This window comes from Streptomyces sp. IBSBF 2435, from assembly GCF_036815005.1.
GTDB lineage: Bacteria > Actinomycetota > Actinomycetes > Streptomycetales > Streptomycetaceae > Actinacidiphila.
Window position 1 is genome coordinate 1 of the sequence record NZ_JAJSYW010000028.1, and the last position, 57,671, is coordinate 57,671.

Genomic DNA, 57,671 nt, shown 5'->3' on the forward strand with positions numbered 1-57,671 from the left:
TCCCGCCCCCGGCCGCACCATCCGGACGAGCCGCACCACCCCCGCGATCCCGCGGGCTACTCCTCCTGAACACCCGTCGGGCGGGCGCGGCATTGAGCCGTGCCCGGCCGACGGCCTGTGCGCCTACGCGTCGGGGTCGCTCCGTACGGGCGACGCCTCCGGCTCCGCGGGCAGCCCGGCCTCATGCCGGTCCTCCTCGGTGCGCTCCTCGAGTTCGTCCTCGTCGGGGCGTCCCGGCATCCCGCGGCTGTGCCCGGAATCCGGATCTCCCTCGACGGCCTTGTTGGACTTGTGGTGGTGTGCCATGACTGCTCCTGTTCGTCGTGGGAGTCGGCGGGCGGACCGTGCGGTGCAGCAGGTCCTGCGCGTCGGCGCGGAGCGCTGCCGGCCCGTTCCGAGCCGTCCTCGCCCCGGGCCGCCGACCCGCCGGCGTGATGCGGGGCAGACGCCTGACGACGGGGTTACCCACACTCAAACGCGTCGGCTGCCGGGCCGCAAGCGGGGCCGGTCGCGCCTCGCCGGTCCGCTCACGCCCCGGCGCCGATGGAGACCACCGCCGCGGTCCCGGGACCCTCGGGCGTGTCATAGGCCACCGCGTCGCCGGCCCGGCGTCCGAGCAGCCCGCGGCCGAGCGGGCTGTCGGCGGTCACCAGCTCCTCGTCCCGGTCGTCGGCCAGCTCGCCGATGTGCACGGTGTCCGTCGTACCGTCGGCGAAGCGCACCGTGACGGTGCTGCCCACCCCGACGACGTCGGAGCGCGGCGAAACACTTACCGTGGCGTCGTGCAGGCGTTCCGTGACATCGGCGATCCTGGTGTCCAGCCGCGCGACCTCCGTGGCACGCTGCAATTCGTCGGCCTGGTCGGCACTGTCGCCGGGCGCGTCGGCGTCATTTCCCCGCAGGGTCACCGCGTACGACCGGCGTTCGTCGCGCAGATCGGACAGTTCCCGCTCCAGCGCCCGATGCGCGTCGGGGCTGAGGGGCTCGGAGCCACCGGTCATTTCTGCTCCCGTGGTTGTGGGGCGGAGCCGGATAAAGGTGCGTCGTGCGAAAATTCGGCACCCGACATCATTTTAGTCCAGGTGCCTTCCTCCGGCCCGGTCGCCGCCGCTGCGACGGCGGCGTAGCGTGAAACGTACGAACGGGCCGCCACGCTCGGGACTTTGCGTACGTGAAGGAGCTGAAAGACATGGGCAGGAATTCCCCGGCCAAGGGCCACCATGGCCTGGGTGCGCGAGGACAGGGAAAGCAGCTCTACTTCCACACCCGGATTCCGCACGGGGAACAGCAGTCCGGGGACCCGCAGCTCGCCAAGCGCCACCAGCCGCACGACCACCGGCGGCGAGACGGCCACTGGGTCCCGTGACCCTGCTTCTCCATGACCCGCGCGTCGCCGCAACCACAGTGAAGGTGGCATGGTGGATACGTCTGATCTGACCCCTGAAATCCTGGCCGACCTGCGCAGTCCGCGGCCGTATCCCGCGATCACGCTGGCGATGCCGACCGATCCTGACCGGCCCTTCGGCGAGAAGGACCGCATCCTGCTGCGCGACCTCGTCACCGAGGCCAAGCGGCAGCTGGCGGACGACCCCGGCGTTCCGCGGGACGCCGGGCTGGAATTGCGGGACCGCCTGCTGGATCCCGAGGTGATCGAGCGCGCGGGAATTCCCTTTCACGCCGCCGGCGCACTGGTGGTCCATATCGCCGCGGGTGAGCCGGTCCAGGTGTGGCAGTTGGCGTCGTCGGCCGTCGAACCGCGGGTGGCCTTCGCCACCGAATTCCTCACGCGGTACGCGGTGGCCGCCGAGCAGCGCTCCCGGCCGTATGTGGTGCTCGTCCTCGACCAGGAGACGTGCCGGCTCTACCGCGGCTCGGCGCGGAAATTGGTGGAGGTGACGCGGCACGGTTTCCCGGACGCGCCGCGGATTCCGTCGCCCGAGGATTCGATTCCCGGGCCGATTCCGCACGCCGCGCCCTACGAGGGGCACGAGGAGCGGGTCAGGCAGTATCTGCGGACCGTCGACGCACGGCTCGGGACGGCGCTGAAGGAGCACGGCGGGGAGCCGCTGTTCGTCATCGGGGGCGAGAAGATCCTCGCGTTCTTCAAGGGCCTCACGAGCCATGGGAGCCACATCGCGGGCACGCTGCCGCTGACCGGCATGGACAAGGACCCGGCGCCCGACCTGGAGAAGCGGCTGGCGCCGGTGCTCGCCGGCTTCCGCGACCGGCAGGTCGCCGAGGCCGTCGCGGACCTCGACGCGTCTCGCGCCCAGGTGAAGTACGCGGGCGGTCCGCCGGAGGTGTGGACCGCCGTCGCCGACAAGCGGGTGCGCCTGCTGGTGGTGGAGGAGGGTGCCGAGCTGGCGGGCCGGATCGGTGGCGACGGCCGGATCCTGGACGTCGTACCGTTCCCGGAGCCGGTGACGCTGCCGGACCCGGGGCGGAGCACCGAGCCGCCCGCCGCAGGTGTGGCCACCGACATCGTCGAGCAGCTGGTGGAGAACGCCGTGCGGGCGGACTCCCGGGTGCTGTTCGTGCCCGACGAGACGCTTCCCGGCGCCGAGGGTGTGGCGGCCGTCCTGCGGTACTGACCCAGCCGGGAGCCGCGGGCCGTCGGCTTCGGGTATCCCGACGGCCCGCCCAGCGTCGTGGCCGGGGTCGGCTCCGCGGCCTGGGACCGGCTGGTGGGCGGTCCGCGCCCCGCGGACCTGCGCCACTGGTCCTCAACACCGTCACGGACCCGGACGGCACCGAGCGGAAGACCCTGCGCGACGACATGCCCTTCGGCAGCCACGGCGGCGGCGCATTCGGCACCTGCTTCCTCGGTGACGCCCGCACCCCGGCGCTGACCGAGGAGATGCTCCGCCATATGCTCCCCGGCGACGGCCCGGTCACGCACGACCGCATCCTCGACTTCTGCACGGCGGTCACCGGCGGCCTCTTCTTCGTCCCCGCCGCCGGCTTACTCGACGGCCTCGCCGACACCCCGCCGCCACCCCCGGCCGACGAGCGGTCCGCGTCCGGCGACGCGAAGACCGGCTAGCGCGCGGCGCCGGGAGGCGAAAGGGCCGCCGCCAATTCCGCGGCGTCCGGCGGGTTCGCCCCCGACCGGGAGACCGTCAGCGCCGCCGCCGTCCCCGCGCGGTGCAGCGTCCGTGCGAGAGTCGGCCCGTCGAACGCCGCCGGGAGGTCCGGCCGGGCCGCGGCGCCGGTCAGCCCGAGGCCGGCCATCGTGTCCAGCGCGGCCGACATGAAGGCGTCACCCGCCCCCACCGTGTCCGCGACCTCGACCACGACCGGCGCGCCCGTCACCTGCCCGGCCCGGGTGAAGGCGAGGGCGCCGGAACCGCCGAGGGTCACGAAGACGACAGCAGGGCCGAGTTCGAGCCAGCGCCGCGCCACAGAAGCGGCCGGCTCGCCCGGGTACAGCCACTCCGCATCCTCGTCGCTGGCCTTGACCAGGTCGCTCAGCGCCACGCACCGCTCCACCCGGGCCACCGCCTCCACCCGGCCGCCCAGCAGGGCGGGCCGCACATTCGGGTCGTAGCTGACCGTCGCCGACCCCCGCAGCCGGGCCGCCGCGTCCAGCGCCGCCGCCGCGCCCGGCGGCTGGACCGCACCGATCGACCCGAGGTGCACATGCCGTACGCCCGCCGGTACGTCCACCGGCCGCAGCGTCCAGCCGATGTCGAAGTCGTACGTGGCCGCTCCGCGCCCGTCCAGCGTCACCACCGCGGTCGGGGTGGCCACGCCGGCCTGCCCGTCCGTCAGCACCTTCACCCCGGCCGACGCCAGGTGCCCGCCGATCAGCCGCCCGGCGTCGTCCTGCCCGAGCTGGGTGAGCAGCGTCGTCGGCTGCCCGAGCCGGGCGAGCCCGTAGGCGACGTTCGCGGGACTGCCACCGGGGTGCGGCACATCGGGGCTGCCGGGGGTGCGGACGATGTCGGCGACGCATTCGCCGACCACCAGAAAGTCGCTCATCCGCTCATCCTCCCGCGCCGGCCACCGACCGCCACCGCGGGGTGCGGCCGGCAGGGCGCGTTCACGCCGAACCCGCGACCGGTTGGCCGGACTCGGCCGGAAGACGGCCCCGACGCGCGGTGCGGGGCTGGCAGGATGTAAGGATGGGGCACATGAACAATGTCTATTTCGACATCTCCATCGACGACGAGCCGGCCGGACGCATCGTCTTCCGGCTGTTCGACGACGTGGTGCCCGAGACCGCCAGGAACTTCCGCGAGCTGGCCACCGGCGAGCACGGCTTCGGCTACGCGGGCTCCTCCTTCCATCGGGTCATCCCGGACTTCATGCTCCAGGGCGGCGACTTCACCTCCGGTGACGGGCGCGGCGGCAAGAGCATCTACGGGGCCAAGTTCAAGGACGAGAACTTCCAGCTCAAGCACGACCGCCCGTTCCTGCTGTCGATGGCGAACGCCGGGCCGAACTCCAACGGTTCGCAGTTCTTCATCACCACCGTCACCACCGACTGGCTCGACGGCAAGCACGTGGTCTTCGGCGAGGTCGTCGAGGGTGAGAAGCTCGTCAAGCTGATCGAGGGCAAGGGCTCCCGCAGCGGCAAGCCCTCCTCGAAGGTCGTCATCACCGCGTCCGGCACCGTCGAATAACCGTCCCGGGCACACGGCCGGGTCCCCGCCCAACCGCCCCCGATGACGTGAAGGGTCCCCGCGGGCCGCGGGCCCGCGGGGACCCTTCACGCGTCCCGCCGCGCCGACGGGTCAGCCGTGGTGCCCGCCGAAGTCCCCTCCGTGGTGGCTCCCGTGTGGGAAAGCCCGAAGGCGGCGGTCCCCGCGTCCGGCGGCCTCGGAGCCGGTGGCACCGGAGCCGCTCAGCGCAGTACGGCCGCCAGCAGGTCGGCCGCCGCCCGGACGGCGGGTGACGGTGAGTATCATGCCCGGTTTGCGACGCCGTCGGGCGCGCCGTACCCGACCTGGGCAGGCAGCTCCTCCACGAGGCCACGCCGGACGCGGCGGCGGGAGAGCGGACCACCCCGGCTGAGCCGCCGCCCGGTACGCGCGGCTACACCGATTCCTGGCCGTCGAGCCGCACCCGGCCGCCGACCTCGATGAAGTCCCCGGGGTACGGGGCCGTCATGATCTGGGAGCCGAGGCCCTGCGCGATGTTCAGCGCGCGGCCGAGCTGCTGGGTGAGCAGCAGCGCCGCCGCTCCGGTGGCCTCGTCCTCCTCGATCCCGTCGTCGCGGCCGGGAAAGGCCCTGGCCCTGATGCGGCCCGCCGCCCTGTCCTGCCAGGCCCAGGCGTAGATCCACTCGCCGGGCGGCGGCACCGGCAGCGCGTCCACCTCGTCGGCCGAGGCGTACTGCCGCAGGGTGCGGGGCGGCGCCCAGGCGGCCATCGCCTCGATCCAGCTGAACTCCCCGTCGAGGCGTACCCCCACCACCCCGGCGGGCGTGATGAGTTCGGGCAGGTCGAGCAGCCAGCCGGTGCCCACGCAAGGGTGCCCGGCGAAGGGCAGCCGCAGGGTGGGCGTGTAGATGTCGATACCGCCTCGCTCGGGGTCGTCCACGAAGACCGTCTCGCTGAACCCCAGCTTCCCGGCCAGCAGTTGGCGCTCGCGGGGGTCGGTCATGGCCGACCCGTCGCGTACGACGGCGAGTTCGTTGCCGTGACGGCCGTCGGCTCCGCAGAAGACGCGCAGTACGTCGTAGTCGGTCACTGGGGCAGTCAACCACGCCCGGCGGCACCGGACGACGGCCTTCCGCCCCCGCCGGGCGGCCCGGCTACGTGTCCGCGAGGAGCGTGGCCACCAGGCCGCGGGCCCAGTCGCCCGACGCCGGCCGGTCGCTGAAGACCGCCCGGTAGTACAGCGGTCCGAGCAGTGTGTCGACGGCCCGCTCCAGCTGGGGCACCCCGCCGCCCCTGGCCCGCTCCCGCTCGATGATCGCGCCGAGCTGCTCGTGCCGGTCGGCCGTGCACGCGCAGCCGCCCTCCGGGCCCGAGCCGATGGCCGCGCGCATCAGGGCGAGGACATCGGGGTCCGCGAGGTCGGTGGCGACGTCGCCCATCCACCGCTCCAGGTCGCCGGCCAGGGAGCCGGTGTCGGGCACCACGACATCGCCGCTGAAACGGCTGGTGGCGACATCGGCCAGCAGCTGGGCCACCGATCCCCAGCGCCGGTAGACCGTGGTCGGGTGCACCCCGGCTCGCGCGGCGACAGCGGGAATGGTCAGGGCCTCGGCCGGTCCCGCGCCGGCCAGTTCCTCGACGGCCCGGTGCACGGCCGCACGTACCCGGGCGGAGCGACCGCCGGGCCGTGTCTGGACTGCTTCGCTCATACCGAAATTATCGCACTCATCGTTGCGTTAGCATAGCGGTCACTAACGCAACGATCACTGCCATCGGAGATTCGTATGCCCGTCGCGCCGATGCACCACGACAAGAGCCCCGCTGCCCCGGACGCCCGGCGGAGCACGGCCGGGCGACGCGGGCTGAGCCGGCCCGCCGCGTTCGCCGCCATCGCGGCGATCTTCGTCCTGTTCATGGCCGCGTCCAGCGCGCCGTCCCCCCTCTACGTCGTCTACCAGCACGAGTGGAGCTTCTCCGCGTCCACGCTGACGACCGTCTTCGCCGTCTACGTCGTCGGCATGATCGGCGCGCTCCTGGTGCTCGGGGCGCTGTCCGACCACATAGGCCGCCGTCCGGTCCTGGTCTCGGCGATCGCGCTCGAAGCGGTGGCGATGGTGCTGTTCATCGTCGCCGGCGACGTCCCGCTGCTGCTGACGGCCCGCTTCGTGCAGGGCGTCGCCACAGGAGCGGCGATGACGACACTCGGCGCGACGCTGGTCGACCTCAACCCGCCGCACGCACCGCACCGCGCGGGAGTCATCACCGGCGCCGCGCCGACGTTCGGCCTCGGCCTGGGCGCGCTCGGCTGCGGCTTCCTCGTCCAGTACGGGCCGCACCCGACCCGGCTGGTGTACGTGCTGCTGCTCGCAGGCCTGGTGCTGGCCGGCCTGCTCGTCGCCGTACTGCCGGAGACCTCCCAGCAGCGGCCGGGCGCCGCGCGCTCGCTCCAGCCCCGGCTCGGCGTCGCCCCCAGGCTGCGGGCCGACCTGATCGCGCTGGTGCCGATCCTGGTGGCCAGCTGGGCGCTCGGCGGGCTCTACCTCGCGCTCGGCCCGTCCGTGGCCGTGGGCCTGTTCGGCCTGTCCAGCCACGTCGTCGGCGGTCTTGTCGTCACCCTGCTGTGCGGGCCTGCCTCGATCACGGCGTTCGCGCTGCGCGGCTGGCCGACCGAGCGCACGCTCGCGCTGGGCGCAGGCCTGCTGGTGGCCGGTACGGCGGTCGGCCTGGCCGGGGTCGAGGCGCACTCGGTCACGGCGGCGGCCCTCGGTACGGCCATCGCCGGTGTGGGCTTCGGCGGAGCGGGCCTGGCCAGTTTCGGCACCCTGGCCCGGATAGCGGAACCGGCCGAGCGGGGCGAGCTGTTCGCGGTCGCCTTCGTGATCTCCTACCTCGCCTTCAGTATCCCGGCCGTCGTCGCCGGGTTCGCCACCACCGACGTGGGCCTGCACAGGACCGCGGTCGTCTACAGCGCCGCCGTCATCGCCTTCGGCGCGCTCGCGCTGGTCGCGCAGCGCGTGCGCACCGGGCGCGCCGCCGTGGCCGGTCAGGCCGACCGCACGGCGGCCTGACCCGGGGGAAGCAGCAGGGCGGCGCGGTGCCGCCGGTCGGCCCGGCGCCGCGCCGACATCCGTGAAGACGGCCGCCCACGGCCGTGAAGACCGGCGACCCCGGCCGGCAAAGGGCAGGGCGCCGGTCCGTACCCCGCGTGCGGACGCGGCCCCGTCCGGCATCATGCTGCGCATGAGCGGCTCCGAAGTCACCAGCGGCCCCGGCGCGGGCAAGGCGGCACACAGCAGGGTCCCGATGACCGGGCGCGATCCGGAGGAACCCGGCAGGGTCTCCTCACCTCTGGAGCTGCTGTTCGACCTGACCTTCGTGGTGGCGGTCGGCACCGCCGCCTCGCAGTTCGCCGAGATGCTCGCCGAGGACCATCCCGGGCAGGCGGTCGTGGCCTTCGTGCTGGCGATGTTCGCGATCAGCGTCGCCTGGATCAGCTTCAGCTGGTTCGGCTCCGCGTTCGCCACCGACGACTGGCTCTACCGGGCGCTGACGATGGTGCAGATGATCGGCGTCGTCATCTTCTCGCTCGGCCTGCCGGCGATGTTCCACTCCGTCCAGGAGGGCCACCACCTGGAGTTGCGGGCGATGGTGATCGGCTACGTCGTGATGCGGATCGCGATGGTGCTGCACTGGTGGCGCGCCGCCACCGAATCACCCTCCTTCCACAAGGTCGGGACGGCCAACATCCGCTGGACAGTGATCGTCCAGGCCGGCTGGATCGCCGTGGGCTTCACCGACCTGCCGATCGCCGCCGTCTTCGCGGCCTTCGCCGTGCTCGGCGTCCTGGAACTCGTCCTGCCGGTCATCACCCAGGGCGAGGCGGGCGCCACACCGTGGCACCCGCACCACGTGGCCGAGCGGTACGGCCTGTTCGCGATCATCACGCTGGGCGAGGGCGTGGTCGGCACCGTCGCCTCGTCCGGTGAACTCCTCGGTGGCGCCGACGGGACGCAGTGGAGCGGGAACGCGGTCGCCATCGTCGTCGCCGGCGTCGGGCTCACCTTCGGCATGTGGTGGGTGTACTTCGCGACCCCCTTCGGCGACATCCTCGCCCGCCGCCGGGGCCGCGGCTACCTCTTCGGCTACGGGCACATCCCGCTGTTCCTCGGCATCGCCGGCGCCGGGGCGGGGCTGCACCTGGCCGGCCTGCAACTGGAGCAGCACTCGGAACTCGCCGACACCACCGTCGTCCTGTCCCTGGCCCTCCCCGTGGGCCTCTACCTGGTCATGGTCTATCTGCTGCACACCCTGCTGCTGTCCGCGGCGGACTCCTTCCACCTGCTGCTGATCTCCCTCACCCTCGCCGTCCTGCTCGCGGCCGTGCTGCTGTCGGTGGCCGGTGCCGCCATCGCGGTGTGCCTGCTGGTGCTCATGCTCGCCCCGTTCGTCACCGTGATCGGCTACGAGACGGTCGGCCACCGCCACCAGCAGGGCATGCTGGACGACCTCACGGCCCAGCGGCACTGAGCGGCCCGCACAGTGCCCTGCCCGGCTGCCCGGCTGTCCGGCTGTCCGGCTGTCCGGCTGCCCGGCTGTCCGGCGTACGGCCCGGGCGGGCCGCCGGGCCGCGGCGGCGTCCGCGGGCCATGCTGCACCCATGGCTGACCTCCCGCTGATCGCGCCGATGCTCGCCACCCCCGGCCGCCTGCCGCTGCCCGGCGGGGACGGGGGGTGGGCGGTGGAGACCAAGCAGGACGGGCAGCGCGCGGTGGTCCACGCGCCCGGTGACGGTACGGCGCTGGTCCGGTCCAGGAGCGGCGAGGACATCACCGCGGTCTACCCGGAGCTGCGCGGCCTCGGCGGCGCGCTCGGCGCGGTCCCCGCGGTCCTGGACGGGGAGGTCGTCGCGCTCGACGCGTCCGGCCGGCCGGACTTCGAGCGGTTGCAGGCCCGGATGGGCCTGCTGCGCTCACCGGGCCGCGCGGCCCGACTCGCGACCACGACGCCGGTACATCTGATGATCTTCGACGTCCTCCTGCTCGGCGGACGGGACCTGACGGGCCGTCCGTGGACCGAGCGGCGCGAGGTGCTGGCCTCGCTCGGCCTGGCCGGTCCGCGCTGGTCGGTGCCCGCGGCCGTCGTCGGCCGGGCGGCGGAGGCGCTGGAGGCGACGCGGGCGGCGGGTCTTGAGGGCATCGTGTGCAAGCGGCTGACGTCCGTCTACGAGCCCGGAGTCCGGTCGCGGTCGTGGATCAAGATCCGGAACGTACGGACGCAGGACGTGATCGTCGGCGGGTGGGTGCCGGGCAGCGGGCACCTGGCCGGGCTGCCCGGTGCGCTGCTGGTCGGCGAACACCGCGACGGAGCCCTGCGCTATCTCGGCAGCGTGGGCACCGGCTGGTCCGACCGCGAGCGGGCCGTGCTCGCCCGCCTGCTGGACGTCGCGGCGACGGACACCTGCCCCTTCCGCCCGGCCCCGCGGGTGCCGCGTGCCCGGTGGGTGCTGCCCCGCCTGGTCGGCGAGGTCGGATACTCGGCCCGGACGCGGGCCGGCCTGCTGCGGCAGCCGTCCTGGTACCGGCTGCGCCAGGACCTCGCTCCCGGCGACGTCGCCTGACCGGACCGGCCGCCCCGGACGCCGTTGTCATCCGCTGCCCCGGACGCGCCGTCACCTGCCGCCTTCGCCGGCCTGCTGCGGCGGGAGGCCTCGGGAGAGGTAGCCGCCGAGAGTGCCGGCGATGACGGCCATGACCTCGCCGGCGGCGGGGTGGACGAAGAAGTGGCCGCCGGGCAGGACACGCAGCCGGGCGCCGGCGGCGGACTGCCCGCGCCAGCCGTCCAGGACCCGCACCGGCACCAGCGGGTCGTCGGTACCGCCGAAGACGGTCAGCGGCACCCCCAGGGGCGGCTCCGGGCGGTATTCGTACGTCTCCAGCAGCGAGAAGTCGGCCCTGAGAGTGGGCAGCATCAGCGCCATCAGCTCCTCGTCGTCGAGCATCTCGCGAGGGGTGCCGCCGAGAATGCGCAGCTCGTCCAGGACGTCGGCGTCGGGTGCCCCGTGGATCGGGGGACGGTTGCGGGGCGTGCCGGGGGCGGCTGCCCCGGACACGAACAGGTGGGCGGGTGGCGGGAGTTCGCGGCGGCGCAGGGTCCTGGCCAGCTCGAAGGCGAGCAGGCCGCCCATACTGTGCCCGAAGACCGCGTAGGGCCGGTCGAGGTGGGGCGCCAGCGCGCCCGCCAGCGCGTCGGCCAGCGGCCGCATCCGGCTCAGCGGCGGTTCGCCGATCCGGCCGCCGCGGCCGGGCAGTTCCAGCGGGCAGACCTGGAGGCCGCCGGGCGCCAGGGCGGGCCAGCCGCGGTAGGCGGCGGCGCTGCCGCCGGCGTAGGGCAGGCAGAACAGCCGCACCGCGGCGCCCTGGTCGGGCTCGCCGCGGCCGAACCACGGGTTGTGCACGTCGGTCCTCCTTCGTCGCGCGGACACCGGCGCCGCTCGGCCCGGCCCGTACCGCTGGTCAGTCCGTCAGCCTCAGGGCGCCCGACGGGCAGCGCCGTACGGCCTCCTCGGCGTCCCCGATGTGAGTGTCCGCCGGCGCGGGCCGCAGCAGCAGCACCGTCCCGTCCACGTCCGACTGGTCGAACAGGTCGGGCGCGGTCAGGGCGCACATGCCCGAGCTGGCGCACATGTCGGTGTCGGCCTCGATTCGCATCCTCGGCATCTTCCGGTTCGCGGGGGAGGGGCGGGACGTGAACGGCGCCGGGGGCCGTCCGCAGCAGGGGGATCCGGGTCAGGCGGCCATGCCGCCGTCGATCTGGAAGGTGGCCCCCGTGATGTAGCCGGCCCGGTCGGACAGCAGGAAGGACACGAGGTCGGCGACCTCCTCGGGGCGCCCGAAACGGCCGAGCGCGGCGCGCTGCTCGAACCGGTCGCGTACGTCCTGCGGCAGGGCCAGTACGGGGTCGGTGGCGATGAAGCCGGGCGCCACGGTATTGGCGCGGATGCCGTAGCGGCCGACCTCGCGGGCGAGGGACTTGGTGAAGCCGATGATCCCGGCTTTGGACGCGGCGTAGTTGGTCTGCCCCGCGTTACCGTGCAGGCCCGCGATGGAGGACAGGGTGACGATCGCGCCGCGGCGCCGTCTGATCATGTCGCCGACAACGGCGCGGCAGACGTGGAAGACACCGTCGAGATTGGTGCGCAGCACACCCGTCCAGTCCTCGTCCTCCATTAGCGCCAGCGGCTGGTCGCGCAGCACCGCCGCGGAGGTGACGGCGGCCTGTACGGGGCCGAGGGCGTCCTCGACGGCGTCGACCAGGTCGTCCACGGCGCCCGGGTCGGCGACGTCGGCGCGGCGGACGAACGCCCGGCGGCCCAGCGCGCTGATCTCCTTCTCCACCTCACGGGCGGCGGAGTCGTCGGAGGCGTAGCAGACGGCGACGTCGTAGCCGTCCTGCGCCAGGCGCAGCGCGACGGCCCGGCCGATACCCCGGGAGCCGCCCGCCACCAGGGCGACGGGACGGGCGGTGCCGCTCATGCCTGGTCCTCGCTCTCCGCGGCCTCCGCGGCCAGCAGTTCGAGCAGCTGCGCTTCCACTTCCTCGTCGGTGAGCCCGGCAAGCGGGTCGAGGCCGTCCGCCGCGTCGTCGCCGAGGCCGCGGTCCAGGACCTCGATGGTGCTGCGCGGACCGGCCGCGCCGGGGCCGGCGCCGGGCGCGGAGTCGAGCAGGTCCGCGGTGTGGGCGACCGTGGGGCGGTCGAAGAACGCCCGCAGGTCCAGATCGGCGCCGAGCCGGGCCTTGATACGGGTGCCGATCTGCACGGCGGCCAGCGAGTGGCCGCCCAGGGCGAAGAAGTCGTCGTCGACGCCGACCCGCTCCAGGCCCAGGATCTCCTGCCACACCTCGGTGAGTGCCTGCTCGCGGGGCGTGCGGGGGGCGACGTACGGCGTGGCGAGGTCCGGCCGCGGGTGGGTGCCGCCGGGCGGGCCGAGCTGGTCCATCTCCCGCGCCAGCAGTTCGGGCGTCAGCGTACGGGCAAGGGCGCGGACGCCGTCGAAGTCCCGGTGGGAGACCACCAGGTGGCCGGGGCGGCCGGCGGCGGCGAGGATACGGGCGAAGGCGTCCTGGCCCTGCCGCTCCGTGATGCCCTCGCCCAGGGTGCGCAGCACCTCGGGTCCGGCCTGCTCGTGGTGGCCGTCCTGGTCCGGGTGCTGCCCGGGCTCCGCCGAGGCGCGCAGGATCTGCTCGCGCAGGCCGCTCAGATCGTTGATCCGCTTGATGGTGAAGTCGCTGATGCTCACCAGCACCCGGCCGTCGGGGTCGAGGATCTCGATGTCGCACGTGCTGGTCTCGCCCGCCGAGTCCGCGGGTTCCTTCATCCGGACGTACGCGTGGACGGTGCTGGTCAGACCATGGGTGAAGCGCAGCCTGCGGTAGCTGAACGGCAGGTAGTAGGTGTCCGGGGCGTGCACCCGGGCGGTGCCGCCTGCCGCGTCGAGCAGCGCCGGGTGCAGCAGGTAGTCCGTGAGGTCGCCGTGGTATTCCTCGTCGAGCCGCAGGGTGGCCAGCAGCCGCCGGGCGCCGACCTGGATCTCCCGCATGCACCTCCAGCGCGGGCCGAAGGAGAACTCGATCGGGCCGCCCTTCTCGAACCGGTCGAGCCTGAGCCCGAGTTTGATCGACTCCGTGGTGTCCAGGACGTCCCGCACCTCGCAGCCGGCGAGCAGTTCGCCGAGGTCGCGTACGGTGTCGGGCCGGCGCTCGGGGAAGGCGACGGTGCCGCGCGCGTGGTCGGTCCAGGCCGCGGCCCCGGGCGCGCCGGTGCGGCTCTGCACGGCGAAGTGCCAGCGGCCGTCGCGCTCCTCGACGGTGGTGAAGACCTCGCGGGTCTGCCCGTCGGGCACGATGACCGGGACCAGGTACTGCACATCGCCGATCTCGATGTCCCGTCCGGCCGCCTGCCCGGCCGCGGCGGCCCGCACCAGCTCCAGGTAGGCGGTGCCCGGGACGAGGCCGTGGCCCTGAATGCGGTGGTCGCCGACGATCCAGCTGTCGGCGGTGCTCAGGACGGTGGCGTACGTACGGGAGGCCGGAGTGTCGCGGACCAGGCGCTGGAGGAGCGGGTGGTCGCCGAGCGCCGTCCCGCCCGGGCCGCCGAACCTGGAGCCGAGCCCGGCGGCCATACCGGTCTCCTGCCAGGTGTCCCAGCCGACGGCCGTGACGGGCAGCCCGGTCTCCCGCCGCTTCCACTGGGCGAAGGCGTCGAGGAAGGCGTTGGCGGCGGCGTAGTCGCTCTGTCCCGGGCCGCCGAGGACGGCGGTCACCGAGGAGCACAGCAGCAGGAAGTCCAGGTCGTCGTCGCGGCAGACCCGGTCCAGGACGAGCAGCCCGTGGGTCTTGGCGGCGAGCACCGCGTCGGCCTCCGCCCGGGTCTTGGTGACCATCATGCCCTGCGACGGGCTGCCCGCGGCGTGCACGACGCCGTTCAACGGGCCCGCGGCGGCGCGCAGTTCGGCCACCGCTTGCCCGGTCTGCCGCTCGTCGGTGACGTCGGCGCGCAGCACCACGACGCGGGCGCCGAGGCCCTCGATGTGCCGCAGCCGGCGGATACGGGCGCTCGTGGGGTCGTCGGCTCCGTGGGCGGCGAGCCACGCGTCCCACGCGGCGGGCGCGGGGAACGCCGAGCGGCCGAGCAGCCCGAGCACGGGCCGGGAGGCAGCGCCCGCGAGGTGTTCCGCCATCGCCAGGCCGAGGCCGCCGAGGCCGCCGGTGATGAGGTAGACGCCGCCGTCGCGCACGCCTGCGCCGTCCGCGTCCAGGGCGATCCGGTCGAAGCCGCGGCTCCACCAGTGGCGCCCGCGCAGCGCGAGTTCCGGCTCGCCCGCGGGACGGGCGAGCGCGGTGAGCACGGCGCCGACGACGCTGTCGAGCGGGCGGGCGGCCTCGGCTCCGGTGATGTCGAGGGCGCGGCAGGCGGCGCCGGCGATCTCCTGCGGGATCACCGTGCAGGCGCCGAGCAGGAGGGACTGCTCGGGCATCAGCGGTTCGTCGCCGGTGACGTCGTACACGCCGCGGCACAGCACGTCGATGGTCACCGGGACCCGGGGGCGTTCGCCGCTGAGGGCCTGGGCGAGGGCGAGCAGGCTGTCGAAGCCGGTGCGGCGGGCGGCGTCCAGCCGGTCACCGGTGAGCGGTTCCGCGCTGCTCGCGCCGGCGGCCGCGCTCCACAGGTGGACGAAGCGCAGGCGCGGCCCGTCGCCTTCCGCGCCGGGGGCCGCTGCCGGGGCCGGGCCCAGGGCCGGGACGAGCGCGGCCAGGTGGTCGCGCTCGGCCGGGTCCACCGTCCAGGAGTCGCCCGACCCGGCCAGGGCGCCGCCCGCGGTGACGCGGACGACCCGGTCACCGGCCGCCGCCAGCCGCTCGGCCAGGGCGTCGCCCAGGGCGGTGCCCGCGCCGAGCACCACCCAGGTGTCCCCGGTGGGGCCGGCCGCCCTCGCGGCCGGGAGGGGGAGGCGCTTCCAGCCCGGGGCGTAGAACCAGTCGCCGGGCGAGGCGGCCGAGGCGGGCGCCGCCGGTACGGCCGCAGCCGCGGCGTGTCGGTCCGCGCCCGCCGGCTCGACCCAGTAGCGGCGCCGCTGGAAGGCGTAGCCGGGCAGCCGCAGCGGCGGACGGGGGGCGCCGCCGTGGACGGCCGCCCAGTCGACGCGGGCGCCGGCGCTCCACAGGGCGCCCAGGCTCGCCTGGAGATATGCGGTGTCGTCGGTCCGGTCGCCGGGGTGCCGCAGCGATCCGGCCGCGGTGCGCGCGTCCGTCCACGCCCGGTGGGCGCGGACGAAGCTGGTGAGGTTCTGGCCGGGGCCGACCTCCAGCGGCAGTAGCGCCGGGTCGGCGAGCAGGATGTCCAGCGCGTCGCGGAAGCGCACCGGCCGCCGCAGGTGGGCGCCCCAGTATTCGGGGCTGGTCGCCTGCTCGTCGGTGATCCAGGTGCCGGTCACATTGGACAGGAAGGGGACGGCCGGGGCGTGCAGGGTGACCGCGCGCACCTCCTGGACGAACGGGTCGACGGCGCCGTCCATGTCGGGGGAGTGGAAGGCGTGCGAGGTGTGCAGGCGGCGGCATCCGATGCCCTCGGCCGCCAGCCGCGCTTCGAGGGCCGCCACCGCGTCCGCGCTGCCGGCGACCACGCTGAGCGCGGAGGAGTTGACCGCGGCGAGGCTCAGACCGTCGCCGAGCCGGGCGGCGGTGTCCTCCTCGGAGAGGAAGACGCTGAGCATGGCGCCCCCGGGCATCTCCTGGACGAGCCGGCCGCGGGCGGCCACCAGGCGTACGGCGTCCTCCAGCGAGAAGACCCCGGCCAGGCAGGCGGCGACGTATTCGCCGATGCTGTGCCCCGCCATGGCCCTGGGCTGCACGCCCCAGGACTGCCACAGCCGGGCGAGCGCGTACTCCACCGCGAAGAGCACCGGCTGGGCGATCCGGGTGCGGCGCAGCACCTCGGCGGCGCTCTCGGGCGCCTCGGGGTCGTCCGGGCCGAGGACCAGGGTGCGCAGGTCCTGCCCCAGGTGCGGGGCGAACGCCTGCGCGCACCGGTCGAACTCGGCGGTGAAGACCGGCTCGTGGGCGTACAGGCCGCGGGCCGTACCGGGGTATTGGGCGCCCTGGCCGGGGAAGAGGAAGGCGACCGGCGCGGTCTCGGGCGCGGCGGCCGTCGCGGGCCCCGCGGCCAGCCGGCGCAGTCCCGCGGCGGCCTCCTCGGCGCTGTGGCAGACCACCGTCCCGCGGTGCTCGAAGTGCCGTCGGCGGCAGGCCAGGGTGGCGGCGACGGCGTCGAGGTCGGTGCCGGGCCGCAGTTCGAGGTGGTCGGCCAGCCGCCGGGCGGCGGCGGTGAGCGCGGGTGCGGACTTCGCGGACAGCACCAGCAGCCGGGCCGGGCGGCCCGGGGCGGGTACGGGGGCCGGCAGGGGGGCCTCCTCGATGACGACGTGCACATTGGTGCCGCCGATCCCGAAGGAGCTGACGCCGGCCCGGCGCGGCTGGTCCGCGCGTGGCCAGGGCCGCAGCGCGGTGTTGACGTAGAACGGGCCGGTCTCCAGGGCGAGTCCGGGGTTGGGCCGCTCGCAGTGCAGCGTCGGCGGGATCGCCTCGTGCTTGAGCGCGAGGGCGGCCTTGATCAGGCCGGTGACCCCGGCGGCGGCGTCCAGGTGGCCGACGTTGCTCTTGACCGAGCCGATGGCGCAGAACCCGGCGTCCTGCGTGCCGGCCCTGAAGGCCCGGGTGAGGGCGGCGACCTCGATGGGGTCGCCGAGCGGGGTGCCGGTGCCGTGGGTCTCGACGAAGCCGACGGTGGCCGGGTCGATGTCGGCCAGGGCCAGGGCCTCGGCGATGACATCGGCCTGGCCGTCGACGCCGGGCGCGGTGTAGCCGGCCTTCAGCGAGCCGTCGTTGTTGACGGCGGTGGCCAGGATCACCGCGTCGACCGTGTCGCCGCCGGCCCGGGCGTCCTCCAGGCGGCGCAGGACGACGATGCCGACCCCGTTGCCCGCGACCGTCCCGGCGGCGTCGGCGTCGAAGGCCCGGCACGTGCCGTCGGGGGACAGGATGCCGCCGGGCTCGTACTGGTAGCCGCCGAGCAGCGGGGACGAGACCGAGACACCGCCGGCCAGGGCGATGTCGCACTCGCTGTTGAGCAGGCTCTGGCAGGCCAGGTGCACCGCGGTCAGCGAGGTGGAGCAGGCGGTCTGCACGGTGACCGCGGGACCGGTGAGGTCGAGCTTGTAGGCCGCGCGGGTGGCCAGGAAGTCCTTGTCCGAGGCCAGCATCACCTGGTAGAGGCCGGCCGAGTCCAGGACCCGCTGGTTGGTCATCAGGTTGAACAGCAGGTAGGAATTCAGGCCGGAGCCGCCGAAGACGCCGATCCGCCCGTCGAAGCGCTGCGGGTCGACACCCGCCGACTCCAGGGCGTGCCAGGCGCATTCGAGGAAGACCCGGTGCTGGGGGTCGAGGAGTTCGGCCTCGCGGGGGCTGTAGCCGAAGAAGCCCTCGTCGAAGCGGTCGGCGCCGGCCAGCACGCCCTTGGCCTTGACGTAGCCCTCCTGGCCGAGCAGCAGGGGGTCGGCGCCCGCCGCGAGGAGTTCCCCCTCGGTGAAGGCGGTGATGCCCTCCCTGCCCTGTTCGAGGTTGCTCCAGAAGGTCTCCACGTCGTCGGCGCCGGGGAAGCGTCCTGCCATGCCGATGATGGCGATACGGCCCGGATCCTGGTCTGGCTCTGACACTTCGATCACCTGTCTCCGCGGGAGGAAGCCCGCCGTTCGGCCGCCTGCCGGCGCCGGCTCTGGGACTGACGACGGTTCTCTGCGCGCTGCCGGGCGCCTGGCGCGACGGCCTGCGGCCCGGTCCGCCCGCCGCCGAGGTAGGCGGCGAGCGATCCGATGGTGGGGTGCTGGAAGAGTTCGACCATGGTCAGCTCGTGGCCGAGGCCGGCGGCCAGGCCGGCGCGGAATTCCGCCATCAGCAGCGAATGGCCGCCCAGGTCGAAGAAGTTGTCGCGCACACCGACGCGTTCGACGCCCAGCAGGCCGCGCCACATCCCGGCGAGCGCGTGCTCCAGGCCGTCGGCGGGCGCCACGAACCGGGTCCGCAGATCGGGCCGGTCGCCCTGCGGCAGGGGCAGCGCCTTGCGGTCGGTCTTGCCGCTGGGAGTGAGCGGCAGCGCGTCCAGCGCGGTGAAGGAGGCCGGCACCATGTACTCCGGCAGGTGCGCGCGCAGGTGCGCGGCGAGGTCGCCGGCGGCGGGCGCGACGGGTCCCGCGGCGGTCGTGTAGGCGGCCAGGCGCACGTCGCCGGGAGCGTGCTCGCGGGCGACGACGACCGCTTCGCGCACGTCCTGGTGCCGGGTCAGCACCGCCTCGATCTCGCCGAGTTCGATGCGCAGGCCGCGCAGCTTGACCTGGTGGTCGAGCCGGCCGAGGAATTCCAGGGCGCCGTCGTCGCGGAAGCGGGCGAGGTCGCCGGTGCGGTAGAGGCGGGCGCCGGGCACGAAGGGGTCCTCGATGAAGCGTTCCGCGGTCAGGCCGGGGCGGCCGAGGTAGCCGCGGGCCAGGCCGCGCCCGCCGATGTGGAGTTCGCCGGGGACGCCCGCGGGGACGGGCCGGCCGTGCCGGTCCAGGACGTACATCCGGGTGTTGGCGATGGGCCGGCCGATGGGCACCTGCCGCCCGCCCGGTTCCGGCCGGCAGTGCCACGCGGTGACGTCGATGGCGGCCTCGGTGGGTCCGTACAGATTGTGCAGCTGCGCCGGGTAGAGCTCCAGGAAGCGGTCCTGGAGGGCGCGCGGCAGTTCCTCGCCGCTGCAGAAGACCCGGCGCAGACCGGTGGACATCCGCGGCGGCTCCTGGAGGTAGAGCTGGAGCATCGACGGGACGAAGTGCAGGGTCGTGATGCGCTCGGACTCGACGGTGGCGGCCAGGTAGCCGCTGTCGCGGTGGCCGCCGGGCCGGGCGAGGACGAGCGTCGCGCCGGCCATCAGCGGCCAGAAGAACTCCCACACCGACACGTCGAAGGAGAACGGCGTCTTCTGCAGGACGCGGTCGGTGCTGTCGAGCCGGTAGGCGTCCTGCATCCACAGCAGGCGGTTGCGCAGCGCCGCGTGCACATTCATGACGCCCTTGGGGCGGCCGGTGGAGCCGGAGGTGAAGATGACGTACGCCAGGTCCTCGCCGTCCACCGCCACCGCGGGGTCGCTGTCCGGCTCGGCGGCGAGCGCCGCCGCCAGGTCCTCCACGCGCAGCACCGGGCAGTCCACGGCCGGCAGCGCCCCCGCCGCCGGGCCGTGGGTGAGCAGCACCGGGGGCCGGGCGTCCCCGACGATCGCGGCCAGGCGCGCGGCCGGCAGTTCCGGGTCGAGCGGTACGTACGCGCCGCCGGCCTTGAGGGTCGCCAGCAGGGCGACGACCAGGTCGAAAGAGCGCTCCATGGCGACACCGACCAGGACGTCCCGGCCGACGCCGTGGCGGCGCAGCAGATGGGCGAGCCGGTTGGCGCGGCGGTTGAGCGCGTCGTAGCTCAGGCTCCGGCCGTCGTGGCGCACGGCCTCGGCCGCGGGCCGCAGCCGGGCCTGCTCCCCGATGTGCTCGTGCACGGGGCCGCTGCCCGGCCACTGCTTTCCTGTGTCGTTCCACTCGACAAGGACGCGGCGGCGCTCGGCGGCGTGCAGCAGGTCCAGCTCCGCCGTGGGCGCCTCGGGGCGGGCAACGACCTGTTCCGCCAGCCGCCTGAAGTGCCCGGCAAGCCGCACGACGGTCGCCTCGTCGAAGAGGTCGCGGTCGTACTCGAACCAGCCGGTCAGGCCGCCGTCGGCGTCGAATGCCTGGAGTTCCAGGTCGAAGCGGGCGCCCTCGCTCCTGACCGGGAGCCGGGTGAGGCGGGCGCCCGCCATGGCGAAGTGCGGTACGGGCTCGCGGCCGTAGCTGAAGCTGACCTGGTAGACCGGGGGGCGGCTGAGGTCGCGCGGAATGTTGAGGTCGGCGACGATCAGTTCGAACGGGACGTCCTGGTGGGCGTACGCGCCCAGGCACGCGTCCCGGACGCGGGTGAGGACCGGGACGAAGGACGGGTCGCCGCCCAGATCGGTCCTGATCGGCAGGGTGTTGACGAAGTAGCCGATGAGCGGCTCGATCTCGGCGCGCCCGCGCAGGGCGGTGGGCACGCCCACGACGATGTCGTCCTGGCCGCTGTAGCGCTGCAGCAGGATCTGGAAGACCGCCAGCAGCGCCATGTACGGGGTGGCGCCGTGCCGGCCGGCCAGCGCGGCCAGGTCGCCGATCAGGGCCGGGGGCAGGTCGATGGGCACGGAGGCGCCGTTGAAGCCCTGCACGGCGGGGCGGGGCCGGTCGGTGGGCAGGTCGAGAACGGCGGGCCCGCCCGCCAGATGGCCGCGCCAGTAGGCCAGGTCCTGCTCCCAGCCGCCCTCTTCCAGCTGCCGCTGCTGCCAGGCGGCGAAGTCGCCGTACTGGATGTCGGGTTCGGGCAGCGGCGAGGAGCGCCCGTCGGCGAACGCCTCGTACAGCTCGGACAGTTCTGACAGGAAGACGGCGGTGGACCAGCGGTCGGAGATCAGGTGGTGCATCGCCACGGCGAGCACCGACTCGTCCGGGCCCGTGCGCAGCAGCCGGACCCGCAGCAGGGGGCCGGTGCCGATGTCGAAGGGTTCGGCCAGCGCCTCGCCGATCCACCGCTGCCGGTCGGCCTCGGTGAACCCCGGCCCGCCGAGGTCGGTCTCCGGTACGTCCACGGCCATGCCGTGGCGGACGACCTGGACCGGTGCGCCCTCGCGCAGCTCGAACACGGTGCGCAGGGCCTCGTGGCGGCGCACGATCTCGGCGACGGCGGCGCGCAGCACCGCCGTGTCGAGGGGGCCTTCGACCCGGACCGCGCCGGGCACGATGTAGCCGGGGTTGCGCGGCCTGAGCTGTTCGAGGAACCAGGTGCCGCGTTGCAGGACCGACAGCGGGAAGACGTCCTCGGCCCGGGCGCCCCGGGCCAGCAGCTCCTCGAAGCGGGCCCGCTGCTCGGGCGTGAGGGCGGCCAGCCGCCGGTCCAGGTCGTCGGTCACTGCCGTCCCTCCGGACCGGCGGGCGACGCCGCCCGGCCCTCGCCGCGGGCGGTGATCTCGTCCAGGAGCTGCGCGGCGAGGTCGGCCGACCGCCGCACGCGGCGGATCGCGGCCGGCGCCGCTGGCGCCTGCGGCGCCCCCGCCTCGCCGCTGCCGGCGCCGCTGGACGGCAGTTCGCCGAGGACGCGCTCCGCGACGCTGCGGATGGTGGCGCCGCCGAGGAAGTCGGTGATCTGGAGGGTGACCAGCAGCCGGCTCTGGATGTCGTTGCGCAATTCCACGGCCATCAGCGAGTCCAGGCCGAAGGCGGTGAGCGGCTCGTCCAGGCCCACCTCGGTGGTGGCCGAGCCGAGCACGTCCTTGACACCGAGCACGAACTGCCCGGTCAGCGCGGCCAGCCGCTCCTGCTCGGGCAGCCGCAGCAGTTCCTCGGCGGTGCCGATCCGGCTCTGCCTGCGCCGGGAGCGCGAGGAGCGCCGGGCGGTCCGCCCGCCGCGGCCGGGCTCCCCGGCCCGGCTGCCGGGGTCCTCCTGGACGTCCTCGCCCTCGGGGGCGGCGGTGGCGGCGCCGTCCCAGGGCCGGGGCGGCTGCCAGCAGGGGACCGGCTCGAACGGGTAGCCGGGCAGCTGCGCCCTGGCGCGGGCGTAGTCCCGGTCGAAGCCGGCCCAGTCGATGGCGGCGCCCGCCGCGTACAGCTCGGCCACCGTCGACAGCATCACCTCCCAGTCGTCCTGCTTGGGGCGCAGGCTCGGCAGCAGCAGGTCGTCGTGGCCGGGTGGCAGGGCGTCGCTGATGACGCCCAGCAGGGTGGGAGCGGGGCCCACTTCGAGGAAGGTGCGGTAGCCCATGTCGCGCAGGGTGCGCACCCCGTCGGCCAGCCGCACGGTCTCCCGGACGTGCCGGGCCCAGTAGTCGGGGCCCGGCGCCTGGTCCCACGGCCACAGGGCGCCGCTGACATTGGAGACCAGCGGGATGCGGGGGGCGGTGAAGGCGATCTTCTCCGCGGCGCGGCGCAGCGGTTCGACCGCCGGGTCCATCAGCGGCGAGTGCCCGGCCGACGCGATGTGCAGCGGCCTGGCCTTGACACCGCGGGCCGCGAAGGCGGCGCACACGGACTCCACCAGGCCGCGGTCGCCGGAGACGGTCGTGGCGGCCGGGCCGTTGACCGCGGCGATGGCGATCAGGTCCCGGTGGGCGGCGATCTCGGCCGCTACGTCCTCCTCGGCGGCGAAGACCGCGGCCATGGTGCCGGGCCGCCCGTGGTCCTGGATGATCCGGGCGCGCTCCACCGAGAAGGCCAGCCCGTCCTCCAGCGACATCGCGCCCGCGACGCAGGCGGCGACGCATTCGCCCGCGCTGTGCCCGAGGACCGCCGCCGGGGTGATGCCCCAGGACTGCCACAGCCGGGCCATGGCGTATTCGACGGCGAAGGTGGCGGGCTGGGCGTAGGCCGTCTCGTTGATCTGCGTGTCCGCGGGGTCGTCGGGGAACAGCACGGACAGCAGCGGCCGCTCCAGCAGCGGTTCGAGGATCCGCGCGCACTCCTCGACCGCCTGCCGGAAGGTCGGCTGGGTGTCGTAGAGGCGGCGGGCCATGCCGGGGCGCTGGGCGCCCTGCCCGGTGAAGAGGAAGACGACCTCGGAGCTGCCCGCCTCGCCCTGGACGAGGCCGGGTCCGCTCTCGCCGCGCAGGAAGCCGGCGAGCTGCCCCGCGACCTCGCTCCGGGTGGCGCCGACGGCGGCCAGGCGGTGCCGGAAGTGGGAGCGGCCGGTGCCGGCCGACCAGCACAGGTCGGCCAGCGCGGTCCCGTCGCCGTCGGTGAGCCGGTCGGCGTAGCGGCGGGCGACCTCGGCGAGCGCGGTCTCGGTACGGGCCGACAGCGCCAGGACCGAGGCGGGCCTGCGGTCGTCCGGCGCGGGCGGCGCGGCCGGCGGCGCCTGCTCCAGGATGAGGTGCGCGTTGGTGCCGCTGAGGCCGAAGCCGCTCACGGCGGCGGCCCGCCTGCCGCCCTCGGGCTGCGGCCACGGGGTGCGGGCGGTGGGCACCTCGAAGGTGGTGCCGTCGAAGGAGATGTTGGCGTTCAGCTTGTCGAAGTGCAGGTTGGGCGGGATCTCGGCGTGCGACAGGCACAGGGCGGCCTTGATGAGCCCGGCGACGCCGGCCGCCGCCTCCAGGTGGCCGATGTTGGTCTTGACCGCGCCGAGGTAGACCGGGGCGCCGTGCTCGCGGCCGTAGACGTCGGCGAGGGCCTCGGCCTCGATGGGGTCGCCGAGCCGGGTGCCGGTGCCGTGGGTCTCGATGAAGCCGACCTGCTCGGGGCGTACCGAGGCCGCGGCAAGGGCGCGGCGGAAGACGTCGCGCTGCGCGGCGCCGTTGGGCGCGGTGATGCCCGCGCTGCGGCCGTCCTGGTTGACCGCGCCGCCGCGCACGACGGCCAGGACCCGGTCCTGGTCGCGCACGGCGTCCGAGAGCCGCTTGAGCACGACGACGCCGCAGCCCTCGCCGCGTACGTAGCCGTCCGCGGCATCGGAGAAGGCCATGGCCCGGCCCTGCCGGGACACCGAGCCGAACTGCGACTGCGAGATCATCAGCAGCGGGGACAGGACGACGTTGACACCGCCGGCCAGCGCCATGTCGCACTCCCCGGTGCGCAGGCTCTGGCACGCCTGGTGGACGGCCACCAGCGAGGACGAGCAGGCGGTGTCGACCGTGATGTTGGGGCCGCGCAGGTCGAGCAGGTAGGCGATACGGGCCGGGACGAAACTGAGGGCGGCGCCGGAGCTGGTGTAGGCGCTGACGTCGTCGGGGTGGCGGATCTGCGCGGTGATGTAGTCCCAGCTGGCCGCGCCCATGAACACCCCCGTGCGGCTGCCGGCCAGCGAGCCGGGGGCCTGCCCGGCGTCCTCCAGCGCCTCCCAGGCCACTTGCAGGCTCAGGCGCTGGTGCGGGTCCATCTGGAGCGCCTCGCGTCGGGAGATCCCGAAGAAGTCGTGGTCGAAGCGGTCCAGGCCGTCGAGGAAGGCGCCGGAACGGGTGTAGACCTTGCCGGGTCTGCCGGCCTCCTCGTCGTAGAAGGCGTCGTGGTCCCAGCGGTCGGCGGGGATGCCGCCCACGGCGTCGGTGCCCTCGGTGAGCATCCGCCAGTAGGTCGCGGTGTCGGTGACGCCGCCGGGGAAGCGGCAGCCCGCGCCGACGATGGCGACCGGCTCGAAGCGGGCCCGCTCGTGCTCCTCGACCTGCCGCTGCAGGCGCTCCATCGTCAGATAGGCGCGCTTCAGCGTGTCGGCCGACACCATGTCCGGTCCGGCTGACGTCATCGCTGACCCCTTTCGTCGATCTGCTGGGTCTTGGCCAGCAGCAGTGCTTCCAATTGCGCGGCGGACATCGAGTCGAGGTCCGGCGGGCCGTCCGCGGCGCCCCCGTCGTCCATGGCGGCGGGCGGGGCGCCGGCGGCGGGCAGCTCCTGGCCGCCCGCCGGCTGCGCCGCCCGGTCCGCCTCCAGCGGGATGTCCATGCGCTCGGCCAGATACGGGACCAGGGCGTCGACCGTCGGGAAGCGCCAGGTGACGGTCGAGGGCAGCTGGACGTGCAGGCTGGACTCCAGCGCCTTGCGCAGGTCCAGCGACAGCAGCGAGTCGAAGCCCATGCTGGTCAGGGGCGCACTGGTGTCGATCCTGGCGGCCTCCGCGCCCACCACCCGGCCGGCGACGGCCTTGCAGTGCTCGGTCAGCACGGCCCTGCGGCGGCGGCCCGGCTCGACGGCGAGCATCGCGCGGCGGACCTCGTCCAGGGGCCGCCGCTCGCCGCCCTCCGCCTCCTCGGAGCCGCCGAGCAGGGTACGCAGCAGGCTGCCGCCGGGGTGCCCGCGCAGCTTCGCGCGGTCCAGCGGCAGGACGCCGACCTGGGTCGCGGAGGAGCGCAGCAGCCGGTCGAGGGCCTCGATGCCCGACTCCGGGCTGATGCTCCCGATGCCGCGGGCGGCAAGGGCGCCGCCGCGGTCGGGCCGGGCCGCCAGGCCGATCCGCGCCCACGGCCCCCAGTTGATGCTGAGCGCGGGCAGTCCGAGCGAGCGCCGGTGGTGCGCGAGCGTGTCGAGGAAGGCGCTGGCGGCGGCGTAGTTGCCCTGGCTGGCGGAGCCGAGGACCGCGGCGGCGGAGGAGTACAGCACGAAGAAGTCCAGGTCCCGCCGCACGGTAGCGCGGTGCAGATGCCAGGCGGCGGCGGACTTGGGGCCCGCGACGGCGTGGAAGCGGTCCCGGTCCAGGCCGGTGAGCAGGCCGTCGTCCAGGACGCCCGCGGCGTGCACGATCCCGGCCAGCGGCGGCATGGTGGCGTCGATACGGGCCAGCAGCTCGTCCACGGCGCCGCGCCCCGACAGGTCGGCGCTGACCGTGGCGACCTCGGCGCGGGCACGCAGGACCGCGAGGGCCTGCTCCGCCTCCGCCGTCGGGGCGCTGCGCCCGGCCAGCACCAGGTGGCGGGCGCCCTGCCCGGCCAGGTAGCGGGCGGTCTCCAGGCCCAGCGCGCCGAGGCCGCCGGTGATCAGGTATGTACCGGACGGCCGTACGGGCGCGGAGTCCGGGGCGGTCCTGACCGGCTCGTGCGGGTCGGGGCACAGCACGAGTTTGCCGGTGTGCCGCGCCTTGGCCATCGCGGTGAAGGCGGCCGGGGCGTCGGCGTAACCGTAGGGGGTGACGGGCAGGGCGGTGAAATCGCCGCGCTCGAAGCCCTCGGTGACGGCGGCGAACAACTCGGCGACGGCCTGGGGCTGTTCGCGTATGGTGCGTTCCAGGTCGACCGCGAGGAAGGCGCGGCTGTCCTTGAAGAACTCCATGCCGATATGGCTGTTGTCGTAGATGTCGCGCTTGCCGATCTCCACGAACCGGCCGCCCGGCGCCAGCAGCCGCATGCTGCGGACCAGCGCCTCGCCGGAGGCGGAGTTGAGGACGGCGTCGACGCCGCGGCCCCCGGTGCGCTCCATGATCCGGTCGGCGAAGGCGAGGGTGCGGGAGTCCATGGGGTCCGCCACACCGAGGGTGCGCAGCAGTTCGCGCTTCTCGGGGGTGCCGGCGGTGGCGTACACCCGGGCGCCGCGGCGCCGGGCGACCTGGAGCGCGGCCAGTCCGACGCCGCCGGTCGCCGAGTGGATCAGGACGCTCTCGCCGGCGCGCAGCCGGGCCAGGTGCTCCAGGGCGTGGACGGCGGTGAGGAAGGCGATGGGGACGGCTGCGGCCTGCTCGTCGCCGAGCATCGGCGGCGCGTAGGCCACCAGGTGCTCGCTGACGGTGGTGTACGCCGCCAGCGCGCTGGGACCTGCGGCCATCACCCGGTCGCCCACCCGGTAGCGGGTCACACCCTCGCCGAGGGCGCTGATCCGGCCGGCGCACTCGGCGCCGAGCGGGACGACCCCTTCGGCCCCGGGATAGGCGCCGAGCGCCTTGAGCACATCGCTGAAGTTGAGCCCGGCGGCGCTGATCTCGATCTCGACCTCGCCCGGTCCCGGCGGCGTGCGGTGCCACCAGGTGGGCGCGACGCTGCCGAGGGCGCCGGGACGGGCGGCGAGGACGCGGTGGTTGCCGTCGCGCGCGGCGTCGAAGGGCCAGGCCGCCGGCTCCCGGTGGGCCCGGTCCGCCGGGGCCGACCAGGGCCGCAGGGCAGGCGTCAGCCGGGCGCCGGCGCGCAGGGCGACCTGGTCGTCGTCGCCGGAGCGCAGCAGTTCGGCCATTAGCAGGCCGGTCTCCCCGTCGGGCCTGCCCGGGTCCAGGTCCACGACGGTGGGCCGCAGTTCGGTGTGCTCCAGGCCGATCACCCGGGCCAGGCCCCACAGCGGCGACTGGCCGGCCGCGAGGGCGTCGCCGTCGCGCGCGGGCTGGGCGCCGCGGGTGAGCAGGACCAGCCGCGGGGCCGGGTCCTGTCCCGCGCGGGCCAGTTCCTGGACCAGGTGCAGGACGGGCACCGTGGCGGCGTCCTGCGCGGCGGGCAGCTGCTGCGGGGCGCCGTCCTCGGTGAGCGCGGTGTCCAGGGCCCAGGCGTGCACGATGCCGTCGGGGCGGATTCCGGCGGCGGCCAGGTCGGCGAGCAGCGCGGCGACGTCCTCGCGCCGCGCGGGGTCGATCAGGTAGTGGGCGGGGTGCGGGGTGCCGTAGGCCGCGCCCGCGGTGACGGTCACGCAGGTGCCGCCGCGGGCGCGCAGCTCGGTGACCAGCGCGTCGGCGGTGCCGCCGGCGTCGGCGAACACCAGCCAGGTGCCGGGCTGTACGCCGGCGGGGGAGTCCGCGGGGGCCTCCCGCCAGGCGATCTCGTGCAGGGCCTCGGCGAGCGGGTCGGCGGAGGTTCCGCCCTCCAGCAGCCGGAGCGCGATGCCCGTGACCTCGCCGACCGGTGCGCCGGACTCGTCGTAGAGCACGACGCTCGCGCCGGTGATCTCCTCGGCGCCGGCCTGCGGCGCGGTGACCGCGGCGTGCGCCCAGCGCGGCGCGGCCCGCTCGGTGAAGAGGGTGAAGCCGCCGATGCGCACCGGCAGATAGGTGCCGGTGACGGCGCCCTCCTCGGCCGTGTGCGGCGACAGCGCGGCCATGAGCGTCTGGAGCGCGCTGTCCAGTACGGCAGGGTGCACCGGGTGCTCGCCGCGGTCCGCGGTCAGCGCCGACCGGTCGCGCAGCCTGGCCAGGGCCTCGCCTGGCCCGTGCCACAGCTCCTCGACACCCTGGAAAGCCGGGCCGTACGCCAGCCCCGCCCGGTGCAGCGCGGCATAGTGGCCGTCCGCGTCGGCGGGAGCGGCGCACCGGTCCCGTACGGCGGACAGCGGTTCACCGCCGCCTTCGGGCGCGCCGCGGCGGAAGGCGCCGCGGGCGGCCTCGGCCCATTCGTCGTCGGCCGCGGCGCGGGTGAACAGCCGCAGCGAGCCGGTGTCGGCGGTCTCGGGGATGAGGACGAGCTGCACGGTGGTGTCCTCGGCGTGCTCCGGCACGACGGTCAGCCGGGTGAGGTGGACGTCGGCCAGCGCGGCCGGCCAGCCGAGGTGGTCGCGTGCCGCGGCGAGTGCCGCGTCCAGGACCAGCGCGCCGGGCAGGACGGGGCTGCCGCCGACCTGGTGGTCGGCCAGGTAGCCGAAGCCGTCGAGGTCGACCGGCGCGGACCAGTGGGCCGCGTACGGCGGCAGCGCGGACCGTACGGCGGAGCGCAGGACGGGGTGCCCGCGGTGCTCGGTCCTGTGCCGGGTGCGCTCGGTGAACCAGGCGCGGGTGCGCTGCCACGGGTAGGCGGGCAGATCGGCCATCGGACCCGCCGGGCCGTACACACGGGTCCAGTCGATCTGGTAGCCGGCGGTGTAGAGCCGGCCGAGTTCGCCGCGGACGGCGGCGCGGCCCGGCTGGTCGCGGCGCAGCGACGACACGGCGGCCGTGTGGCCGTACGACGACAGGCGCTCGGTGACGGCGTCGGTGAGCATCGGGTGCGGCGACATCTCCACGAAGACGTCGTGGCCGGACTCGGCGAGCGCGGTCACGGCGGTGTCGAACAGCACCGGTTGGGTGAGGTTGGACGCCCAGTATTCGGCGTCCAGCCGGTCGCCCTCGACGGGCCGTCCGGTCACGGTGGAGACCATGGGAATGGCGCCGGCGCGCGGCCGCAGGTCCGCCAGCAGCCGCCACAGCTCCTGCGCGACGGGCTCCATCAGCGGGCAGTGGGAGGCGAATTCGACCGACTCCAGGACCCGGCAGTAGACACCGTCGGCCTCCAGCGCCTTGGCGAGGGCCTCCAGGGCGGCGCTCTCACCGGAGAAGACGGTGGAGCCAGGGCTGTTGCTCGCCGCGACCCACACCGGCCCCGGGCGCCGCTCGGCGAGGATCTCGTGGGCCCGGTCCAGGGTCACACCGGCGACGGCCATCCGGCCTTTGCCGGTGGCGCTGTGCAGGGCGGAGCCGCGGTGCAGCGCGATGACGAGCGCGTCCTCCAGGGTGATCGCCCCGGACAGGTGCGCCGCGGCGACCTCGCCGACGCTGTGGCCGACGACGGCGGCCGGTTCGACGCCCCAGGAGCGCCACAAGGCGGCGAGCGCGACCTGCACGGCGGTCAGCGCGGGCTGCCCGACGGCGGTGTCCAGCAGCCGGGACCCGGCGGGCTCCGCGGTGAGCTGGCCGAGCAGCGACCAGTCGGTGTGCCGGCGCAGCAGCGCGTCGCAGCGCTCCACGACCGCGCGGAAGACCGGTTCCCCGTCGAGCAGGTCGGCGGCCAGCGGCCACCAGCGGGGACCCTGCCCGGAGAAGACGAACACCGGCGCGGGGCGCCAGCCCACCCGGCGGATTCCGCTGGACAGGCCGGCCGCCTCCTCGCCGCGGCCGAACGCCGCCAGCGCGGCGCGCAGCTCGTCCGCGGACGAGCCGGTGCAGGCCAGCCGGTGCTCGTGGTGGGTGCGGCGGACCGCGGCGGCGGCGGCGAAGTCGGCCAGGGACGTGCCGGGCGCGGCGAGTTTGTCGGCGTGGGCCGCCGCGAGGTCGCGCAGGGCCTGCTCGTCGCGGGCGGAGACGGCCAGTACGACGGCGCCGTCCGCGCCCTCCCGCCGGACCGCGGGAGCGGCAGCGGGCGGCTGCTCCAGCACCAGGTGGGCGTTGGTGCCGCCGAAGCCGAACGAGCTGACGCCCGCCAGGGCGGGGGCCTCGGCGCCGGCCGGCCACGGCTGGAGGGTGTCGGCGACCCGCAGCGCGAGGTCGCCGAAGGGGATGTGCGGGTTCGGCTCGCGGTAGTGCAGGGTCGCCGGCACGGTGCGGTGCCGCACCACCAGCGCGGCCTTGATCAGGCCGCCGATTCCCGCCGCGGCCTCCATGTGCCCCAGATTGGACTTCACCGAGCCGATCAGGCAGGGCCGTTCCGGCGCGCGGCCCTCGCCGAGGGCCGCGCCGAGCGCCTTGGCCTCGATCGGGTCGCCGAGGATCGTGCCGGTGCCGTGGGCCTCGACGTATCCGATGTCCGCGGCCCGCACCCCGGCCTTGCGGTGGGCGGCGCGCAGCACCGCCTCCTGGGCCTGCGGGTTGGGTGCCATCAGGCCGTTGCTCGCGCCGTCCTGGTTGACGGCGCCGCCGCGTATGACGGCGTGCACGGGATCGCCGTCGGCCAGCGCGCGGCTGAGCGGCTTGAGCACGACGACCCCGGCGCCCTCGGAGCGCACGTATCCGTCGGCCGCCGCGTCGAACGGCTTGCAGCGGCCGTCGGCTGACATCACCCCGGCCTTGCTGAAGTTGATGGCGAAGGCGGGGGAGAGCACCAGGTTGACCCCGCCGGCGAGCGCCAGGTCGCAGTCGCCCCGCTCCAGGCTCGCGCACGCCTGGAGGACCGCGACGAGCGAGGAGGAGCAGGCGGTGTCCACGGCCATGCTGGGGCCGCGCAGGTCCAGCAGGTACGACAGCCGGTTGGCGGCGATGCTCAGGGCGCTGCCGGTGCCGGTGTACGGGTCGATCGCGTCGAGGTCGCGCAACTGCCCCGTGGCGTAGTCGAAGGTGGAGATGCCGACGAAGACGCCGGTGGGGGAGCCGGCCAGCCGGTCGGTGGGCACCCCGGCGTTCTCCAGCGCCTCGAAGGCGACTTCGGCCAGCAGCCGCTGCTGGGGGTCCATGCGTGCGGCTTCCTGCTGCGCTATGCCGAAGAAGGCCGCGTCGAACCGGTCGACGCCGTCGAGGAAGCCGCCCCAGCGGCTGTTGGTGCGCCCGGCGGCGGCCGGGTCGTCCGAGGTGTACTGCTCGATGTCCCACCGGTCGGCGGGGACCTCGGTCACCGCGTCGCGGCCCTCGCTCAGCAGCCGCCAGAAGCTTTCGGGGCCGTCGACACCGCCGGGGAAGCGGCAGCCGATGCCGATGATCGCGACCGGCTCGGACGCGGCGGCAGCGGCGGGTGCGGCGGGCGGCTCCTGGGCGGGCCGGGCGGCGCTGCCGGCGGCCGGTACGGCGGGGGCCGCGGCCTGGGCGTTGCCGGCCAGGTGCTCGGCGAGTCTGGCCGGGGTGGGGTGCTCCCACACGATGGTGGCCTCCAGCGGCCGGCCGAGCCAGCGTTCGAGGTCGCCGACCATCGCGACCGTCTCCACCGACCGCAGCCCGTACCCGGCGAACGGCAGCGCGGGGTCGACGGCCTCGGCCCGGTTGCCGGTCGCGGCGGCCAGCGCCTCGCGCAGCCACCGCTCGATCCCGGCCGCGCCCGGGGCGGGCCGCGGGGTGCCGGGCGGAGCAGCCGCGACGGGCGGGGCCCCGGGCACCTCCCCGTCGGCCGCCGCGGGCACCTCCGCCGGGCCCGCCGCGCCGGTCCCGTCCGCCCGCCACAGGGCCAGCGGGTTCAGGGTCCCGCCGAGCACCGCGTCCAGGCAGGCCTGGCGCTGGAGCTTGCCGCTGGAGGTCTTCGGCACGGTCCCGGGCCTGGCCAGCGCCACGACGTACGCCTGCAGGCCGTGCTCGACCGCGATCTCGGCGCGGATCGCGGCGATGACCCGGTCGCGGTCCGCGGGCGAACGGCTGCCGCGGTATTCCTGGACGACGATCAGGCGCTCCTCGCCGCCGAGGTCGCGGACGCCCGCCACCCCGCAGCCGGACCGCAGGCCCTTGTCGGCACCCTCGACGGTGCGTTCGATGTCGTGCGGGTAGTGGTTGCGGCCCGCGACGATGATGACGTCCTTGATGCGGCCCGTGACGTAGATCTGGCCGCCGTCGGTGAAGCCCAGGTCGCCGGTGCGCAGGAACGGGCCCTCACCGCTGCCGGCGATACGGGCGCCGAAGGTCTCCGCGGTCTCCCGCTCGCGCCCCCAGTAGCCGTGGGCGACGCTCGGCCCCGCGACCCACAGCTCACCGACCCGGCCCTCGGGCAGCAGGGCGCGGGTGTCCGGGTCCACCGCGACGACCCGCTGGTCGTGCGGGGAGACGCCGCAGCTGAGCAGGGTCCGCGCGGCCTCGTCCGGGCCGGCGTCCTCGGCGGCTCCGGACAGCAGCCCGGCCGTCCGCAGCCTCCTGCTGACCGGTTCGGCCGCGGGGTCGCCGGTGGAGACCATCAGTGTGCCCTCGGCCAGCCCGTAGGAGGGGGCGTGCGTGGCGGGCCGGAAGCCGCAGTCGGCGAAGGCGCGGGAGAATCGCTCCAGGGTCAGCGGGCTGACCGGTTCCGCGCCGTTCGGCGCCACACGCCAGGTGCTCAGGTCGAGGGTGCGCCGCTCCTGCTCGGTCACTTTCTCGACGGCGAGGTCGTAGGCGAAGTTGGGGGCGGCGCTCGCGGTGCCGCCCGCCTCCGAGATCGCCCGCAGCCAGCGCAGCGGCCGTTTGAGGAAGGAGAACGGCGACATGAAGGTGACGGGGAAGCCGGCGTAGGCGGGGGTGAGCAGGCCCAGGATCAGGCCCATGTCGTGGAAGGGCGGCAGCCAGCTGACCATGTGCTGGGCGGGGTCGTCGTGGAAGAAGTCGCGGTACATCGCCGCGATGTTGTGCAGCAGGTTGCCGTGGCTGACCATCACGCCTTTGGGGCGGCTGGTCGATCCCGAGGTGTACTGGAGGAAGGCCAGGTCGTCGCGGACGGACCCGGGGTGGCGCCACTGGTCGGCTGCGGCGCTGTCGATGGCGTCGACCGTCAGCCAGGCGATGTCCCGCAGCGCCGGGGCCTGTTCGGCGAACCGGTCGGCCAGCGCGACGGTCCCGGCCGGCGCGAGGACCACCGCGGGCCTGGCGTCCTCGATGACTCCGGTCAGCCGCGGCAGGGTGCGCATCAGGAAGGCCGGGTCCGGCGGGTAGACGGGCACGGCGACGAGGCCCGCGTACAGGCAGCCGAAGAAGGAGGCCACGTAGTCCAGCCCGGCCGGGCACATGATCAGTGCCCGCTCCCCGGCGGCGAAGCGCTCCCTGAGCGCCGCGGCGATCGTGCGGGCCCGCAGGTCGAGCGCGGCGTTGGCCATGCCGTGCGGCTCGCCCTCGCCGTCCACCAGGAACCGGAAGACCCGTTGCTCCGGGTGCTCGCCGAAGACCGTACGGAAATGGTCGACAAGCGATTCGGAATCGCGGCCCAGCATCCGACCGTCCTCTCTGTGGGCGACACCTGCGCGCGCGTATCCGGCGGAACCAGACATGTCCTGGCGATTCCACCGTATTTCTGACGGCGGTATCCGGCCCTGGGCGCGGATTACCGCAAACCGTTCACGTACATCGGTTCGAATAACGGCGGGTACGGCCGGAAGAATTGCACCGCCCACGATTCACGGCGGGTGAGGGAAATCCGATCGGTGCACGGGACGGATTTCCCGAGTGATTCCCGCCATTGGCAAGTCAGCATCCACGACGCTCCGCGACCCGTCAAGAAACGAAGGGCGTACGGCGAGCGCCGCGACAGCGGTGGTTCCGGCGCCGCCGCGGCGCGGGTACGGGCGGCCCCCGGGCGGTGCCGGGCCGCTCCGCCGCGGACACCGCCTGTGGGCGCGGTGTTACCGGCGGCAACCGGCGAACGCGCGTAGATTGCCGGGGCGCGAAGTCGGCGACGCGTGCTTGACACCCGTGTCGGCCGGTCGGTATCAAGCCACAGGCACCCGGGAGGTGAGCCGGGGGAGCAGCGGGACCACGCCGGGCCAGGCCGTGGGCGCCCGGCTCTCCCAAGGGCCCGCCACCGGTCATTCACGGCCGCATGCGTGACCCGCATGTGCCTACGGGGGAGGGGAGGTTCCAGCCCGACGCCAAGCGAAGGAGTCTCTCTGCCGGGTCCTGAGCGACCGCCCCCGGGCCACACCCGGTGACGACGCTCACGTCAGTGCCACGAAAGGGCTACGTGTCCGAATTACCGACCGGTGACGAGTCGCGGATCACCCTCCACGAGCGACTCATCTCACGCCGGACCCAGTTACTCCCCATCTGCTCGTTATTGCCCGCCGACTCCCCGCGCCTGGCGGGCGAGGTCGAAGAACACGCGCGCACACTGGCCGAGTCGCAGGCGGCCCTGCCGCCCATCGTCGTCCACCGCTCCACGATGCGCGTGGTGGACGGCATGCACCGGCTGCGCGCGGCCACCCTGCGCGGCGACAAGCACATCGAAGTCAGGCTGGTGGAGGGCGCGGCGGAGGACGCCTTCGTACTCGCCGTCGAGCTCAACGCCGAGCACGGCCTGCCGCTGTCGCGGCAGGACCGCACGGCAGCCGCACTGCGCATCATCGAGAGCCATCCGCACTGGTCGGACCGCCGGATCGCCGCCGTGACCGGCCTGTCCCCCGGCGGGGTGGGCGCGCTGCGCAGCCGCGCCGATGCGCCGGTGGCCCAGCTGACCCTCAGAACCGGCCGGGACGGCCGCAACCGCCCGGTCAACGGCGCCGCCGGACGTATCGCGGCCAGCAGGGTCATCGCCGAGTCCCCCGGCGCCTCACTGCGGGAGATCGCCAGCAGAGCGGGAGTCGCCCTGGCCACCGCCCGCGACGTGCGCAACCGGATGCGGCTCGGGCAGGACCCGGTGCCGCCCAAGCTCCGGCCCGCCGGGAGCGGATATTCCGCCGGGTCCGGGCCGCGGGAGTCCGGCCTGCCGGTGCCCGCGCCGGCCCCGGTGATCTCCGGCAGCGTGCTGGCGCGGATGCGCCGGGATCCCAGCCTGCGCATGTCGCAGACCGGCCGGGCGCTGCTGCAACTGCTGGCGTCCCATCTGCTGACCGACGAGCAGCGGCAGGACCTGATCGCGGGCGTCCCCGCGCACCGCGCGGCCGATGTGGCCCACGCGGCCCGGCTGTGCGCCGACCGGTGGCTGCAGTTCGCCACCGACATCGAGGTGCGGCGCGCCCAGGACGGCGAGGCCGTACCGGAACGCGGGCGGGTCTCGTCGATGTCCTCGGGCGCCTGAACCGCTGTCCGTGCCGGTCCGCGGTACCCGGTCCGCCGGGCGCCACAGGACCGGCAGCGCCCCAGGCCCCTGACCGCCGCGGCAGGCGAGGACGACCGCGGCGGCCGGCGGCCGGCCCGTGTGCTCCTGCGGACCGGCCGCCGCCGCGTGCCGGCTAACCGGCCGTGCGTACACCGGCCCTGAAGCGGTTGATCGCCTGCTCGTGCCTGGCCCGCAGTTCCGGATCGCGCACCCCCAGGCCCTCGGCGGGCGCCAGGCACAGCACGCCGACCTTGCCCTGGTGGCGGTTGTGGTGCACGCCGTGGACGGCCTGCGCGGTGTCCTCCAGCGCGACGACCTCCGACAGCGTGGGATGCACACGGCCCTTGGCGATGAGCCGGTTGGCCGCCCACGCCTCCCGGTAGTTCGCGAAGTGCGTCCCGACGATCCGCTTCAGGCTCATCCACAGGTAGCGGTTGTCGTAGGTGTGCTGGAAGCCCGAGGTGGACGCGCAGCTGACGACCGTGCCGCCGCGCCGCGCCACGTACACACTGGCTCCGAAGGTCTCCCGGCCCGGGTGCTCGAAGACGATGTCCGGGTCCTCGCCCCCGGTCAGCTCCCTGATCCGGGCGCCGAACCGCCGCCACTCGCGCGGGTCCTGGGTGTGCTCGTCCTTCCAGAACCGGTAGCCCTCCGCGGCCCGGTCGATCACCAGCTCCGCGCCCATCCGGCGGCACACCTCCGCCTTCTGCGGGCTGGACACCACGCACACCGGCGTCGCCCCGCCGTTCAGCGCGAGCTGCGTGGCGTACGAGCCGAGGCCGCCGGACGCGCCCCAGATCAGCACGGTGTCGCCCTGCTTGAGGTGCGCGCCGTTCGCCGAGACCAGCTGGCGGTAGGCGGTGGAGTTCACCAGCCCCGAGGCGGCGGCCTCCTCCCAGCTGAGGTGGCCCGGCTTCGGCATCAGCTGGTTCGCCTTGACCAGCGCCAGCTCGGCCAGCCCGCCGAAGTTCGTCTCGAAGCCCCAGATCCGCTGCTCCGGGTCGAGCATGGTGTCCGCGTGCCCGTCGGGGTGGTGCAGCTCCACCGACAGGCAGTGCGCCACCACCTCGTCCCCCGGGCTCCACGCCGCCACGCCCTCGCCGCAGCGCAGCACCACCCCGGCCAGGTCGGAGCCCAGCACGTGGTAGGGCAGGTCGTGCCGCGCCGCCTGGGGCGAGGTCCTGCCGTACCGGGACAGGAACCCGAACGTCGGCAGCGGCTCGAAGATCGACGACCAGACCGTGTTGTGGTTGATCCCGCTGGCCATCACCGCCACCAGCACCTCGCCCGCCGCCGGTTCCGGCGTGGCCACCTCGTCCAGGTGCAGGGATCTGCGCGGATCCTTCTCCCGGCCCGGCAGTCCGTCGAACATCGCCACCTCGTCGGCGTGCAGGGTGACCCCCCGGTAGAACTCGGGCACCGGGAGGCTTCCCACCTCGCCCGGCTCGCCCGCGAGGATCGCATCGAGGATCTTCTGCATGTCTCCGGCCTCTTTCCGGCTTGGTCCGCGAACAGAACAGGACACGAGTAATAAGGGGTTTCCTGTGCGAGAAAGGCGATCGGGCCGCTCCTGGGTGTCCGTTTCGCCATCACCTTGCCGAATTGTGGGGGCAAGTGCGTGATTCATGCTGGCACCCGGCCGACAGGCGAGTCCAGCCACCCGGGGCCGACGTCCTGGCGTCAAAGGGTGTTCAACTGTCCGGCCCGGGCAGTTGAACGCCGGCCGACCCGCGGGAGCGTCTCCGCGGGTGCGGACGCACCATGGCGTACGCGCAATTTTTGCCTATCATTTGGGTCGTTCCGGCGTGCCGGGCAAAGCCCTGGAATTGGCAGCCGACGGTTTCGCCGAATGGAGCGGGCGCGTAGCTTTTGGGAAGAGTGTCGGAATCGTGAATTCCGCGCTAATCGCCGTGTGGCAAGCGCCCGGGAACTCCTCGCCGCCGCGACCAACGATCAGGAGAATGGCGCATGACCGACATCGACCTGACCAGCCTCACGCCGGAGCAGAAGCGCGCGCTGCTGGCGGAGCGGTTGCGGCGCAAGGGCGGCAGCCGGCCGACGGCCCGCAAGCGCCGGTTCGTCGCGTCCTTCCCCCAGCAGCGCATGTGGTTCCTGGACCGGCTCAACCCCGGCAGCGCCGCCTACAACATCCCGGCCGCGGTGCGCGTGCACGGCCCGCTCGACGTGGAGCTGTGGCGCCGGAGTCTGGCCGAGATCGTCCGCAGGCACGAGTCGCTGCGCACCACCTTCGACGAGGCCGACGGCGAGCCCGTGCAGGTCGTGCACGACTCCGGTGAGCTGGAGCTGACCGTCGAGGAGTGCGGGCACCTGCGCGGCCCCGGCGGCGAGGCGGGCATCCAGGAGCTGGCCCGGCGGGAGTTCGCCCGCCCCTTCGACCTGGGCACCGGGCCGCTCATGCGGATGACGTTCCTGCGGCTGGCCGCCGACGAGCACGTCCTGCTGCTGACCATGCACCACATCGTCGCCGACCTGTGGTCCACCTCGGTGCTGTTCGGCGAGCTGGTCGCCCTCTACCAGGGCCACCTCACCGGCACTCCGGCCGAACTGCCGGAACTCCCCGTCCAGTACGCCGACTACGCGGCCTGGCAGCGCAAGAAACTCGCGGGCCCGGACTTCGCCGCCGAGCTGGAACACGCGAAGAAGCTGCTCGAAGGCGCCGCGCCGGTCCTCGAGCTGCCCACCGACCGGCCGCGGCCCGCCGTGCTGAGCACGACCGGCGGCTCGCGGCCGTTCCACCTGTCCCCCGCGGTGATGGACGGCGTACGGGAGCTGAGCCGGCGTACCGGTGTCACCCCGTTCATGACCCTGCTCGCCGCGTACGCGGTGCTGCTGCACCGCTACAGCGGCGAGGAGGACGTCGTCGTCGGTGTGCCGGTGGCCAACCGCGGGCAGTCCGAGGTCGGGCGGCTCATCGGCTACTTCGTCAACACCCTCGCGATCCGCAACGACCTGTCGGGCAACCCGGCCTTCACCGAGCTGCTCGGCCGGGTCCGCGGTGCGGCGCTCGGCGCGTTCTCCGGCCAGGAGGTGCCGTTCGAGCGGCTGGTGGAGGAGCTGAGCCCGCAGCGGGACCTGTCACGGTCGCCGGTCTTCCAGGTGTCGTTCGTCTTCCAGAACATCCCGGTGCCGGAATTCGACGCCGGCGGGCTCCGCCTGGAACTGATGGAGGTGGCCGGCTCCACCGCGCGCTTCGACCTGGAACTCCAGGTGTTCGAGCAGGGTGACGCGCTCAGCGGCTGGTTCGAGTACAACGCGGAGCTGTTCGACGCGGCCACCGTCGACCGTATGGGCGGCCACCTCAAGGTGCTGCTCGACCGTCTGCTCGCCGACCCCGAGCAGCACATCCTGGACGTCCCGCTGCTGACCGCGGCCGAGGAGCGCGAGCAGCGCGAGGAGCGCGAGGACACCCGCCACGAGTGGCCCGACCAGCTGCTCACCCACCAGCGCGTCGAGCAGCAGGCGGCGCTGCGGCCGGACGCCGAGGCGGTCCACTGCCAGGGCGGGACGCTCAGCTACGCCCGGCTCGACGCGTCCGCGAACCGGCTGGCCCGCAGGCTGAAAAGTCTCGGGGTCGGCCGTGACGTGATGGTCGGGATCTGCCTCGAACGCTCGCTCGACATGGTCGTCGCGGTGCTGGCCGTGCTGAAGGCGGGCGGCGCCTACGTGCCGGTCGACCCGAAGCTGCCCCAGGACCGCATGGCGTTCATGATCGAGGACGCCGGGCTGCCCGTCCTGATCACCCAGACGTCGCTGGCGCCCGGCCTGCCGGCGTCCGGGGCCGCGACGCTGTGCGTGGACGCGCTGCGCGAGGAGATCGCCGCCGAGTCCGCCGAGGCCCTCGGCGAGCCGGTCGCGGACGGCGACCTCGCCTATGTGATCTACACCTCCGGCTCGACCGGGCGCCCCAAGGGCGTCCAGCTGCCGCACCGCGCGCTGCGCAACCTCTTCCGGGCCATGAAGCAGTGGCCGGGCATCGACGCCGGCGACAGCCTCATCGCGGTCACCACGCTGTCGTTCGACATCGCGACGCTGGAACTGCTGCTGCCGCTGGTCGAGGGCGCCCGCGTGGTGGTCGCCACCCGCGAGGTCGCCACCGACGGCAGGCTGCTGGCCCAGGAGATGGCCGCGACCGGCGCGACCATGATGCAGGCGACCCCGTCCACCTGGCGGATGCTGCTGGACGCCGGCTGGCAGGGCCGCCCGGGGCTGCGCGGGCTGATCTGCGGCGAGGCGCTGCCCCCGGACCTCGCCCGGCGCCTGCTGGCCAAGGGCGTGGACCTGTGGAACATGTACGGCCCGAGCGAGACCACGATCTACTCGCTCGGCACCCGGATCGTGGACGGCACCATCACCATCGGCAGGCCGATCGCCAACACCGAGGTGCACATCCTCGACCCCGAGGGCCGTCCGGTGCCGCCGGGCGTGCCCGGTGAACTGTGCATCGGCGGCGCGGGCCTGGCACGCGGCTACGTCAACCGGCCCGAGCTGACGGCCGAGCAGTTCGTCCCCCACCCCTTCGCCTCCGGCCCCGGCGAACGCCTCTACCGCACCGGCGACCTGGTGCGGCGCCGGGCGGACGGCGCCGTCGACTACCTCGGCCGGCTCGACCACCAGGTCAAGCTGCGCGGCTACCGGATCGAGCTGGGCGAGATCGAGTCGGTGCTGCTGTGGCAGGAGCAGGTGAAGGAAGCGGTCGTCGTGGTCCGCGAGGACCGGCCGGGCGACCGGCGGCTGGTCGCCTACCTCGTCCCCGGCCCGGCGGCCGGCGCGCCCGAGGAGCTGCGCCGCAGGCTGCGGGCCGCGCTGGCCGAGAAGCTCCCCACCTACATGCTGCCGTCCGCGTTCGTCCTCCTCGACGCGCTGCCCCTGACTCCCAGCGGCAAGACCGACCGCGCCGCGCTGCCCGCACCGGAGCTGGCGCAGGAGACCCGCGCGGCGACCGCGTACGCCGCGCCCCGCGACGCCGACGAGAAGGCCCTGTGCGACCTGTTCGCGCAGGTGCTGAACGTCTCCGAGGTGGGCATCGACGACAGCTTCTTCGACCTCGGCGGCCACTCGCTGCTGGCCACCCGGCTGATGGCGAGGATCCGCGGCGCGCTCGGCGTCGACCTGCCGGTGCGCGACCTGTTCGAGCGGCCGACCGCGGCCGGACTTGCCGAGCTGCTGCGGCAGGGCGGCGACGAGGTGCGGCCTGCGCTGAGCCCGACGCCCCGGCCCGACCCGCTGCCGCTGTCGTTCGCCCAGCGGCGGCTGTGGTTCCTGCACCAGATGGAGGGCCCTTCGCCCACCTACAACCTCCCGGTGGTGCTGCGCCTGACCGGCGCGCTGGACGTGGACTGCCTGCGGGCCGCCCTCGCCGCCGTCGTCGCCCGCCACGAGTCGCTGCGGACCGTCTTCCCCGACACCGGCGCGGCGGCCTGCCAGCGCGTCCTCGACCCCGGGCAGGCGCGGCCCGCGCTGCCGGTGACCGGGACCGACGACGCCCATCTGGACGACGCGGTGGCCGCCGCGGTCCGGCACACGTTCGACCTGTCCGCGGAAATCCCGCTGCACGCGGAGCTGTTCACCCTCGGCGCCGACACGCACGTACTGGCGATCGTCGTCCACCACATCGCGGCGGACGGCTGGTCGCTGGCGCCGCTGCGCCACGACCTGGCGACCGCCTACCGGGCGCGGCTGGCCGGCCGCGCGCCCGACTGGGCGCCGCTGCCGGTGCAGTACGCCGACTACGCCCTGTGGCAGCGCCGGCACCTCGGCGCGCAGGACGACCCCGGCAGCGTGTGGTCGCGTCAAGTGGACTACTGGCGCACTGCGTTGGACGGCCTGCCCGAGCGGATCGCCCTGCCGGTCGACCGGCCCCACCCGGCGGAGGCGTCCCACCGCGGCGACACCCTGACCTTCCGCTGGGACGCGGACCTGCACGAGGGGCTGGCCCGGCTGGCCCGAGGCTGCGACGTCAGCATGTTCATGGTGCTCCACGCGGCGCTGGCGGTGCTGCTCGGCCGCCTCGGCGCCGGCGCGGACGTCCCCATCGGCGTGGCGGCCGCCGGACGCGACGACCAGGCCGCCGAGAATCTGATCGGCTTCTTCGCCAACACCCTCGTGCTGCGCACGCGGACCTCGGACCGCCAGACGTTCAGGGAACTGCTCGCCGCGGTGGGGGGGGGGGGGGGGGGGGGGGGGGGGGGGGGGGGGGGGGGGGGGGGGGGGGGGGGGGNCCCCCCCCCCCCCCCCCCCCCCCGCCCCCCCCCCCCCCCCCCCCCCCCCCCCCCCACGGCGACATCCCCTTCGACGCCCTGGTGGACGCCCTGCGGCCGGCCCGGTCGATGTCGCACCACCCGCTGGTCCAGGTCATGCTGTCCTGGCAGAGCGTCACCGACGAGACCCTGGACCTGCCCGGCGTCGCGGCGGCGCCGGTGGCGGCGGGCACCGGCACCGCGCGGATGGACCTGGTCTTCCTGCTGCACGAGCACCTCGCGGGCGACGGCACGCCGGGCGGCATCGACGGCGGCATCGAGTACAACACCGACGTCTTCGACCCCGACACGATCCGCACCATGCTGCGCCGGCTGCGCCAGGTGCTGGTGGCGATGATCACCGACCCGGACCGGCCGATCGGCGACGTCGACCTGCTCACCCCGGCCGAGCGGCACCGCGTGCTCCAGGAGTGGAACGGCGCGGGCGGCCAAGCGCCCGCGGCCGGGCTGCCCGAGCTGTTCCAGGCGCAGGCGGCCCGTACCCCGGACGCCGTCGCCGTCAGCTGCGGCGGCGAGCGGCTGACCTACGCCGGGCTCGCCGGCGCCGCCGGCCGGCTCGCTCGGCGGCTGCGCGCCCTGGGCGTCGGCGCAGGCGGCGCCGAGGACGCGGTGTGCCTGCTGATGGAGCGCTCGGTACGGCTGCCGGTGGCGATCCTGGCCGTGCTCAAGGCCGGCGGTGTGTACGTGCCGCTCGACCCCCGCTATCCCGTGTCCCGCATGCGGCTGATCATGGCCGACACCCGCGCGAGCGTGCTCCTCGTGGACGGCCCGGGGCCGGAGCACCCCGCCACCGAGGGCATGCGCGTCCTCGACGTGGCCGCGGAGCTGTCCGCCGCGGACGGCCTGGCGGACGGCGCCGCCGCCCTCCCGCCCGCGGGCGGACCCGACCGGATGGCGTACGTCATGTACACCTCCGGCTCCACCGGGCTGCCGAAGGGCGTGGCGGTCACCCACCGCAATGTGGCGAGCCTCGCCGCCGACCAGGTGTGGCGCGGCGGCAACCACACCCGCGTACTGATGCACGCCCCGACCGCCTTCGACGCCTCCACCTACGAGCTGTGGGTGCCGCTGCTGTCCGGCGGCGAGGTGGTCGTCGCACCGCCCGGCGACCTCGACCCGGACACCCTGCTGCGCACCATCGGCGAACACCGTGTCACCTCGGCCTTCTTCACGGCCGCGCTGTTCAACCTGCTGGTCGAGCGCGACCCCGCGGCGCTGGCCGGGATGCGCGAGGTGCTGGCCGGCGGCGAGGCGCTGTCGCCGCCCGTGGCCGCCAGGGCGCTGGCCGCCTGGCCGGAGACCGTCCTCACCAACGGGTACGGGCCGACCGAGACCACGACCTTCGCCGTGCTGCACCGCACCCGCGAGCCGGCGGACGGCGCCGTGCCGATCGGCACACCGATGGACGACACCCGCGCCTATGTGCTCGACGAGCGGCTGCGCCCGGTGCCGGCCGGCGTTCCCGGCGAGCTGTACCTCGCCGGAGCGGGCGTGGCCCGCGGCTACCTGGGACAGCCCGGCCTCACCGCGCAGCGGTTCGTCGCCTGCCCGTACGGGCCGCCCGGAAGCCGGATGTACCGCACCGGCGACCTGGCCCGCTGGCGCGCGGACGGGCGGCTCGACTACCTCGGCCGCACCGACGCCCAGGTCAAGATCCGCGGCTTCCGCATCGAACCGGGCGAGATCGAGAACGCGCTCGGCGCGCACCCCGCCGTGGCGGACGCCGCCGTGCTGGTGCGGGAGAGGCCCTCAGGCGGCAAGGAGCTCGTCGGCTACGCCGTACTCGCCGGCGGCAGGCACGCCGAGCCCGCCGAGCTGCGGTCCTTCGTGGCCGAGCGGCTGCCGCAGTACATGGTGCCGGTCGTGGTGACGGTGCTCGACGCCTTCCCGGTGACCGCCAACGGCAAGCTCGACCGGCGCGCGCTGCCCGCGCCCGACCTCGGCGCGGCCACCGCGTCCCGGGCGGCGGCCACCCCGGCCGAGCGGACCCTGTGCACCGTCTTCGCCGAGGTGCTCGGGATACCCGACATCGGCGCCGAGACCGGCTTCTTCGATCTGGGCGGGGACAGCATCCAGGCCACCCAGCTGGTCGCCGGCGCCCGCACCGCCGGTCTGGTCCTCACCGTCCGGGACGTCTTCACCCACCAGACGGTGGCGGGCATCGCCCGGGTGGCGCGGCCGGCCGGCGAGGACACCGGGCCGGGCGTCGCGGACATCGGCACCGGCGAGATCCCGCTGCTGCCCGTCATGGAGAGGCAGCGGCAATTCGGCGGCTCGGCCGTCGGCTTCGACCTGTCCGCGACCGTCGGCCTGCCGCGGGGCGTGGACGGGGACCGGCTGACCTCGGCGCTCCAGGCGCTGGTCGACCGGCACGACGCGCTGCGCACCCGGCTGGTGGCCGCGCCCGGCGGGCAGTGGTCGCTGTACGCGGACGAGCCCGGCGCGGTACGGGTCGCGGACGTCCTGCGCCGCGTGGACACCAGCGGGCTCGCCGACGCGGACGCGCGGGCGCTGATCGCCGAGCAGACGGCCGCCGCCAAGCAACGGCTCGACCCGGCCGCGGGCGCGATGCTCCAGCCGGTGTGGTTCGACGCCGGGGCGGCGCGTCCGGGCCGGCTGCTGCTCGCCGTCCACCACTTCGCCGTCGACGGCGTGTCGTGGCGAATCCTGCTGGCCGACCTCGCCGCCGCGTGGGAGGCGGTCGCCGCGGGCCGCGAACCGGTCCTCGCGCCGGTGGCGACGTCGCTGCGCGGCTGGGCCGCCCGGGTGGCCTCCGGCGAGGCCGTCGCACGGCACCGCCCCGAACTGCCGGTCTGGCAGGGCGTCCTGCGGGACGCCGCGCCGCTGGTGGCGGGCCGGCTGGACCCGGAACGCGACGTCACCGGCACCGAGGGGCGCCTGTCGGTGACCCTCCCGGCCGAGGACACCGCGCCGCTGGTCGGACAGGTGCCCGCGGCCTTCCGCCGCGGCATCCAGGACGTGCTGCTGACCGCCTTCGCCCTCGCCGTCGGCCGGTGGCGCGCCCGCCGGCCCGGCGGGGACGGCGCGGGCGGCGCAGCGGTGGTGCTGGACGTGGAGAGCCACGGCAGGCACGAGCACCTGCTCGACGGCGTCGACCTGTCCCGTACGGTCGGCTGGTTCACCAGCGTCCACCCGGTACGCCTCGACTGCGGCGCGCTGTCCTGGGACGAGGTGACCGGGGCGGGCAGCGAGCTGGCGGCGGCCGTCGCCCGTGTCGGCAGGCAGCTGCGGGCGATCCCGGAGCGCGGCCTCGGCTACGGGGTGCTGCGCCACCTCGACCCGCGCAGCGCGCCCCTGCTCGCCGCGCAGCCCGCGCCGCAGGCGCTGTTCAACTACCTCGGCCGGGTCCCCGTCACCGACGAGGAGACGCCGTGGCTGCCGCTGCGGGACGACACCGCGCCCGGCACCACCGGCGCCCGGCCGCTGCCGTACCCGATCGAGGTCAACGCCGTCACCCAGGACGGGCCCGGCGGCCCGCGGCTGGTGGCCGACTGGAGCTGGGCGGCGTCGCTGCTCACCGAGGACGAGGTCCGCGACCTCGCGGACGCCTGGTTCGACGCGCTGCGCGCGATCATCCGGTGCGCCCGCGCGGTCGGGGACGGCGCGGTCGAGCCGGTCCGCGACGACGCCGAGCACGCCGCCGCCAGCGCGGCCGACCTGCTGCACGCGCCGATCCCCACGGCCGACCGCGGCGACGGCGCCGGGCTGTCCTTCGGCCAGCTGGAGTTCCTGCTCCAGCCGGTCGGCCCCGACCACGCGCACCACGGCGTCATCACCGCGTGGCGGGTGCGCGGCGCGCTCGACGCCGCCGCGCTGCGCCGCGGCCTGGACGACCTGGTGCGCCGGCACGACATCCTGCGCACCCGCTACGTCCAGCGCGGCTCGGCGACCGTCCAGTTCGCCGACGGCAGGGCCGAGTGGCCGGTCGAGACCGTCGACCTGCGCGCCCACCAGGAGCACGACCGGCGCGAGAAGCTGCGCGAGCTGCTCACCCGGCAGACCGAGCGGCCGTTCCGCATCGCGGACGGGAACCTGGTCCGCGGCCTGCTCGTACGGCTCGGCGACCAGGAGCACGCGCTGGTCCTCGTGGCCCACCACATCCTGGTCGACCACTGGGGCTTCCTGGTCATCATCAACGAGCTGTCGCAGCTGTACGCGGCCCACACGGCGGCTCGGCGGCCGGAGCTGCCCGACGTGATGGTCCAGCACCTGGACTACGCGGCCTGGGAGCAGGCGCTGCTGGCCGGCGGCGCGCTCGACGAGCACATCGGGCACTGGCGCAGGGAACTGGACGGCGCGGCCCGCGCGCTGGAATTCGACGCGCCGGCCCACCAGCTGGACGACTTCGTCGAGGGCTACAGCCACAGCGTCGTGGTCGGCGCGGACGTCATGGCGGCGGTGAAGGACGCCGCCCGACGCGAGGGCGTGACCCTGTTCATGATGCTGATGTCGGCCTTCCACGTGCTGCTGCACAGCTACTCCGGCGCGACCGACATCGCGGTGAGCCACCCGCTGGCCGGCCGCGAACGCCCCGAGACGACCCGGATGGTCGGCCCGTTCATCAACATCATCCTGAACCGGTCGCGGATGGCGGACGACCCGACCGTCCACGACCTGGTCCAGCGCGTCCTCCAGGGCGAGCTGGACGCGTACTCGCACCAGAACGTGCCGGTGCGCGCGCTGGTGCACGACGGCGTCATCGGCGACGGCAACCACCTGCCGCTGCGCGTGATGCTCAACCTGCTCGGGGTGCCGAGCCGCACGCTGGCCCTGGACGGCCTGGACGTGGCGCCGCTGGACGTGCAGGTCGGCGACGAGAGCCCGCTCCCGGAGCTGATCACCGCCATCGAGCCGCACAACCTCGACCTGTACCTGGTGGCCCGCGAGGCCGAGGGCGAGCTGCGCGGCCTGTGGGTGTACTCGCCGGACTGCATCGCGCCGCCGGTCATGGGGGCGCTGGTGCGCCAGTGGCCGAGGGTGCTGGAACTCGTCGCGCGGCACCCGGAGCTGACGGTCTCGCAGCTGCGAGACCGCGTACGGGCCGAACCCCCGGTCTCCGACCGGTCCGCGCACACCACCGAGGCCGTCGCCCACACCGACGGCGGAATGTAGGAGACATGACCGAATCCACCTGCCCCATCACCAACGGGCTGCCGACCCTGCGGGAGCGGCCGTTCGACCCGCCGGAGGTGCTGCGCGCCCAGGGGCCGATCTGCCGGATGGCCTTTCCCGACGGCTACGAGGGCTGGCTTGTCACCGGCTACCGGCAGGGCCGCGCGATCCTGTCCGACAAGCGGTTCAGCTCCGCCTCGACGCACAAGCACCTGGCCTTCCCCTCCGACCGCCCCTCGGACCTGGAAGAGGGGATACCCGGCCTTTTCGAGCACATGGACCCGCCGGACCACACCCGTTTCCGGCGGCTGCTGGCCGGCCAGTTCACGCTGCGCCGGATGCGGATGCTCACCCCGCGGATCGAGGAGATCACCGCGCAGTACGCCGACGCGATGCTCCGCAAGGGGCCGCCCGCCGACCTGGTCGCGGACTACGCGGTGCCGGTGTCCTCGCAGGTGATCTGCGAGCTGCTCGGGGTGCCCGTCGCCGACCGCGAGCGGTTCGAGGGCAACTCGGCGAACATCCTGCGCCTGGACGTCGACCCGCTGGAGGCGCAGGCCTCGGTGAAGGACCTCGTCGAGCTGACCGGCGAGCTGCTCATGCGCAAGAAGGCGGAGCCGGCCGGCGACGTGCTGAGCGTGCTGGTGGCCGGGGAGGACGTCAGCTTCCCCGAGGCGGTCGGCGCCACCTTGCTGCTGCTGGTCGCCGGGCACGAGACCACGGCGAACATGCTCTCGCTCGGCACGTACGCGCTGCTGGACAACCCCGGCCAGCTCGACCTGCTGCGCGCGGACGAGTCGCTGGTCGAAGGCGCGGTCGAGGAGCTGCTGCGCTACCTCACCGTCGTGCATGTGGGAGTGCAGCGCACCCCCGCCGAGGACGTCGAGATCGACGGGGTGACCCTGCGCAAGGGCGAGACCGTGCTGATCCACCTCCCCAGCGCCAACCGCGACCCGGACCAGTTCACCGACCCCGACCGCCTCGACGTCACCCAGGGCGGGCTCGGCCACCTCACCTTCAGCCACGGCATCCACCAGTGCCTCGGGCAGCAGCTGGCCCGGCTGGAACTGCGCATCGGCTACACCGCGCTGCTGCGGCGCTTCCCCGGCCTGCGCCTCGCCGAGGCCCCGGAGCGGATCCCGATGCGCTCCGACATGACCGTCTACGGCGTCCACCGGCTGCCGGTGGCGTGGTAGCCGGCGGCCGGGGGGGATAAGGCGATGGCGAATCCGTCCGACGGCCCCGACGGGACCTACCGGGTGCTGGTCAACGAGGAGGCGCAGCACAGCCTGTGGCCGTCCGGCGTCGGGGTGCCGGCCGGCTGGTCGCCGGTGTTCGGCCCCGGCACGCGGGACGCCTGCGCCGGCTACGTCGAGGCCCGATGGACGGACCTGCGCCCGGCCTCGGTCCGGGCGGCCCGGTGACGACCGCGCCGGCGCAGCGCTCGCCCTTGCGGAGCCGGCAGTTCCGCAGGGTTGTCACCGCCGAGTTCGTCTCCTCGGTCGGCACCCAGATGACGACGCTGGCGCTGCCCTGGTTCGTCCTGATGACCAGCGGCTCACCGGCACGGATGGGCCTGGTGTTCGTCATCCAGATCCTGCCGGTGCCGCTGCTGGCCATGCCCGCCGGGCTGCTCGTGGCCCGCTGGGGTGCCCGCCGCGTCACGATCGCCGGCGACCTGGCCGACGCGGTGCTGGTGGCGGCGGTGCCCACGCTGTACTTCGCGGACATGCTGCCGTTCTGGGTGCTGCTGGTGATCGTGGCGCTCGTCGGCTGCGTCGCGTCGGCGTACCTGTCCGCGCAGCGCATGCTGCTCACCGAGACCGTCGGCTCCGACGAGGGGGCCGTCACCGCGGCCAACGCGCTGTTCGAGACGGCGACCTCGTCGGCGCGGCTGGTCGGCCCCGCGGTCGCGGGCTTCCTGATCGCCGGAATCGGCGCGCTCAATGTGCTGTGGGTCGACGCGGTCTCGTTCGCGGTGTCGGCCGCGCTGCTGACCGGGCTGCCGCGCGGCGAGCCCGCGCAGGCGCCGCTGTCGGCGAACCGCATGGCGGAGGGCGCGCGCTACCTCTTCCGTGACCCGGTGCTGCGGACGATGTCGCTGGCCGTGCTCGGGTACGGCACCCTCATGCCCGTCGTGCTGCTCGCGCTGCCGGTCATGGCCAGGAGCCGCTACGACGCCAACCCCCATGTGGTCGGCTGGCTGCTGGCCGCGTGGGGCGGCGGCACCGCCCTGGGCACCGTGATCGTCGCCCGGCTCGCGCGCCGCATCCCGCCGACCCGCTTCGCGGCCTGCGGCGGTGTGGGCGCGGCCCTCGTGCTGTGGCTGCTGCCGTGGGACCAGCCGGCCGCCACGGCGGCGCTGACGGTCGCGGCCGGCTGCATGTTCCTGCCCGCGGTGACCGCGCCCGCCGTCGCCCTGCTGACCCTGCGGCCGCCCGAGCACCTGCGCCCGCACGTGGTCCCGGTCTTCGGCGCCGCCGTCTTCGTGGCCAGCCCGGTCGCCTACGCGGCGGCGGGCGTCCTCTTCGAGCACCTCGCCGTGGGCACGGTGCTGGTCGCGGTCGCGGTGGGGGCGAGCCTGTGCGCACTGGTGCTGCTGAACCTGGTGCGCGGCCCGGCCGACTGATCCGTACGGACCCCTCCGGGGGCTACGCCGGCGCCGCGCCCGCCCGGGCCGTCACGGCGCCGTGCCGCCGCGCTCGGGGTCGTCCACCTCGTGCACCGCGGCCTCCTCGGCCGGCGCGGAGGCGTCGTCGATTCCCACATCGGTGGCGGCGACCCCGTCGTGCACCGGCCGCTCGATGCCCTGGTTCGGCGCGACCAGCCGCCCGGACCTCTCGTCGCCCGCCTCCTGGTCGACCAGCTCGCCGTCGGTCCCCGGCGCGTCGCCGAGCGGGTCTCCGTCCTGGTCCTGCGGCCTGTCGCCGACGTCCGGCACTTCCTCGGACAGCCGTTCGTCGAGGTTCTCGCCCTCGCGCTGCTCGGCCGCCGTGGTGCCGGGCTTGTCCACCGCGTACGGGCGTTCCGGCGGGGAGTAGCCGCGGTCGAGCATCGTGTCGTAGTCGTCCTCGCCGACGGCGTCCTCCATGTCGAGCGGGGAGGCGTCCTCCTGCTCCTCGTTGCTCCCGGTGGGCTGGTAGACCTCGTCGCCCCTCGCGTCGTCGGTCATGGCACGCTCCTCTCGCTCCTGGGCTCGCCTTCCGCGCCGGCGCCGCACGGCTTTCGTGCCGCCGCCCGCGGTCATGGCCCTACCACGAGCGGCTAACCCCTGACGGCGCCGCCGAAACGTGACCGGCGGCTCCTACCGCCGCGACCTCCCAGGTCAGCCGCCCGGCTAGTGCCCGGCTGCGCAGCCCGGCGGCGCGTGTCAGCCCGCCCGGACGCGGCGGACCCCGAAGTGCGCACCGCGCGGGTCGCACCCGGGACCGACCTGCCCGGCGCGCCGGGCCGCACCGCCTGAGGCCCGCGCGGCCGGGCGTCAGGCGTGGGCGGCTTCGCGGACGGAGCGCGGGGCCGTCTTGTCCAGGGCGACGCGGACCAGCGCGGAGGCCAGGACGGCCGGCTGCGTGCCGTCGGCGAGGGGGAGCAGGGCCGCCGGGGTGGTGGGCAGGCCCAGGGCGCGGGCGCCCTGGAGGGCCTTGGCGTCGAGGTAGGGCGCCGCCTGCGGCCAGACGGCCTGCGCCTCACGCAGGAAGATGTCGGCGCCGGCCGGTCCGACGCCGGGGAATTCCTGGAGCCCGCGGCGGATCGCGGCGGTGTCGCCGCCGGCCTCGTCCCGCAGCCGCCGCAGGTCACCGCCGTAGCGCTCGGCGGCCAATTCCGCGCCCTCGCCGAGCTGGGTGGCGGTGCGCTCGTCGTAGCGCCGGTAGCCGCCGCGGCCGAGCGCGTCGACCCGCTGCTGCCAGGTGGCCGCCGCCATCCGGCGCGGATCGCGCATACCCGCCGCGGTCAGCTCCTTGGCCGCGGCGACGGCGGTCCCGGCCCGGATACGGGCGCTGAGCAGGCCGGCGAGCACGAGCAGCCGGTACAGCGGCTGCGGGGTGTCCGTGAGGCGGATGCCCGCCTCGGCGGCGTACGTACGGCCGTAGCCGTCCAGAAGGGCGCGCATCACGTCGCGCCGGGTGGTGGCGGCCATTTGCTCTCATCTCCCGCGAGTGCGTAGGGAAGTCCGGTCGGCCGCCCCGCGCCCCGCTGGGGGAGCGGGGCGGCCCGTGCCGTGCGCTCAGACCGCCGCCATGGTCCCGGACGGACGCATCGCCTCCGAGTCGGCCCGGCTGGGGTCGCCCGCCAGGTGCCGCCGATCGGGCGGCTCCGCCGTCGGGGCGGAGCGCTGCTCCCTGCGCGTGCCCTGATGCATCGGTTTCCATGCATTTTGTCCACTCAGGGCGCTTAGGCCGCCGGAGTGACGGTGACTGCCAGGGCCGCCGTTCCCGGCCCGCGGTGTCCGCGGACGCCGGGAATCCGCGGGCATGCGGTACGGCAACCGGGGAAAACGCGAACGGATGTTGCTGTCCGGCAGAGGTCGCGAGGGGAGTGTCCGGTGAGCGGAGCGCTACGAGTGCACATCGTGGAGGAGCGGGGCCGGCTGGCGGTGGTGGCCGCGGTGGGCGATCTGGACATGTCCACCGCCGGGGACTTCCACAACGCCGCGACCGGTCTCATCGCCGAACACCCGGACCTGGTCGTGGACTTGGCGGGAGTGGAATTCTGCGACTCCTCCGGCTTCAACGCGCTGCTGCGGGTACAGCGCCGGGTGCACGAGGCGGGCGGCCGGTTCGCTCTGGCGGCGGCCCCCGAACCCGTCGCCCGGCTGCTGACACTGGCCGGCGGCGGTGACGACCTCTTCGCCCTCTACCGGGGCTGGGAACAGGGCGCCGAGGCGCTGAGCCGCTGACCCCGCAGCGGCGTCTCCCCGCAGCAGGAAGCCTGGGTGGTCCCACCGCGGTGGGACCACCCAGGCTTCGCTGCGGACCGGGCCGGCCTTCGAGGCTTCCTCGGACTCATCCGTTCCTGCGGTGCCACGCCAGCCACGCGACAGCCACCACACCCGCGCCCACCAGCAGCGCCGTACGGTTCTCCCGCGCCAGCTGCGCGCCCTGAGCCGTCTTCTCCTGCAGTGGCTCGGGTGCCCTGTCCTCCCACACGCCGCCGACCTGGCCGGCCTTGGCGCGGACCTGGCCGGCGGCCTGCGCGGCCTTGTCCTTGACCTGGTCGGGAATCCTGTCCTGCACCCGGTGCCCGGTCTGCACCGCCTTGGACTTCAGCTCCTCGGCCTTGACCGCGGCCTGCCCCCTGACCTCGGCGGCCTTCACCGCGGCCTGTTCCTTGACCTCGGCGGCCTTCGCGGTGGCCTGCTCCTTGACCTCTGTCGCCTTGACCGCGGCCTGTTCCTTGACCTCGGCGGTCTTCTCCTTGGCCCGGGCCTTGACGTCGGCCTTGGCCGCCAGTTCCTCCACGGTCTGCCCCAGCTCGGCGCGGGTCTGCTCGACCTCCTTGCGCAGCTGCTCGGGGCTTGACGCGATCTGCTCGTCGTCCGGCTTGCTCATCGGTGGGCACTCCTCTTGATCTCGGCCACGTCTGCCTTCACGTTCTCGATCGTCTCCTGGGGCGCGGGCGGCGCCGCCCGGCTGACCTGCTTCTTCCCGGTCAGCGCCAGCACCGCGGCGACCGCGCCCAGCACCGCGGTGACGATCAGCGCCGCGGCCCACAGGGGCAACGGCACGGCCAGGCCGGCGATCGCGCTGGCGACCAGCGCCTGGAGCATCAGGAAGCCGACCAGCCCGGCGCCGCCGAACAGCCCGCCGCCCTTGCCGTAGCGCTTGCCCTTCTCCGTCATCTCCGCCTGCGCCAGCCTCAGTTCACCGCGCACAAGCTCGGTCAGCTGCTGCGAGGCCCGCTGGACCAGCTCGCCCACCGGCTCGGTCCCGGCAGTCCGCGTATCGCGGTCGAAGTCTGTGGTGTGCGGCTGTGCACTGGACATGTCAGTCACCTCCTACGCCGGCGCACCGATGGCGTCCGGCAGTCGATGTGCTTGCGGCTACCCCGGGCCGGACGGTTCAGCCCGGCGGACACGCCGAATGACCGAACCGGCCCGCCGGTTCACCGGCGCAGTTGCAGGACCGCGATGGCGGCGGGGGTGGCGGTGACCAGCAGGGTGGACATGCCGGACCGGTGGGTGCCGTGCAGGTGCGCGGTCACCACCTGGTCGCCGCCCAGTTGCGAGATCGGCTGTACGCGACTGGGCCGAATCGTGCCGGCGGCCTGGAAGAATTCCTCGTCCGCCCACCGGGCGATGGCCTCCCGGCCCCGTATTTCGCGGCCACCGTCATTCACGACGGCCTTTTCGGTGAAACACCGCCGGACGCCGTCCGCGCTGCCCGCGTTGATGGCGTCGACGAATTCACCGATGACGGTGGGGAGGTCGGTTTCGGGTTCGGCGGCCGTCTCGGCCGTAAACGATTCGGTGCTCATCCTTTTCTCTCTGCGTAGTCCGGACAGTCCGGAGGGGGAGTGGCGTGCGCGGGCGCCGGGCCCGCGGGCGGGGCCGTCCGACACGGGGACGGCCCCACCCGCGGGGGCCGGGGCCCGCCGGAGGGTCACACCCGGCGGTGGCGTCCGTAGTAGTGCTCGGTCTGCGCGCGGTGCTCGGGGTCGGTGAGGTGCATCTCCTTGTCGAACTTCGGAGCGTCCTTGATCTGCTCCTTCGTCAGGGCGATGAACACCGTCTGCTGGTCGAGGTCGATGGAGCTGATGGTGGCCGCGGGCAGCAGCACGTGCTTTCCGAAGATCCACACGCCGGCGTCGACCACGAGGTAGGACGAATCCACCTCCACGGAGTGCTTGTCGACCTTCCCGATGCTTCCGTCGGTCGCCTCGACCCGGAATCCGGCCAGGTCCGTGCCCTCGTTGTATCCGGCAGCCGGCTGGTGTGCCCACATGGAGTCAGTCACTGCATCCACTTTCCGTCGCGCGCGCAGCATTCCCCGCCCTGATGATTCGGCGGGGTCGATGCGCGAATGGAGATGATTCCCTTTACATGGATCGCGTGCCCGGAGCACCGGGTGACAAACTGCCCACCGGTGATCTTCCGCGACGATCGGGCACCCCAGCCGCGCGAGCGCGCGGCGCCGAACCGCGCGACGAGCAGCCCCGGGGCGCCGGAGACGTTGTTCCCGCGCCGGACGGGGAAGGCCGACCCGGGACGGAGAAGGGGCGGTGCCGCACGTGTTCGAGGACTTCACGACCGAACGAATCGCCGTGGGCGAGGCGACCGTTTTCGTCCGCCACGGCGGCGAGGGGCCGCCCGTGGTGCTGCTGCACGGCCACCCGCGGACGTCCGCGACCTGGCACCGGGTCGCGCCGCTCCTGGTCGAGCGCGGCTTCACCGTCGTCTGCCCCGACCTGCGCGGCTACGGGCGCTCGCGCGGCCCCGCGCCGTCCGCGGACCACGCGGCGCACGCCAAGCGGGCTGTCGCGAACGACGTCCTGGCGGTGATGCGCCACCTCGGCCACCCCCGTTTCGCCCTCGCCGGCCACGACCGCGGCAGCTACGCGGGTCTGCGGCTCGCGCTCGACCACCCCGACGCGGTGTCGCGGGTGGCCCTGATGGACTGCCTGCCGATCAGCGAGCACCTGTCCCGCATCACGGCGGAGTTCGCCACCCGCTGGTGGCACTGGTTCTTCTTCGCCCAGCCCGACGTCCCCGAGCGCGTCATCAACGCCGATCCGGACCGCTGGTACACGGGCGACCCGCACCGCATGGGGGAGGAGAACCACGCGGAGTGGCGCGAGGCCGTCCACAACCCCCAAGTGGTCCGCGCGATGCTGGAGGACTACCGCGCGGGCCTCACCGTCGACCTGCGGCACGAGGAGGCGGACCGCGCGGCAGGCAGGCGCCTGACGTGCCCCGCCCTGATCCTCTGGTCCACCCGCGACGACCTGGAGGACCTCTACGGCGACCCGCTTGCGATCTGGCGGGACTGGGCCGACGACCTGCGCGGACACGGCATCGACTCCGGCCATCACATGGCCGAGGAGGCCCCCGGCGCGGTCGCGGCGGCCCTCGGCGACTTCTTCCGCCGCTGAGCCTCTTCGGCCGACGGGCCTGCCCGGCGGGGGAGTCGGCGCCCGGGTGGCGCCGCCGGCCGGTGCGAGCCGCCGGCGCGGGTGAACGCGCGGGTGAACGGGACTGACTGGTCAGGCGATTCGGGGGCAGCCGAACAGCGGGCAGCCAGCCCGCCGCCGAACGCGCCGAAGGAGCAGCCGATGGCCGATGCCGACCCGCGGAGCACGGACCGGCCGGTGGCGGCACAGCTCGCCCACGGTGCCGGGAAGGCCTTCCGCTGGCTGCCCTACGCCCACTTCGCCGAGCTGTGGCCCGTACCGGCGGGAGTGCCCGCCTTCGCGGAGCACTCCGGCGCGGCGCCGTGCCCGCGGGCCGCGGCGGTGACCGCCGTGGCCGGTGCGCAAGTCCTGGCGCTGGCGGGGATCGCGGCGCTGGCGCTGGTGGCGCCCGTGTGGACGTCGGCGCTGATCGTCGTGGGCGCGCTGGTGGCTGTCGCCACCGTCGTCCGGACGCCGGCGAGGACGCCCGCGGTGCTACCCGCGGCGCGGATCCACGGCCTCGGCGCCGATCTGCCGGCGCCGGCACGAACCCGGGTGCCGGCCGGCACGGCCGGCTCACCGGTGCGATAGGACGCGACAAGAATCGAGGACGTCATGAAGACCGCGGCAATCGCCTACAAACCGGTGGGCCTTGCGCTCGGAGCGGCCAGCGGCATGGCCGCCGGGCTGCTGTTCCGGCAGTGCTGGAAGCTCCTGGCGCACGAGGACGACGCGCCCGACGCCACCGACGAGGACCGCGGCTGGCCGGAGATCCTGGCCGCCGCGGCCATGCAGGGCGCGATCTTCGCCGTGGTGAGGGCCGCCGTCGACCGCGGCGGCGCCGCGGCCGTGGAAAGGCTGACGGGCCACTGGCCTGACTGAGTTCCGGCCCGTGCTCCGGCCCCGCCGGCTGCCGGGCCGCAGCAGCCGCCGGGGCCGGCCAGGGCGTCAGGGCGACGCCGCGGCCGGTCCCGGGGTCCACCGCCTGCCGTTCGAAGAGCCAGTCCACCAGCAGCCGTACCCGGCCGTCGAGCAGCCGCTCCTGCAGTCCCTTGACCTGGTTGAAGGCGGTTCCGCTGCCACAAGGTCTGGGGCCAGCCGCCGAGCAGGATCAGCGGTTCACCGGCGCCGCCCTCGACGTAGTGCAGGCGGACACCGTTGGCATCGATCCGCAGTCCTGCACCATCCCGACGCCGACCGGATCGAGCTGGTCCACGTGCTCGCGGCCCTCGGGCACCCCGTCCGGCTGGAGATCGTGCGTGCCCTCGCGCCGGGGGAGGAGGCCTTCTGCGGCGCGATCCTGCCCGGGGTTCCCAAGTCGTCGCTGACCCACCACTGGCGGGCCCTGCGGGAGAGCGGCGTGATCCACCAGCGCCCCGCCGGGCGGCGGCTGTACCTGAGGCTGCGCCGCGAGGATCTCGACGGCCGCTTTCCCTGCCTGCTCGACCTGGTGCTCGCCGAGGCGGGGACGTAGGCGCGGCGGACCTGGCGCCTTCGGCGGTGTTTGGGGTGCTCTGCGCGGGGCAGCCGACACCAGGGGCTGAGGAGGACGTCGATGGAATTCTTCGAGGGTGAGTTGCCGGATCCCTCGACGCAGGAGCTGCCGATAGCCGGGTACAACCATTTGCCGCGGCTCGGCCTTGAGCGTCGCACCAGCGAACTAGGGCGCGAGCAACTGGAGGTGCTGCTCCGCTACGAGCGGGGCCACCGCGACCGCACCCCGGTCGTCCGGCTGATCACGGCCCGGCTGCGCGGGCTGCGCGAGCGTCATCGCCGCGGGCACCCGGAGGGCGGCTACGGCCGCCCCGCCGCTTAGACCCCGCGTCCCGTCGTCCGGTATGCGCACGCCCGGCAGGGCGACCTGGTGCGGCAAAGGCGACATAAGCTCGCATATGGGCGAAAATCGGGATGAATGCCCCGCGCCTGCCGACGCGGCGACCGATCCGAAGAACCAGGAGTCGCACATGGAGCACCCCCGTGGTTCCGGCCCGCCGTCGGCAGTCCTCTTCGACGTGGACGGCACCCTCATGGACACCGTCCACCTGCACACCGTCGCGTGGTGGGAGGCGCTGCGCCAGGGCGGGCACCAGGCCACGATGCCCGACATCCACCGGCGTATCGGCATGGGGAGCGACCACCTGCTCGACGCGCTCCTGGGCGAGGACCGCGACCACGACGGCGACGACGCCCTGAGCGCCGCGCACGACACGCTGTACGGCCAGTTCTGGTCGCGGCTGGCACCGCTGCCCCGGGCCACCGACCTGCTGCGGGCCTGCGCGGAGCGCGGTCTGCGGGTGGTGCTGGCCTCCTCCGCGTCGTCCGACGAGGCCGAGGTGATGGTCGAGGCGCTGGGCGCCGCCGACCACCTCTACGCCGTCACCACCGCCGACGACGTCGAATCGAGCAAGCCGGCCCCCGACCTCGTCGCGCGGGCGCTCGACCGGGCCGGCGTCCCCGCCGAGCGCGCCGTCTTCGTGGGCGACGCGGTGTGGGACGCGCAGGCCGCCGCCAAGGCGGGTGTGCGCTGCCTGGCGGTGCTGACCGGCGCCTTCGGGCGGCAGGAACTCCTGGACGCCGGCGCCGAGGAGGTCTACGACGACGTGGCCGCGCTCCTCGATGAGCTGGACGCCGGCGCTCTGCGCGGCATCGACCCCTGACCACCCCGATCCAGCGGAACACCCGTGCCGGGAAGGACCGTCATGACCACTTACGGATATTTCCTCTCCTCCGAGGAATTCACCCCGGCGGAACTGCTGGACCAGGCCCGGATGGCGGAACAGGCCGGATTCGAGGCGCTGGCGATCTCCGACCACTTCCACCCGTGGAACGACCAGCAGGGCCAGGGCTCTTTCGTGTGGTCCATGATCGGGGCGCTCTCCCAGGTCACCCCGCTGCCCGTCACCACTCTGGTCACCTGTCCGACGGTCCGCCTGCACCCGGCGGTCAACGCGCAAGCCGCCGCGACGGCCGCGGTCCTGACCGGCGGGCGGTTCCGCTTCGGGCTGGGCAGCGGCGAGGCCCTCAACGAGCACATCCTCGGCGACCCGTGGCCGGAGGCGCCCGAACGCCTGGAGATGCTCGAAGAGGCCGTCGAGGT

Annotated in this window: 40 protein-coding genes and 1 pseudogene (1 of these 41 running past the window's edge); 21 read left to right on the top strand and 20 right to left on the bottom strand. The window is 74.5% G+C overall.

Annotated features, from left to right (window positions below):
• Positions 1-123: 123 nt before the first annotated feature.
• Both V7E46_RS07970 and V7E46_RS07975 read right to left on the bottom strand, forming a co-directional pair.
• Positions 124-306, bottom strand: a complete 183-nt coding sequence (locus tag V7E46_RS07970) for a hypothetical protein (RefSeq protein ID WP_333767756.1) — start codon at positions 304-306, stop codon at positions 124-126.
• Positions 307-527: 221 nt separating this feature from the next.
• Entirely contained in the window at positions 528-1,001 is a 474-nt protein-coding gene (locus V7E46_RS07975) for a GreA/GreB family elongation factor (RefSeq protein ID WP_333767757.1), read from the bottom strand.
• A 170-nt stretch (positions 1,002-1,171) separates the two neighbouring features.
• Between V7E46_RS07975 and V7E46_RS07980 the strand changes: the two genes are divergently transcribed.
• The 3 genes from V7E46_RS07980 (at position 1,172) to V7E46_RS07990 (ending at position 3,043) form a co-directional block, all read left to right on the top strand.
• Positions 1,172-1,366, top strand: coding sequence for a hypothetical protein (locus tag V7E46_RS07980; RefSeq protein WP_333767758.1), 195 nt, complete (start codon positions 1,172-1,174; stop codon positions 1,364-1,366).
• Between the two features lie 49 nt (positions 1,367-1,415).
• Positions 1,416-2,591 (top strand): baeRF3 domain-containing protein, encoded by a 1,176-nt coding sequence (locus V7E46_RS07985; RefSeq protein ID WP_333767759.1) that lies wholly within the window; start codon positions 1,416-1,418, stop codon positions 2,589-2,591.
• Positions 2,592-2,716: 125 nt separating this feature from the next.
• Entirely contained in the window at positions 2,717-3,043 is a 327-nt protein-coding gene (locus V7E46_RS07990; RefSeq protein ID WP_443054087.1) for a hypothetical protein, read from the top strand.
• Here the strand turns inward: V7E46_RS07990 and V7E46_RS07995 are convergent.
• On the bottom strand, positions 3,040-3,981 hold the full coding sequence (locus tag V7E46_RS07995) for a carbohydrate kinase family protein (RefSeq protein ID WP_333767760.1): 942 nt from the start codon (positions 3,979-3,981) through the stop codon (positions 3,040-3,042). The two genes, V7E46_RS07990 and V7E46_RS07995, sit on opposite strands and share 4 nt — an antisense overlap.
• A gap of 152 nt (positions 3,982-4,133) precedes the next feature.
• Between V7E46_RS07995 and V7E46_RS08000 the strand changes: the two genes are divergently transcribed.
• Entirely contained in the window at positions 4,134-4,625 is a 492-nt protein-coding gene (locus V7E46_RS08000) for a peptidylprolyl isomerase (protein WP_443054080.1), read from the top strand.
• A gap of 412 nt (positions 4,626-5,037) precedes the next feature.
• On the opposite strand, the gene V7E46_RS08005 is transcribed toward V7E46_RS08000, so the two are convergent.
• Both V7E46_RS08005 and V7E46_RS08010 read right to left on the bottom strand, forming a co-directional pair.
• A complete protein-coding gene (locus V7E46_RS08005; RefSeq protein ID WP_333767762.1) occupies positions 5,038-5,694 on the bottom strand; it encodes a PhzF family phenazine biosynthesis protein in 657 nt (218 codons plus the stop codon).
• Positions 5,695-5,758: 64 nt separating this feature from the next.
• Entirely contained in the window at positions 5,759-6,313 is a 555-nt protein-coding gene (locus tag V7E46_RS08010; protein ID WP_333767763.1) for a TetR/AcrR family transcriptional regulator, read from the bottom strand.
• A gap of 75 nt (positions 6,314-6,388) precedes the next feature.
• Here V7E46_RS08010 and V7E46_RS08015 point away from each other — a divergent pair, with 75 nt between their 5' ends.
• From V7E46_RS08015 to V7E46_RS08025, 3 genes are all read left to right on the top strand, one after another.
• Positions 6,389-7,672, top strand: a complete 1,284-nt coding sequence (locus V7E46_RS08015) for an MFS transporter (protein ID WP_333767764.1) — start codon at positions 6,389-6,391, stop codon at positions 7,670-7,672.
• A gap of 172 nt (positions 7,673-7,844) precedes the next feature.
• Positions 7,845-9,131 carry a low temperature requirement protein A gene (locus tag V7E46_RS08020; RefSeq protein ID WP_333767765.1) on the top strand — a complete coding sequence of 429 codons (1,287 nt, stop codon included), beginning with the start codon at positions 7,845-7,847 and terminating at the stop codon, positions 9,129-9,131.
• A 130-nt stretch (positions 9,132-9,261) separates the two neighbouring features.
• Positions 9,262-10,221 carry an ATP-dependent DNA ligase gene (locus V7E46_RS08025; protein WP_333767766.1) on the top strand — a complete coding sequence of 320 codons (960 nt, stop codon included), beginning with the start codon at positions 9,262-9,264 and terminating at the stop codon, positions 10,219-10,221.
• A gap of 51 nt (positions 10,222-10,272) precedes the next feature.
• Here V7E46_RS08025 and V7E46_RS08030 read toward each other — a convergent pair whose 3' ends face one another.
• From V7E46_RS08030 to V7E46_RS08060, 7 genes are all read right to left on the bottom strand, one after another.
• Positions 10,273-11,058, bottom strand: coding sequence for a thioesterase II family protein (locus V7E46_RS08030; RefSeq protein ID WP_333767767.1), 786 nt, complete (start codon positions 11,056-11,058; stop codon positions 10,273-10,275).
• A gap of 58 nt (positions 11,059-11,116) precedes the next feature.
• The gene (locus V7E46_RS08035) at positions 11,117-11,311 is read right to left on the bottom strand and encodes a ferredoxin (RefSeq protein WP_329171724.1); all 195 of its coding nucleotides are present in this window, start codon (positions 11,309-11,311) and stop codon (positions 11,117-11,119) included.
• 78 nt (positions 11,312-11,389) lie between these two features.
• Entirely contained in the window at positions 11,390-12,136 is a 747-nt protein-coding gene (fabG, locus tag V7E46_RS08040) for a 3-oxoacyl-ACP reductase FabG (RefSeq protein WP_329171722.1), read from the bottom strand.
• Positions 12,133-17,871 carry a type I polyketide synthase gene (locus V7E46_RS08045; RefSeq protein ID WP_333767768.1) on the bottom strand — a complete coding sequence of 1,913 codons (5,739 nt, stop codon included), beginning with the start codon at positions 17,869-17,871 and terminating at the stop codon, positions 12,133-12,135. Before V7E46_RS08045 ends, fabG begins: the two co-directional genes overlap by 4 nt.
• 5 nt (positions 17,872-17,876) lie before the next feature.
• A complete protein-coding gene (locus V7E46_RS08050) occupies positions 17,877-21,209 on the bottom strand; it encodes a non-ribosomal peptide synthetase (RefSeq protein WP_333767769.1) in 3,333 nt (1,110 codons plus the stop codon).
• A complete protein-coding gene (locus tag V7E46_RS08055) occupies positions 21,206-24,526 on the bottom strand; it encodes a type I polyketide synthase (protein WP_333767770.1) in 3,321 nt (1,106 codons plus the stop codon). The genes V7E46_RS08050 and V7E46_RS08055 overlap by 4 nt, the downstream gene beginning before the upstream one ends.
• Positions 24,523-33,237 carry an SDR family NAD(P)-dependent oxidoreductase gene (locus V7E46_RS08060; protein WP_333767771.1) on the bottom strand — a complete coding sequence of 2,905 codons (8,715 nt, stop codon included), beginning with the start codon at positions 33,235-33,237 and terminating at the stop codon, positions 24,523-24,525. Before V7E46_RS08060 ends, V7E46_RS08055 begins: the two co-directional genes overlap by 4 nt.
• Positions 33,238-33,983: 746 nt before the next feature.
• On the opposite strand from V7E46_RS08060, the gene V7E46_RS08065 reads away from it, so the two are divergent.
• A complete protein-coding gene (locus V7E46_RS08065; RefSeq protein ID WP_333767772.1) occupies positions 33,984-35,036 on the top strand; it encodes a ParB/RepB/Spo0J family partition protein in 1,053 nt (350 codons plus the stop codon).
• Positions 35,037-35,190: 154 nt separating this feature from the next.
• On the opposite strand, the gene ccrA is transcribed toward V7E46_RS08065, so the two are convergent.
• Positions 35,191-36,537: a crotonyl-CoA carboxylase/reductase gene (gene ccrA, locus V7E46_RS08070; RefSeq protein WP_333767773.1), complete on the bottom strand. Its 1,347-nt coding sequence runs from the start codon at positions 36,535-36,537 to the stop codon at positions 35,191-35,193.
• 623 nt (positions 36,538-37,160) lie between these two features.
• Between ccrA and V7E46_RS08075 the strand changes: the two are divergent.
• The 5 genes and pseudogenes from V7E46_RS08075 to V7E46_RS08095 form a co-directional block, all read left to right on the top strand.
• Positions 37,161-41,177 (top strand): annotated as a pseudogene (locus tag V7E46_RS08075) (amino acid adenylation domain-containing protein); the annotation flags it as partial.
• A gap of 200 nt (positions 41,178-41,377) precedes the next feature.
• Entirely contained in the window at positions 41,378-46,468 is a 5,091-nt protein-coding gene (locus V7E46_RS08080) for an amino acid adenylation domain-containing protein (RefSeq protein ID WP_333767774.1), read from the top strand.
• A 5-nt stretch (positions 46,469-46,473) separates the two neighbouring features.
• Positions 46,474-47,664 carry a cytochrome P450 gene (locus tag V7E46_RS08085; protein WP_333767775.1) on the top strand — a complete coding sequence of 397 codons (1,191 nt, stop codon included), beginning with the start codon at positions 46,474-46,476 and terminating at the stop codon, positions 47,662-47,664.
• Positions 47,665-47,688: 24 nt separating this feature from the next.
• A complete protein-coding gene (locus V7E46_RS08090; RefSeq protein WP_333767776.1) occupies positions 47,689-47,892 on the top strand; it encodes an MbtH family protein in 204 nt (67 codons plus the stop codon).
• Positions 47,889-49,097: an MFS transporter gene (locus tag V7E46_RS08095; protein WP_333767777.1), complete on the top strand. Its 1,209-nt coding sequence runs from the start codon at positions 47,889-47,891 to the stop codon at positions 49,095-49,097. The genes V7E46_RS08090 and V7E46_RS08095 overlap by 4 nt, the downstream gene beginning before the upstream one ends.
• A gap of 51 nt (positions 49,098-49,148) precedes the next feature.
• Here V7E46_RS08095 and V7E46_RS08100 read toward each other — a convergent pair whose 3' ends face one another.
• The 3 genes from V7E46_RS08100 to V7E46_RS08110 form a co-directional block, all read right to left on the bottom strand.
• Positions 49,149-49,640: a DUF5709 domain-containing protein gene (locus V7E46_RS08100; RefSeq protein ID WP_333767778.1), complete on the bottom strand. Its 492-nt coding sequence runs from the start codon at positions 49,638-49,640 to the stop codon at positions 49,149-49,151.
• A 309-nt stretch (positions 49,641-49,949) separates the two neighbouring features.
• Complete coding sequence (locus V7E46_RS08105) at positions 49,950-50,606, bottom strand: endonuclease (RefSeq protein WP_333767779.1); 657 nt, start codon at positions 50,604-50,606, stop codon at positions 49,950-49,952.
• 87 nt (positions 50,607-50,693) lie between these two features.
• The gene (locus tag V7E46_RS08110) at positions 50,694-50,828 is read right to left on the bottom strand and encodes a hypothetical protein (RefSeq protein ID WP_333767780.1); all 135 of its coding nucleotides are present in this window, start codon (positions 50,826-50,828) and stop codon (positions 50,694-50,696) included.
• Positions 50,829-51,011: 183 nt separating this feature from the next.
• Between V7E46_RS08110 and V7E46_RS08115 the strand changes: the two genes are divergently transcribed.
• Positions 51,012-51,365, top strand: a complete 354-nt coding sequence (locus tag V7E46_RS08115) for an STAS domain-containing protein (protein ID WP_333767781.1) — start codon at positions 51,012-51,014, stop codon at positions 51,363-51,365.
• A 106-nt stretch (positions 51,366-51,471) separates the two neighbouring features.
• On the opposite strand, the gene V7E46_RS08120 is transcribed toward V7E46_RS08115, so the two are convergent.
• The 4 genes from V7E46_RS08120 to V7E46_RS08135 form a co-directional block, all read right to left on the bottom strand.
• Complete coding sequence (locus V7E46_RS08120) at positions 51,472-52,017, bottom strand: DUF3618 domain-containing protein (RefSeq protein WP_333767782.1); 546 nt, start codon at positions 52,015-52,017, stop codon at positions 51,472-51,474.
• Positions 52,014-52,451, bottom strand: a complete 438-nt coding sequence (locus V7E46_RS08125; protein ID WP_333767783.1) for a phage holin family protein — start codon at positions 52,449-52,451, stop codon at positions 52,014-52,016. The genes V7E46_RS08120 and V7E46_RS08125 overlap by 4 nt, the downstream gene beginning before the upstream one ends.
• 119 nt (positions 52,452-52,570) lie before the next feature.
• Positions 52,571-52,942 (bottom strand): YybH family protein, encoded by a 372-nt coding sequence (locus V7E46_RS08130; RefSeq protein ID WP_333767784.1) that lies wholly within the window; start codon positions 52,940-52,942, stop codon positions 52,571-52,573.
• Between the two features lie 125 nt (positions 52,943-53,067).
• Positions 53,068-53,421: a PRC-barrel domain-containing protein gene (locus V7E46_RS08135; RefSeq protein ID WP_333767785.1), complete on the bottom strand. Its 354-nt coding sequence runs from the start codon at positions 53,419-53,421 to the stop codon at positions 53,068-53,070.
• Between the two features lie 274 nt (positions 53,422-53,695).
• Between V7E46_RS08135 and V7E46_RS08140 the strand changes: the two genes are divergently transcribed.
• The 7 genes from V7E46_RS08140 to V7E46_RS08170 all read left to right on the top strand — a co-directional run.
• Entirely contained in the window at positions 53,696-54,556 is an 861-nt protein-coding gene (locus V7E46_RS08140; protein ID WP_333767812.1) for an alpha/beta fold hydrolase, read from the top strand.
• Between the two features lie 180 nt (positions 54,557-54,736).
• A complete protein-coding gene (locus V7E46_RS08145) occupies positions 54,737-55,165 on the top strand; it encodes a hypothetical protein (RefSeq protein WP_333767786.1) in 429 nt (142 codons plus the stop codon).
• A 24-nt stretch (positions 55,166-55,189) separates the two neighbouring features.
• The gene (locus V7E46_RS08150) at positions 55,190-55,456 is read left to right on the top strand and encodes a DUF4235 domain-containing protein (RefSeq protein ID WP_329171686.1); all 267 of its coding nucleotides are present in this window, start codon (positions 55,190-55,192) and stop codon (positions 55,454-55,456) included.
• A gap of 295 nt (positions 55,457-55,751) precedes the next feature.
• Positions 55,752-56,048, top strand: a complete 297-nt coding sequence (locus V7E46_RS08155) for an ArsR/SmtB family transcription factor (RefSeq protein ID WP_333767813.1) — start codon at positions 55,752-55,754, stop codon at positions 56,046-56,048.
• Positions 56,049-56,129: 81 nt separating this feature from the next.
• Positions 56,130-56,390: a hypothetical protein gene (locus V7E46_RS08160; RefSeq protein WP_333767787.1), complete on the top strand. Its 261-nt coding sequence runs from the start codon at positions 56,130-56,132 to the stop codon at positions 56,388-56,390.
• A 148-nt stretch (positions 56,391-56,538) separates the two neighbouring features.
• On the top strand, positions 56,539-57,231 hold the full coding sequence (locus tag V7E46_RS08165) for an HAD family hydrolase (protein WP_333767788.1): 693 nt from the start codon (positions 56,539-56,541) through the stop codon (positions 57,229-57,231).
• Between the two features lie 42 nt (positions 57,232-57,273).
• Positions 57,274-57,671, top strand: the 5' portion of a protein-coding gene (locus V7E46_RS08170; RefSeq protein ID WP_333767789.1) for a TIGR03557 family F420-dependent LLM class oxidoreductase. It continues 559 nt past the right edge of the window; only the first 398 of its 957 coding nucleotides appear in the window; the start codon lies at positions 57,274-57,276; its stop codon lies beyond the right edge, outside the window.

Excerpts from the sequence above, each read along its gene's own strand:
- V7E46_RS08160 (WP_333767787.1), top strand. The coding sequence starts at position 56,130 with ATGGAATTCTTCGAGGGTGAGTTGCCGGATCCCTCGACGCAGGAGCTG.
- V7E46_RS08015 (WP_333767764.1), top strand. The coding sequence starts at position 6,389 with ATGCCCGTCGCGCCGATGCACCACGACAAGAGCCCCGCTGCCCCGGAC.
- V7E46_RS08090 (WP_333767776.1), top strand. The coding sequence starts at position 47,689 with ATGGCGAATCCGTCCGACGGCCCCGACGGGACCTACCGGGTGCTGGTC.
- V7E46_RS07995 (WP_333767760.1), bottom strand. The coding sequence starts at position 3,981 with ATGAGCGACTTTCTGGTGGTCGGCGAATGCGTCGCCGACATCGTCCGC.
- ccrA (WP_333767773.1), bottom strand. The coding sequence starts at position 36,537 with ATGCAGAAGATCCTCGATGCGATCCTCGCGGGCGAGCCGGGCGAGGTG.
- V7E46_RS08110 (WP_333767780.1), bottom strand. The coding sequence starts at position 50,828 with ATGCATCAGGGCACGCGCAGGGAGCAGCGCTCCGCCCCGACGGCGGAG.
- V7E46_RS08120 (WP_333767782.1), bottom strand. The coding sequence starts at position 52,017 with ATGAGCAAGCCGGACGACGAGCAGATCGCGTCAAGCCCCGAGCAGCTG.
- V7E46_RS08130 (WP_333767784.1), bottom strand. The coding sequence starts at position 52,942 with ATGAGCACCGAATCGTTTACGGCCGAGACGGCCGCCGAACCCGAAACC.
- V7E46_RS08150 (WP_329171686.1), top strand. The coding sequence starts at position 55,190 with ATGAAGACCGCGGCAATCGCCTACAAACCGGTGGGCCTTGCGCTCGGA.
- V7E46_RS08035 (WP_329171724.1), bottom strand. The coding sequence starts at position 11,311 with ATGCGAATCGAGGCCGACACCGACATGTGCGCCAGCTCGGGCATGTGC.
- V7E46_RS08085 (WP_333767775.1), top strand. The coding sequence starts at position 46,474 with ATGACCGAATCCACCTGCCCCATCACCAACGGGCTGCCGACCCTGCGG.
- V7E46_RS07970 (WP_333767756.1), bottom strand. The coding sequence starts at position 306 with ATGGCACACCACCACAAGTCCAACAAGGCCGTCGAGGGAGATCCGGAT.
- V7E46_RS08020 (WP_333767765.1), top strand. The coding sequence starts at position 7,845 with ATGAGCGGCTCCGAAGTCACCAGCGGCCCCGGCGCGGGCAAGGCGGCA.
- V7E46_RS08105 (WP_333767779.1), bottom strand. The coding sequence starts at position 50,606 with ATGGCCGCCACCACCCGGCGCGACGTGATGCGCGCCCTTCTGGACGGC.
- V7E46_RS08000 (WP_443054080.1), top strand. The coding sequence starts at position 4,134 with ATGAACAATGTCTATTTCGACATCTCCATCGACGACGAGCCGGCCGGA.
- V7E46_RS07985 (WP_333767759.1), top strand. The coding sequence starts at position 1,416 with ATGGTGGATACGTCTGATCTGACCCCTGAAATCCTGGCCGACCTGCGC.
- V7E46_RS08145 (WP_333767786.1), top strand. The coding sequence starts at position 54,737 with ATGGCCGATGCCGACCCGCGGAGCACGGACCGGCCGGTGGCGGCACAG.
- V7E46_RS08055 (WP_333767770.1), bottom strand. The coding sequence starts at position 24,526 with ATGACGTCAGCCGGACCGGACATGGTGTCGGCCGACACGCTGAAGCGC.
- V7E46_RS08060 (WP_333767771.1), bottom strand. The coding sequence starts at position 33,237 with ATGCTGGGCCGCGATTCCGAATCGCTTGTCGACCATTTCCGTACGGTC.
- V7E46_RS08125 (WP_333767783.1), bottom strand. The coding sequence starts at position 52,451 with ATGTCCAGTGCACAGCCGCACACCACAGACTTCGACCGCGATACGCGG.
- fabG (WP_329171722.1), bottom strand. The coding sequence starts at position 12,136 with ATGAGCGGCACCGCCCGTCCCGTCGCCCTGGTGGCGGGCGGCTCCCGG.
- V7E46_RS08100 (WP_333767778.1), bottom strand. The coding sequence starts at position 49,640 with ATGACCGACGACGCGAGGGGCGACGAGGTCTACCAGCCCACCGGGAGC.
- V7E46_RS08025 (WP_333767766.1), top strand. The coding sequence starts at position 9,262 with ATGGCTGACCTCCCGCTGATCGCGCCGATGCTCGCCACCCCCGGCCGC.
- V7E46_RS08010 (WP_333767763.1), bottom strand. The coding sequence starts at position 6,313 with ATGAGCGAAGCAGTCCAGACACGGCCCGGCGGTCGCTCCGCCCGGGTA.
- V7E46_RS07975 (WP_333767757.1), bottom strand. The coding sequence starts at position 1,001 with ATGACCGGTGGCTCCGAGCCCCTCAGCCCCGACGCGCATCGGGCGCTG.
- V7E46_RS08165 (WP_333767788.1), top strand. The coding sequence starts at position 56,539 with ATGGAGCACCCCCGTGGTTCCGGCCCGCCGTCGGCAGTCCTCTTCGAC.